Source organism: Bradyrhizobium sp. I71 (assembly GCF_022354745.1).
Classification (GTDB): Bacteria; Pseudomonadota; Alphaproteobacteria; order Rhizobiales; family Xanthobacteraceae; genus Bradyrhizobium; species Bradyrhizobium liaoningense.
Genome location: NZ_CP059398.1, coordinates 7,030,416 through 7,086,128, shown reverse-complemented (window position 1 = coordinate 7,086,128; position 55,713 = coordinate 7,030,416). Strand labels below are relative to the sequence as shown.

Sequence of the window (55,713 nt, the reverse complement as noted above, 5' to 3'; positions counted from 1 at the left end):
TCGGCAAGCAAATCGAGACCGTGGCAGCTCCCCAGCTCACCGCCAACGAGATCGGCGAGGATCGCGATCACGCACCGGCAGGTCGAGACGACGATGCCGTCGATGTCGACGTCATCACGACGATGCTGGAACAGCTGGCGAAGGAAGGGCCGCGCCTGTCCCGGCCTAACCTTGAAGCTGACCTTGCAAACTTCGCACGAAGCCTGCGAGGCCGATCCGCCGCTCGCGCTTGAGGCGCTCGGCCTTCAGGATCGACTGCACCTCGGCGAAGGCCTCGTCGATGTCGTGGTTGATCACGATGTAGTCGTACTCGGCCCAGTGGCTCATCTCGTGACTTGCGCGGCTCATGCGCTTGCGGATCACCTCGTCGGAATCCTGCGCGCGCGAATGCAGGCGCTTCTCGAGATCGCTGGCCGAGGGCGGCAGGATGAAGACGCTGACGACGTCGGCGCGCGCCTTCTCGCGCAGCTGCTGCGTACCTTGCCAGTCGATGTCGAACAGCACGTCCTGCCCGGCCGACAGCGCCGCTTCGACTGGCGCGCGCGGCGTGCCGTAGCTGTTGTCGAACACGGTCGCCCATTCCAGCAGCTCGTCGCCCTTCACCATGGCGTCGAACCTGGCCTTGTCGACGAACAGATAGTCGCGCCCGTCGACCTCGCCGGGGCGCTTGGCGCGCGTGGTGGCGGAGACCGACATCCTGAGGCCCGGCATCCGCTCGATCAGGAGCCGGGACAGTGTCGTCTTGCCCGCGCCCGAGGGCGAGGACAGCACGAACATCAATCCGCGCCGCTCGACACCGTCAGTTCCGTGACCGCCCGTCGTCATCGATCACTCCAGATTCTGGACCTGCTCGCGGAACTGCTCGACCACGTTCTTCATGGCCAGCCCCGTGTTGGTCAGCTCGATATCGTTCGACTTCGAGCAGCAGGTGTTGACCTCACGGTGAAACTCCTGCGCCAGGAAATCGAGCTTGCGTCCGATCGGGCCGCCCTTGCCGATCAATTCGCGCGCCTGCGCGACGTGGGAAGCGATGCGGTCGAGTTCCTCGCGGATGTCGGCCTTGGTGGCGATCAGGATCGCCTCCTGCATCAGGCGGTCGGAATCGAACCGGTCCGAGGTGTCGAGCAGGGTTGCGATCTGCTCGGCGAGCCTGGCCTTGATTGCCTCAGGCTTGCGGCCCGGCGCAGCTTCGGCCTTTCTCGCAAGCTGCTCGATCTCGTCGACACGCTGGGTCAGGATCTGGCCAAGCGAAATCCCCTCGCGCTTGCGCATCTCGACGAGGTCGGCGAGCGCCCTGTTGAAGGCTTCGGCCGCGGCGACACGCGCGGCCTTGTCCTCCTCCTCGTCGCCCTCGGGCTCGGCGATCTCGACCACGCCCTTGATGGCGAGCAGGCCGTCGATGCTCGGCGCCACCGCGTCGACCTTGCCAGAGATCAGCGCGGCGGCCTTGAGGACCGCATTGAGCACGTCCTCGTTGATGCGGACCGTGGCGGCCGCATTGGTGCGCTTGACGTTGAGATTGGCGTAGACCGTCCCGCGCGACAGAAGCTCGCCGGCGTGTTTCTTGGCATGGGCCTCCAGCTCCTCGAAGCCCTGCGGCAGCCGCACCCTGAGGTCAAACCCCTTGGCGTTGACCGACTTCAATTCCCATTCGAACGTGTAAGGCCCGCTCGCGCCGTGGCTTCGGGCAAAGCCGGTCATGGACGACAGGGCCATCGGTTCAGATTCTCCAGGAACACGGGATTCGCGAGGCTATCAAGCCACGCGAATCTTAAGACTATTTTGCCGGAAAGTGGAATCCGCAATGTCCGCAGGCAAGGTCCGCAAGTCTAGCGCTGGACCACCGGCGGCGAGGACTGCACCGCGCCCTGCCGGGCCGGCGCGGGATTGGCGGGGCGAGTGGCCGGCGGCTTCTTCTGCTGGTTCGGCCGCGCCGGCGTGGTCGCGGTCGGCGTATCGGCGGCCGCCGGCGCGCTGCCTGCCGGCGGCTGCGCCTCCTCGGCCGGCTCGACCGTGTCGTTCTGGATCTGCTTTTCCATCGCGCGGAGCTTCGCGACGTTCTTCTGATGCGCGTCGTAGGTCTCTGTGAAGGCATGCCCGCCGGTGCCGTCCGCGACGAAATAGAGGTCGCGGGTGCGGGCTGGATTGGCGGCGGCCTCGAGCGAGGCCCGACCCGGATTGGAGATCGGGCCCGGCGGCAGGCCCTCGATCACATAGGTGTTGTAGGGCGAGGGCTGCGTGATCTCGCTGCGCTTGATCGGCCGGCCCAGCGTGCCCTTGCCGCCGACGAGGCCGTAGATGATCGTCGGATCGGACTGCAGCTTGATCCTCTGCTTCAATCGGTTGACGAACACCGCGGCGACCCGGCTGCGCTCGTCGGGCTTGCCGGTTTCCTTTTCGACGATGGACGCCAGCGTGACCAGCTGCTCCGGCGTCTTGACCGGAATGTCCGGATTGCGGCGCTCCCAGATCTCGGCCAGCACGCGCTTGTGCGCCTGCTGCATGCGCTGGACCACCTGCTCGCGCGGTGTGCCGCGCGGGAACTTGTAGGTCTCCGGCAACAGCGTGCCTTCGCGCGGCAGCTCGCGCACGCTGCCGGTGAAGATGTCGTTGTCGGAGAGCCGCGCCACGATCTGCTCGGAGGTAAGACCTTCCGGAATCGTGACGGCATGCTGCACCACCTTGCCCTCGACGATGGTGGCGATGACGTCGCGCAGCGACGCGTTCTTCTGGAACGAATACTCACCCGGCTTGAGGTCCGAACTCGCCTTCAACGCGGCGACGCTGGCGATGAACACCCAGGGATTGATGTCGGTCACCCCTTCCCTGTTCAGCGTCTCGGCGATGTCACGCTTGCCCGCGCGCTGCGGGATGTTGACGATCTTGTCCTCCGTAAGCGGCCCGGGTGCTTCCAGCAGCTGCCGGCCGTAATAATAGACGCCGCCGGCGCCGAGCATGGTGATCAGCAGAAGGGTGATGATGGCGTTACCGACGATCACGAGCGGATTGCGCGCGCGGTCCGACCGCTTGGGCGGCGGCGGGAGCTGCTCGGGCTCGAGCGCTGCCCGCGGACTCCGCGGTGAAATGGGCGGCCTTTCACTCATCGAGACAACCTGAATCCTGCCGGTTCAATCGCGGCCGACAATCGCTTGCCCTGCCAAAATGCACGCGCCCACGTCCATGACTATCGCCGAATGCGGCAAAACGGTGGTTTCGTCTCAAACGCAAACTAACTGGCCAAGCGGCGGAAGATCACCGACGCATTGGTACCGCCAAAACCAAAAGAGTTCGATAACGCGACGTTGACCTCACGCTCCTTCGACTTGTGCGGCACGAGATCAATCGCAGTCTCGACCGAGGGATTGTCGAGGTTAATCGTTGGCGGCACGACGTTATCGCGAATCGCGAGGATCGCGAAGATCGCTTCGATCGCACCCGCCGCGCCGAGGAGATGGCCGGTCGACGACTTGGTCGAGGACATCGCAACCTTGGAAGCGGCATTGCCGAGCAGACGCTCGACCGCGCCGAGCTCGATCTCGTCGCCGAGCGGCGTCGAGGTGCCGTGCGCGTTGATGTAGTCGAGATCGGACGGCGTGAGGCCGGCGCGCTTCAGCGCCGCCAACATGCTGCGGAAGCCGCCATCGCCGTCGGGCGACGGCGAGGTGATGTGATAGGCGTCGCCCGAGAGGCCATAGCCGATCACCTCGGCGTAGATCCTGGCGCCGCGGCGCCTGGCGTGATCGAGCTCTTCCAGCACGAGGACGCCGGCGCCCTCGCCCATCACGAAACCATCGCGGTCCTTGTCGTAGGGACGCGAGGCCTTCTCGGGCGTCTCGTTGAAACCGGTCGAGAGCGCGCGCGCGGCGTTGAAGCCGGCAATGCCGATGCGGCTGATCGGCGACTCGGCGCCGCCTGCGACCATCACATCGGCATCGCCGAGTGCGATCAGGCGGGCAGCATCGCCGACCGCATGTGCGCCGGTCGAGCAGGCCGTGACCACGGCATGGTTCGGTCCCTTCAGCCCGTGCGCGATCGAGACGTAGCCGGAGGCGAGATTGATCAGGCGGCCCGGAATGAAGAACGGCGACACCCGGCGCGGTCCGCGCTCCTTCAGGAGGATAGCGGTTTCGGCAATGCCGTTGAGACCGCCGATGCCGGACCCGATCATGGTGCCGGTCGCGCATTTGTCCTCTTCAGTCGCGGGATGCCAGTTGGCGTCGTCGAGCGCCTGGCCGGCCGCCGCCATGCCGAAGATGATGAAATCGTCGACCTTGCGCTGGTCCTTCGGCTCCATCCACTTGTCGGGATTGAAGGTGCCGTTGCTGCCGTCGCCGCGCACGACGGTGCATGCGTATTTTGTCTGAAGATCGGAGACGTCGAAGCTCTCGATCGGGCGCGCGCCGCTTTCGCCGTTGAGGATGCGTTTCCAGGTCGGTTCGACGCCGCAGCCGAGCGGCGACACCATGCCGAGACCAGTGACGACAACCCGCCTCATATCCGAAAACTCCGCATCGAAAGACTCACGGCCAATAACAAGAAACCGGCTGACCGCTGCGAAGCGGCCCGTCCGGTTTCAATGTTGTCCCCGCGAAAATAGAAGAGCTTAGCTCTTCGCGTTCTTCTCGAGAAACTTCGTGGCGTCGCCGACGGTGAGAATCGTTTCCGCAGCGTCGTCCGGAATCTCGCAACCGAATTCCTCTTCGAACGCCATCACCAACTCGACGGTATCCAGACTGTCGGCGCCGAGGTCGTCGATGAAGCTCGCGTTGTCGACAACCTTCTCGGGCTCAACACCAAGGTGTTCGACCACGATCTTCTTAACCCGCTCGCCAATGTCACTCATTGCTTAACCTCGTGTTGTTCCCTGTAGACCCGACCCCCCGGGACGATACGAGCCGTCGTGGTCGTTTGACTGCCTTCGCTTACGAACTTGATTTGGCCCATCCTAACCGATGCAGGCCGGCGAACGACGGCCAAAGGCTCCGCATCGCCAATATACAGGGTTTCAAAAACCTGCAATGGCGTTCTTTGCCCATCCGTTGAAGGTCCGGTTATCATACTTCAATTGCCTTGACTACAAGCCTCATTTCGCTCCGGAAACGGCCGTTTGCCGCATCCGGCATCCGGCACCGCCTTGACGGCAGTGCGGCACGAGGCGTCAGATCATGGCCATGCCGCCGTTGACGTGGATGGTCTGCCCGGTGACATAGGATGCTTCGTTCGAACTCAGGTAGACCGCGGCTGCCGCAATGTCTTCGGGCGTCCCCAGGCGGGCGGCCGGAACCTTGGTTAGAATCGTTTCACGCTGCTTGTCGTTGAGCGCATCCGTCATCGGCGTCTTGATGAAGCCGGGCGCGATGCAGTTCGCGGTGACGCCGCGCTTGGCGTATTCGGCCCCCAGCGTCTTGATCATGCCGATCAGGCCTGCCTTCGACGCAGTATAATTGCCCTGCCCCGGATTGCCGGTGACACCGACCACCGAGGTGATGGCGATGATGCGGCCGAAGCGCTTGCGCATCATCAGCTTGGTTGCGGCGCGCGCCAGGCGGAAGGTCGCGGTCAGATTGACATTGATGACCTCGTCCCAGTCCTCGTCACGGAGTTGCACGAAGAGGTTGTCGCGCGTGATGCCCGCGTTGGCGACGAGAATGTCGACCTGGCCCATCGCAGCTTCCGCCGCCGGCACCAGCGCCTCGACCTCGTCGGCCTTGGAAAGATTGCAGGGCAGCACATGGGCGCGCTCGCCGAGCTTGCCGGCAAGCTCGTCCAGCACGTCCTTGCGCGTCCCCGATATCGCGACGGTGGCGCCCTGCGCGTGCAGCGCCTGCGCGATCGCGCCGCCGATGCCGCCGGTCGCGCCGGTGACGAGCGCCTTTCGGCCAGTCAGATCGAACATCGATAACTCCTCCAAAGCACGCCCCGGAAAGATGCGCAGCGGTTTTCCGGAAAGATCGTGCGTCAACTCGAGAACTCAAGCGCGACGACCATTCATCGCGCTTCAAGCCTGCTTCGCAGCGGCCAATGCATCCTTGGCGGCGGCAATATCGTTCGGACCGCCGACCGCAACGCCCACGGCACCATCCGCGATGCGCTTGACGAGACCTGTCAGCACCTTGCCGGAGCCGATCTCGAAGAAGCGGGTGACGCCCTGCCCGGCCATGTAAGCGACCGACTCGCGCCAGCGCACCGTGCCGGTGACCTGCTCGACCAGGCGGCGGCGGATCTCGTCGGGATCGGTGATGGCGCTCGCCAGAACGTTCGACACCAGCGGCGCGGCCGGCGCCTTGATCGTCACCTTGGCCAGCGCGGCCGCCATGGCGTCCGCAGCCGGCTGCATCAGCTTGCAATGGAATGGCGCGGACACCGGCAGCAGCATTGCGCGCTTGGCGCCCTTGGCCTTGGCGATCTCGACGGCGCGATCGACCGCGGCCTTGTCGCCCGAGACCACCACCTGCCCGCCGCCATTGTCGTTGGCGGCCTGGCAGACCTGCCCCTGCGCCGCCTCGCCCGCGACCTCCATGGCGGCTTCGTAGTCGAGACCGAGCAGCGCGGCCATCGCGCCGGCGCCGACCGGGACGGCCTTTTGCATTGCGAGACCGCGCGTGCGAAGCAGACGGGCGGTATCCGAAACCGTCAGGCTGCCGGCCGCGGCCAGCGCCGAATATTCACCAAGCGAATGACCGGCGACGAAGGCCGCATCTCGTCCCACGGAAAAACCAGCCTCGGCCTCCAGCACGCGCAGCGTGGCGACAGACACCGCCATCAGCGCCGGCTGGGCATTCTCGGTGAGCTGAAGGGTTTCGGCCGGGCCCTCCCAGATGGTGGCCGTCAACTTCTCGCCAAGCGCGGCATCGACCTCGTCGAACACGGCGCGCGCCACCGGAAAGGCGTCGGCCAGGGCCTTGCCCATGCCGACGGCCTGGGAACCCTGCCCAGGAAATGTGAATGCAGCCGTCATCGGCGCTCCCTGCTTGTCGGGCATGGTCCCTGCGAGAACCGGCAGCCGATGACGCACGGCCTTAGGCCATGGTTCCGGATCATGCTCCAAAGGGGGCCGTAGACACCGTCCGGGGCTGCACTGTCAAGCCGAGATGGGGGCTTCGACCAGCATTCAACGTGGAATGCGTCCCCTCAAAACCCGCCGGCGGTCTGGTTGGCATCGACCTCCGCCCCGGCCTGCGCGCGGCGCGCACTGTTGACGAGTTGCCCCGGCCGATCCTCACGGTTCGGCCTGGCCGTCGCCAGCCGCAGCACCGCCGCGTAATTCGGCTGCACTTCCATGCGGCCGGCATACCGGCTCGCACTGAGGAGGCGATGCACCTTCGGCAGATTGTAGCAGGGCACGTAGAACAAGAGATGATGCTCGAGGTGATAGTTCACGTAGTACGGCGCGATGAACAGGCGCTCGAGGAAATTGGCATGCGTGGTGCGGGTGTTGCGCAGGGGATCGCTGCTATCGGGGACGACGGCGTGCTCTGCGATGTTGCGAATGCGGGTGATGACCATCATCCAGGTCAGGAGCGGCACCAGCCATAGCAGCGGATAGGCCCACCACACGCCAGCCGCAGCGAGCGCCGCGAACATGATCGCGTTGACGATGCATTGCGGGCCAAGCTTCTCCCAGAAATGCGCCGCACGCTGCCGCCACGGCCAGTCCTTTGGCCCAAGCGCGTTGAGCAGTTGCGCCTTGCGCTGCTGGTAGCCGGTCTGGCCGGTGATGTCGCGAATGAACTTGCGGCGATAGCTCAGCCTGGTGATCGGAAACGGCGCCGACAGCACGAGATCGGGATCGTCCTCCTGCTGGGTGCGCGCATGATGCTGCAGGTGATAGCGCCGGTAGCTGCGCGTCTCCGCAAACAGCGGATAGGCGCAGAACCACTGGCTCAGCGCCAGATTGGTCTTCTCGTCGGCGGACAGGCAGCCATGAGCACCGTCATGCATCAGGATCGCAAGGCCGAGCTGGCGCGAGCCGATGATGGCGACGGCCAGAACGTAGGTGATCGGATTGGGCCACCACGCGACCAGGGCGATCGCTCCTGATATCAGCGCCCAGGCGTGCGCGATCAGCACAACACCTTTCCATGTCACGCGCTGGCGCACGTCGGCCAATTGACCGTCGGTCAGGAAATCGCGGGCACGCATGCGAAGCGCGGTCATGGCCTAACCCTCTCCATTCGAATCGCTGGATTCGCCGGCCTCCTCGACGAGACGCAGGCGGGCGGTGTCGCCGGTGGATTTCGCCTGCTCGCCCAGCACGCGCAGCATCTCGGCGCAGAGTTCCTCGGGCGAACGGCCCATGGCGTAGCCTTCGAGAATGACGCCGATGGCGACGGCCCAGAACCGCCGCGAGCTTTCGTCGGGCGCGCGCAGGGAGCGCCAGCCGTGCCGCGCCACCTGGCTGGCATAGGCGCGCGCGCCTTCGCCGTGCAGGCGCTCGATGGTCCGCTCGACCAGCGGTGCGAGATCCTGACGACGACGCGTCAATGTCAGCGCTTCCGCGAAGAAAGCGACCGAATCGCTCGCCGTGACCGTCGCGGCCAGCGCGTGGGTATATTCCCGCGGCGTCCGCGCCCTCAGCGCCGCCTGCTCGGTGGCACGCGCCAGATAAAGCAGATCGCGGCAGGCGCATTCGACAAACAGCGCCTCCTTGGTGCGGAAGTAATAGGTGATCTGGCTCGGGAACGCGTCCGCGGCGGCCGCGATGTCGGTGATTGCCGTGCCGGACAGCCCCCGCTCCCGAAACAGCGGGCTCGCGGCATCCAGGAGCAACGACCGCATTTTTCGGCCGGCCGAGCGCGTCGCGCGCGCGGCGTGCTTGGGGTCGCCTGCCGCCTCGAGCGGCCCGTCGGCCGAGGCTTCTGCCATGGAGGGTCCTCCGCGTCGATTTATTTGTATGACATACAAACAAATGGGTCAAGCGGATATGGTATGGGAGGATGGTCCGGTTTCGCCGGCGCGGGATCCGGGCCGAAACCTGGCTCCCAAACTTGCAAAGCCGGCCAAAATCCGTATAAGGCGCGCATCCGCAGACCCCGGCCGGGAGCTGAACGGACGGTCTCAGCAAATCATTCGTGATTTTGGTGTGGCAGGGCCAGTCGGCCCGTCGTCCCGTGTTTCCGCCTTCTGAGCTTCATCCCAGAGTCCTTTCCGAAGGTCTCTTAAGGGCTTGACGCCGGGCGATGCGCCAACATGAGGAAAGGACTTCCATGCCTCTTTACGAGCATGTTTTTCTTGCGCGCCAGGACGCGAGCCCGCAGCAGGTCGAAGAGCTGACGGCGCAGATGACCGGCATCGTCGAAGGCCTCGGCGGCAAGGTCACCAAGACCGAGAATTGGGGCGTACGCTCCCTCACCTACCGCATGAACAAGAACCGCAAGGCGCACTTCGTGCTGCTCAACATCGACGCGCCGTCCGCGGCGATCGCCGAGATCGAGCGCCAGGAGCGCATCAGCGAAGACGTGATCCGCTATCTCAGCGTCCGCGTCGAGGAGCTCGAGGAAGGCCCGTCCGCGATGATGCGCAAGGCCGATCGTGATCGCGAGCGTGACGATCGTGGCGGCGGCTTCCGCGGCGAGCGCGAAGGCGGCTTCCGGGGCGACCGCGAGGGCGGTTTCCGCGGCGATCGCGGTCCGCGTCGTCCGCGCGACGAAGCTGAAACCACGGATGGGGAGTAAGACCAATGGCTGAAGCTGGTGCACGTCGCCCGTTTTTCCGTCGTCGCAAGAGCTGCCCGTTCACGGGCGCCAATGCGCCGAAGATCGACTACAAGGACTCCAAGCTGCTGATGCGTTACGTCTCCGAGCGCGGCAAGATCGTGCCGAGCCGCATCACGGCGGTGTCCGCAAAGAAGCAGCGTGAACTCGCCCGCGCCATCAAGCGCGCGCGCTTCCTGGGCCTGCTGCCCTACGTCATTCGCTGATACGACCAATTCGACCGGCGGCCGCGGGGCCGCCGGTCGTGACTTTCTGAACTCATAAGGCTTCCGGGTCGTCCGGTCGCCGATGGTTGGGGCAAACGACGCCTCTAACCGCTCGAAGGGAGCGGGACAGCTGATGATGGCATTTGGACTCATTGCCCTGATCGCCGGCGCCGCGTCGGCCCTGATGTTCGCCTCGATCATCTCGGGCGCGATGATCTCGCTCGTCCTGTTTTATCTCGCACCGCTGCCGCTGATGGTCGCCGCGATCGGCTGGGGACCGCTTTGCGCCAGCCTCGGCGGCATTGCCGCCGCGATCGGCCTCGGCGCCCTGTTCGGCCTGCCCTACTGCATCGCCTTCGCCGTCACCGTCGCGTTGCCGGCCTGGTGGCTCGGCCATCTCGCCCTGCTCGGTCGGCCGGTGGGAAGTCTCGCGCCGGACGCCGCCTCCGCCAAATCGCCGCCGGAACCCGGGATCGAGTGGTATCCGGTCGGCCGCCTCCTGCTCTGGATCGCAGGCTTCGCCACGCTGACCACGATGGCCGCGCTGCTCACGCTCGGCAGCGACGCCGAGACCATCACCGGCACGCTGCGGCGCGGGCTGATGCGCCTCCTCCGCACCACCGACCCGCAGACCTCGGGCGAAGCCAGCCAACTCGTCGACGCGCTGGTGCGCATGGTACCGGCCGGCGCCACGATCATCGCGATGATGACGCTGACTCTCAACCTCTGGCTCAGCGCCAAGGTGACCGCGACGTCGGGCCGGCTGCGCCGTCCCTGGCCGGATCTGATGGCGGCCGAGCTGCCGCCGATGACCCTGGTGGCGCTCTGCATCGCGCTCGCCTTCTGCTTCACCGGCGGGCTGCTTGCCATCGTCGCGCAGATCGCGACGGCCGCGCTGATGATGGCCTATGCGCTGACCGGTTTCGCCGTGCTGCATACGCTGACGCTCGCGCTGAAGAGCCGCACATTCTGGCTCGGCTCGACCTACGCCGTCGTCGTCGTGTTCGGATGGCCCGTGATCGCGATGGTCATCCTCGGTCTTGCGGATGCCGTGTTCGGCTTTCGCGAGCGCTTCCTGCGCAGCCGGCAGCCGCCCCCACTGCCGACCCCTTAAGTCACCCGAAACTGAAACCCACAGAGCACTTCAAGAGGAGAACGAATATGGAAGTCATTTTGCTGGAACGCGTCAACAAGCTCGGCCAGATGGGCGAAGTCGTGAAGGTTCGCGACGGCTACGCCCGCAATTTCCTGCTCAAGCGCGGCAAGGCGCTGCGTGCCACCGCCGACAACCGGGCCAAGTATGACGGCATGAAGGCCGAGCTCGAGGCCCGCAACCTCCAGGCCAAGGGCGAAGCCTCCAAGGTCGCCGAGAAGATCAAGGACAAGAACATCATCGTGATCCGCCAGGCTTCTGAAGCCGGCCAGCTGTTCGGCTCGGTCACGGTGCGCGACATCGTCGTCGCCTTCGAGGCCGACGGCGTCCACCTCGACCGTCCGCAGGTGCAGCTCGACGCGCCGATCAAGACCATCGGCAAGCACACGGTCATCGTTGCCGTTCACCCTGAGGTCGAGGTCGAGATCACCGTGACGGTCGCGCGCAGCCAGGACGAGGCCGAGCGCATCAACCGCGGCGAGGATATCTCGACCCGCAACGAGGACCGCGATGCGGCCGCCGAGGCGATCGCCGCCGCCGGCGAGTTCTTCGATCCGGACGCCCAGCACGAGGACGTCGAGCCGGCCCCGGCTGCGGAAGAGAAGTAAGTACGCCAGCTCGTCATTCCGGGGCGATGCGAAGCATCGAACCCGGAATCTCGAGATTCCGGGTCCCAGCGCTGACGCGCTGTTCCGGAATGACGAACAAGAAAGCCCGGTCGCCTCAGGCGGCCGGGCTTTTCGTTTCGCCGGCGACGTCCTCGCTCAGCATCGCGATCGAGGCCAGCGCGGTTGCCGTATGCTTCTCGACTCCGTCGCTGACGCAGAACACATCGGCCGCAACCACAGCGACCTGCCGGCCCGGCTTGATCACCTTCGCCCGGCAGATCAGCTTTTCACCGACCGCCGGCGACAACAGGTTGAGCTTGTATTCGGCCGTCAGCGCCGCCTGGCCGCGCGAGGTCGCGGCCGCGATCGTCGTGGCGTTGTCGACCAGGAAGGCGGTAACGCCGCCATGGAAGAAGCCGTGCTGCTGAAGCAGCTCCGGCCGGCGCTCCACGGCGATGGTGCAGGTGCCGCGCGACAAATCGGAGAGCTCGGCGCCCACCAGGTTCATGAAACCCTGCCGGCCGACATTGGCGTGGATGCGTTCGGCAACGGCTGCGAATTCCGGATCAGCTTCGGCCCGCATGCGGTCTCTCCCTATTGCTTGTTGATGCGATCGAGTGGCCTCAGCGCACGAATGGCGCAAGCGATCAGGGTGTCGGCCTCACTGCGCGGATCGGTGCGGTCGCGTCCCGACAGAAAGGCACGGCAGAATATCTGCGCCGGACCGATGAGCTGGCTGACGAACATCACCGGCGTCATCGGCAGAAGCTCGCCGCTTGCAACCAGCGGCGCACGCCAGCGCTCGATGCCCTCGGCAAGCCGCGCGTTCTGCGCGCGCTGGGCATCGCGCACGTCCTCGCCCCATTCGCTGCGCGAAATCTCGAAGAGGTAGCGCGCCTCGCGCCGGCTGGTCACGACCCAGTCGAGATGGGCCCGGATCAGGCGCTCGATGCCCTGCTCCGCATCGGGCACGGGATCCAGCGCCGCCAGCACCGCGGCGTGATAGTGCCGCAAGACCTCCAGAAACAGCGCACCGGCGAGCTCCTTCTTCGAACCGAAGGCATGAAAGAAGCTGCCGTTGGAGGCGCGGGCCCGGGTGCGGATCGCAGCCACCGTCGCGGCTTCGAAGCCGACGCGGTCGAACACCAGCAGCCCGGCTGCCAACAGATCGTCTCGCACGCTCGCCGCCATCGACGCCTCCTAGAGCATTACTCTAGAGCAACACTCTAGCAACGGTCAATACGATGCGGAGACCGCGTTGAAAGCGGCCTCCGCATGTCGGGCTGAGAACGTAGCGGAACTAGCGCGAGATCGGCGGTACCGGCGGGCCGGACGGCGCCGGCGGGGCTGCAGCGGTCGCGGGCGGTGCCGGGTCCTGCTGCGGCCTGGCCGCCGGTTCGGGGCTCGCTGCTGGCGCGGCCGGCTTGGAAGCGGTCTCTTCCGCCGGCTTGGACGACGCCGGTTCGGCGGGCTTTGCCGCGGCAGGTGCAGCCGGCGCCACCTGCGGGACCGGGTCGGGTCGCAGTGCCGGAGCTTCGCTGCCGCGCGTTTCGACCTTTGAGCTGTCCGGCCTGGCCTCAACGGGCTTCTCGGATGCCTTGCCGCTGTCGGCCTCAGGCTTTGGCTCGCTCTTCTTGTCCTCGGTCGCCGGCGCGGCGGCATCGACCTTGGGGGATTCCTCAGTGCCCGGCTTGGCGCGCCGCTTGCCTTTGCGCGGCTCGGGCGCCGCCTGTCCCTCCGGCTTCGCACCTTCTTCCTCGGCGGGTCGCGCCGCGCGCTTCTGGCGCGCGCCCTCGGGGGCCGGAGTAGCACCCTCGCCCTCCGGCCTGGCGGCCTCTTGCGAGCGGTGGCGGCGGCCCTGATGCTCAGGCGACTGGCCCGGAGCGGTGTTGGCTTCCTTCTCCCTGGCGCCGTCCTTCTTGCCGTCCTTGGCCTGGTAGCGGGTGTCGGTGGCACCGTTGGACACCAGGTAGGAGGCGAGGACGCCCGCCATGTCCGAGCTCGTGGTGTAGTGCTGGCGCAGGAATCCCGGCAACGAGCTCGGCGTCACGGACTTCAGGAGTCCGCGCGGGCTCTTGTGGCAGGCGTTGCAGGTCTGCGCGAAAAGCTGGGACGGGGTCTTGCCGGCCTCGAGGTTCGTCGCCTGCGCTAGAACGGTATCGGCCGCACCGAAGCCGGTCAGAAGCAATACCGTCGCGAGGCTGAGCGCTCGGCTCGACATTCCCATCATCTCCATTGAATTCCGCGAATGCAGCCGGCCTCCGGCGCGGCGGCGGTCACCTTTTAACCGATTGAGCTGCGAATGGAAGCAGGCTCCGCGCGCAAGGATGTGATTAAGCCATTTTCGAATATCGGCTTTGAATACAGCGCAATAGCGCAGCCGGAACCGGCTCGCTAGATTTGCATGCAAACGCATAGGAACCGCTGCGGCGCCTGGGCGTCAGATGTGAAGGCCGGGTTAGTCGCATCTTTTCGGGTTCGCTCGAGAGGAAATGTCGATGGACCGTTTGTTGCGTAGATTCCTGTCTCAATTCATCCGGCGCGGGTCGATGACGGTGACCAGCGCAAGCGGATCGAAGTTCACCGTCGGCGACGGCTCGGGCGAGCCGGTCGCGGTGCGCTTCGTCACCGCGGACGCGGAGCGGAAGAGCCTCATCAATCCCGAGCTCGGGCTCGGCGAGGCCTATATGGACGGCGAGTTCGTGGTCGAGCGCGGCACCATAGCTGATGCCCTCGCGATCCTGCTCGATCAACCCGACCTATTGCCGCACTGGGCTAAACCGTGGTGGCACCTGCGCTACCTGACGCGGCACCTGAAGCAGTTCAATCCCCGCACCCGCGCCCGCCACAACGTCGCCCATCACTACGATCTCGACGGCCGGCTCTATTCGCTCTTTCTCGATGCCGACAAGCAATATAGCTGCGCCTATTTCGAAACGCCCGAGATGCCGCTCGACGACGCGCAGCTTGCCAAGAAACGGCACATTGCTGCGAAGCTTCTCATCAAGGACGGCCAGCGCGTGCTCGACATCGGCTCCGGCTGGGGCGGCCTCGGGCTCTATCTCGCCGAGATCGCGGGCGCCGACCTCACCGGCATCACGCTGTCGACCGAGCAGTTGCAGGTCGCCAATGCACGCGCTGCCGAAAAGGGCCTGACGGACTCGGCCAGATTCCAGCTCAAGGATTATCGCGACATTGACGGCACCTTCGACCGCATCGTCTCGGTCGGCATGTTCGAACATGTCGGGGCAAGGTTCTACGACGCCTATTTTCAGCGCTGCGCCGAATTGCTGAGCGAGGACGGCGTCATGCTGCTGCACGCGATCGCCCGTTCGCAGGGCCCGGACTCGACCAATCCCTGGATCGCCAAATACATCTTCCCCGGCGGCTACATCCCCGCCCTGTCGGAGGTGCTGCCGGCGATCGAGCGAGCGGGCCTGCTGGTCTGCGACATCGAGATTCTGCGCCTGCACTACGCCGAGACGCTGAAGGCCTGGCGAGAGCGCTTCATGGCGCGGCGCGAGGAGGCGGTGCAGCTCTACGACGAGCGCTTCGCCCTGATGTGGGAGTTCTATCTGGCGGCCTGCGAGATGACGTTCCGCAAGCAAGCCATGATGAACTTCCAGATCCAGCTGACCCGTCGCCAGGGCGTGGTGCCGAGGACCCGCGACTACATCCAGCGGGAGGAAGCCCGGCTGCGGGCACGTGAGGCCTCGGCGATGCCCAGGCTCAAGCTGGCTGGTGAATAGACCCCAGGTCCTAGTGACGCGGGGTCGACATCCGGGATGTCCGGAAAGAGGCCGCTAGCGCCAGTTGCGCGCGCAGCTGCAGCAGGATCTCGGGTGCGACCGGCTGGCGACGGACGTCGGGCCGTTCCGCGTGCTCCATGGCCGCGATCAACCCGGACAGCCAAAGCCGGCTGCCAGCCTCGCTTCGCCAGTTCTGGTGCTGCCGTTCTGGCTGCATCGCTTGCCTCGTGTCCCTGTTGGCGGGGGTTAGGACAATCCCCGGCCGGCCTGGCTGTTCCGCATTATCCCCGAAAGAATCCGGGGAGATGTGATCTGCTTCACATAAGTCTGGTCGGGGCTGTCTTAGACCGTCGCCATGAGCAAAGAGACCCGAACCTCATTCGACGTGCCGGACGACCTCCGTACCGATTATGCCCTGATCGTCACCGGCGTCGGGGCCGCCCTGGTTGCGCTGGTCTACCTCCTGCTGGTCTGAACCGAGCCGAACGCGGCCAGCGTGCGTCATTTCGCGCGCTCTCAATACGTCTGCCCGCCGGTCGATAGGGTTCATGGGTTTCAGTCTTTTTCGATGGCGCGGGTTCCGCGGAAATCCGTCAAGCGCGGCGCATGCTGCGACCGCTAATCATCCACCATTTTAACTGAGCGGTTGATAGCGATCAGCTTTCGCTTCCGCTTTCGCCTGCGGCGGCGCTTTATCCCGGCCCCGCATCTGCCCAAGAAAATTGCTAAGCACCTCCGACCATGGCCCTGACTGATTCGAACGTTCTCAAACTCGCGCCCGATGCCGGGACTCCCGCCTATCGGAGCGCGCCGCACAATATCGAGGCGGAACAGAGCCTTCTGGGCGCGATCCTGGTCAACAACGACGCCTTCTACCGCGTCTCCGACTTCCTGGAGGCGAAGCATTTCTTCGAGCCGCTGCACCAGACGATCTTCGAGACCGCCGGCAGCCTGATCCGGATGGGCAAGATCGCGACGCCCGTCACGCTGAAGACGTTCCTGCCCGCCGATACCGATGTCGGCGGCATGACCATCGGACAATATCTGGCGCGGCTCGCCGCCGAAGCCACCACCATCATCAACGCCCAGGACTATGGCCGCACCGTCTACGACCTGTCGTTGCGGCGCGACCTGATCGGCATCGGCGAGGACATGGTCAACGTCGCCTACGACGCACCGGTCGACTTCCAGCCACGGGCGCAAATCGAGGACGCCGAGCGCAAGCTTTATGAACTCGCCGAGTCCGGCCGTTACGACGGCGGTTTCCAGAAGTTCTCGCAGGCGCTGGCGGTCGCGGTCGATCTGGCGGCAAAGGCTTTCCAGCGCGACGGAAAGCTGTCGGGCATCTCGACGGGCATGCGCGACCTCGACACCAAGATGGGCGGCCTGCAGCACTCCGACCTCATCATCGTCGCGGGCCGTCCCGGCATGGGCAAGACCTCGCTCGCGACCAACATCGCCTACAATGTCGCACGAGCCTACGTTCCGGAACTCCAGGCCGACGGCACCACGAAGGCTGCCAATGGCGGCGTGATCGGCTTCTTCTCCTGCGAAATGTCGGCCGACCAGCTCGCCACGCGTATCGTGGCCGAGCGCACCGGCGTTCCCTCCTCCCACATCCGCCGCGGCGGCATCTCGGAAGCCGATTTCGAGAAGATCCGGGAGGTCTCGATCGAGCTGCAATCGCTGCCGTTCTATGTCGACGCCACCGGCGGTCTGTCGATCGCGCAGCTGATGGCGCGGGCGCGACGGCTGAAGCGCCAGAAGGGCCTCGATCTGCTCGTGATCGACTACATCCAGCTGCTCTCGGGTTCGAGCAAGCGCGCCAGTGACAGCCGCGTGCAGGAAATCACGGAGATCACCACCAGCCTGAAAGCGCTCGCCAAGGAGCTCAACGTTCCCGTGATCGCGCTGTCCCAGCTTTCACGCCAGGTCGAATCGCGCGACGACAAACGGCCGCAGCTCTCCGACTTGCGCGAATCCGGATCGATCGAGCAGGACGCCGACGTTGTGCTGTTCGTTTACCGCGAGGAATATTACCTCGCGATGAAGGAGCCCCGCCCAGGCACGCCTGAACACGAGAAGTGGCAGCTCGACATGAGTCTTGCGCACGGAAAGGCCGAGGTCATCATCGGCAAGCAGCGCCACGGCCCCACCGGCACCGTCGATCTGGCGTTCGAAGCCTCGGTCACGCGGTTCGGCGATCTTGCGCCTGACAGCCAGCTGCCGACTCGCAGCGACAACGACTACTGAGTTCCTTGAACCGGACCTGCCTCTTGCGTAAAACGGCGCCATGACAATGGCGTCCGACCCGAAACCGATCCCGCAATCCGGCCTTTCCTCCGCAGAGGCCAATCAGGCTGCCGCGCTCGCGGCCTATGGCGGCGTGCTGACCGTCGATCTCGATGCAATCATCGCCAATTGGCGCAAGCTCGAGAAGACGGCGGTGCCGGCCGAATGCTCGGCGGTGATCAAGGCCGACGCCTATGGCTGCGGCGCCGAGCAGGTGTCACGGGCGCTGAGCAAAGCGGGCTGCAGGACCTTCTTCGTCGCCACCCTCGAGGAGGCGCGCAAGGTGCGCGCCGCCGTGCCGGAGCCCACGATCTACGTGCTCGGCGGCTATTTCCAGAATACCGGCGAGCACTACGCCAAGATCAATTGCCGTCCGGTGATCGGCGATCTGAACGAGCTCGCCGAATGGGACGTATTCTGCCGCCGCAGCGGCTGGACCGGCGGCGCGGCTATTCACATCGACACCGGCATGAACCGGCTCGGCCTGACGCTTGCGGACGCACAGGCCATCATCCCCCGCATCAACGCCGGCGATCACGGCATCACGCTGGTGATGAGCCATCTGGTCTCGGCCGAGCAGCTCAACAGCCCGATGAATGCCAAGCAGCTCGCGACCTTCCGCAGCATTGCCAGCGAGTTCACGGGCGTCCCGGCGGCCCTCGCGAATTCCTCGGGCATCTTCCTCGGTGCGCCATTCCAGTTCGATCTGGTCCGACCAGGGGCTGCGCTCTACGGCGTCAATCCGACGCCGGAGGCCGACAATCCTATGCAGCAGGTGGTCGAGCTCAAGGCGCGCATCGTGCAGATCCGCAATGTCGAGCGCGGCGAGAGCGTTGGCTATGGCGGCACCTGGACCGCGCGGCGGCCGACGAAACTTGCGATCATCGCGGTTGGTTATGCCGACGGTTATTTCCGTGCCGCCAGCTCCAATGACGGCACCCGCGGCGCCGACGTCGTCGTGGCCGGCAAGCGCTGCCCGATCGCGGGCCGCATCTCGATGGACCTCATCGCCATCGACATCACCGACCTGCCGCCGAACGCGGCGCGGCGCGGTCACATGGTGACGCTGCTCGGCGACGGCATCACCGTCGACGAACTCGCGCACCATTTCGGCACGATCGGCTACGAGGTGCTGACGAGCCTCGGCCACCGCTATGCGCGCGTCTACAAGGGCGGCGATGTGGTGGAGCCGCTGGAACGGCCGTCGCTGCCGACGGGAGCCGAGCAGCCGCTCCCACCGCCGCCCATCGAGCAGCCCGCAAGCCCACCGCCGCTGCCGACCTGATCGACACGCTTTCGTGCCCCGGACGCAACGCAGCGCTTCTTCAGCGGTGCGCTGTAGCGCCGGGTCCGTCTCTCCGCATTGCCCCCTCGCTTTCCGGGTCTCCGCGCCGCATCGCTTTCGCGACGCGGCTTGTCCGGGACGCGAGATTGGCTGCCCTGCTTACTTCTTGCGGCTGTCCAGCGCCGCCTTGCAGGTGTCGCTGAGCTGGTCGCGCTTGCCGTTGAGGCAGGCGACGACCCGACCGCCGCCCGGCGCGATGCCGGCGCAGAATTTGTCGTAGTCCGCCTTGCACGCGCCGCGCGGATCGGACGATTGTGCCGATGCGCCTCCGGAGAACGCGACGACGAGTGCGATGGCAACAAAGCTCAATTTGGACATTGTATCTCCGGTGACGGAACGCAGGAGCCGGTAGCTCTACATGAAGATCGCGACATTCAACATCAACAACATCAACCGCCGCCTGCCCAATCTGTTGGCATGGATGCGCGTCGCAAAGCCCGATGTCGTCGCGCTTCAAGAGTTGAAGGCAAGTGATGGCGAATTTCCGGCGGCTGCGATCGAAAAGGCCGGCTACGGCGCGGTATGGTGTGGACAGAAGACATGGAACGGCGTCGCCATCCTTGCCCGCAATGCCGAGCCCATTCTCACCCGCGACCGCTTGCCGGGAAGGCCTGGCGATCTCGAAGCCCGCTACATCGAAGCCGCCGTGCGCGGCATCATCGTCACCAGCATCTACCTGCCCAACGGCAATCCGCAGCCGGGGCCGAAATTCGACTTCAAGCTCGACTGGTTCGCGCGGCTCAAGCGCCACGCCAAGACGTTCATCAAGCAGGATCTGCCCGTGGTGCTCGCCGGCGACTACAACGTCGCGCCAACCGAGATCGACATCTATCCGACGCGGTCATGGGACAAGGATGCACTGATCCAGCCGAAGAGCCGCGCGGCCTTTGCGTCGCTGGTCGAACAAGGCTGGTGCGACGCAGTGCGCGAGCTCTACCCGGGCCAGCGCATCTACACGTTCTGGGACTACAAACGAAACCGCTGGCCGCGCGACGCAGGACTGCGGCTCGATCATCTCCTGCTCAGCCCTGCCCTCGCACCGCGCCTTGCAAAAAGCGGCGTCGACAGGAAGATCCGCGGCGAGGATGGCGCGAGCGATCACGCGCCGGCGTGGGTGGTGCTGCGGTGACCTTCACCGCAAGTTCCTGCCGTCGATGACGTTCACAGGCACTGCATCCCGATCGAAAGCGTCGAGCAAGCGCGCATTGGCGGCGTCGCCAGCAGCGAGAGCTGTTCAGACTGCCCCTTCGTCCGGAATGTTGAGAAGAGTTCCACAGGCCTTGCAATGCACCGCATCGGCGTCATGCCTCTGGAGCCCGCAAGCCGGACACGGAAATCGCACCTTGTTGGGACTGAGGAGCGCGCGGGCGAGATTGAAGAACAACGTTACGCCGAAAATCATGATCACGACGGTTATCAAACGACCGACCGTGCCCGACAGGGTAATGTCGCCAAAGCCGGTCGTCGTCAGTGCCGTGACGGTGAAATACAGGGCGTCGGCATAGTTCCGGATCTCGTCGTTGCGAAATTTCTGAGTCTCGTAAACGATCCCGGTCATGACGTATATGAAGACTGCCAGGTTCGTGACGGCGAAGATGACGTCTTCGTTGCGACGAAAGAACGGAGAATCGATGCGCAACCTCACCAGCATCTGGTAGTCACGAAGCAGCCCCAAGGTTCGCAGGATCCGGAGAAAACCGCCCGCCTCGCCGGCAAGCGGCGCCAGGAAGGATACGATCGCAACCATGTCGGCCCACGTTGCGATTTCAGTGAATTTTCGAAACGGATGCCGATCGACGAGGAGCCGAGCCGAGAAGTCGGCAAGTAGCATGACGCCGAACAGGACATCGAGCGTTTCAATGATCTCACTGGGCTGCAGGAACGAGGTTGCGATGATGAACAGCACCGTCACGATGTCGAAGACGAGCAGCGCATAGCGGAAGCGCACGCCGCTCGGCGTTGCACCCTCGTAAAGGCGGCGGACGTTGCATCTGAGAGACGTCAGGGTCACGGCATCATGATCGCGGTTTGCATGGATGATGGCAACTCGCACAGCGCGCCGCAAGATCGGACCGAAATTCAGCCACTCCGTGGCCGAAGAGACCCAAATCGATCTCGGGCGCCGTCGTCTGGAATCTCGCGCCCGTTCCAGTGAGGATGACCCGTGAATGGCGACGGAGCTCATCAGCCTCACCGGCAACACCTTTGTCGGCGGCGTTTGCGGCCATGCTCCATGACGGCGTGTCGCCGCAACGCGCAATTGTCGCTGCGGAGCCGCTTGCACCGAACGCCTCGGAGCCGGAGCTCACACCGGCATGCGAATGCGCAGCACAGGTTCCCTCGCCCGGCGCGGATCGCCGGTATCGCTGCCAGGGGCTAAACTCTCCCGATTCGTGGAGACTGTCTTGGCCTTTCTCTTCGTCCTCAGCGTCGGCCTCGTCGCCGGCACCATCTCAGGCATCGTCGGCACCGGCTCGTCGATCATGCTGATGCCGGTGCTGGTCTATACCTATGGGCCGAAGGAGGCCGTGCCGATCATGGCGGTCGCCTCCGTGATGGCGAACTTCTCGCGGATCCTGGCCTGGTGGCGTGAGGTCGATTGGCGGGCCTGCGCGGCCTATTCGGTCACGGGCATTCCCGCCGCAGCGCTCGGTGCGCGGACGTTGCTGGCGCTGCCCTCGCACGTCGTCGATCTCACCATCGGTATCTTCCTGATCGCGATGGTGCCGGTGCGGCACTGGCTGGCGCGGCATGACCTCAAGGCCAATCTCTGGCATCTGGCCGTCGGCGGCGCAGTCATCGGCTATCTCACCGGCATCGTGGTCTCGACCGGCCCGCTCAGCGTGCCGCTGTTCCTGTTCTACGGCCTCAGCAAGGGCGCTTTCCTCGCCACCGAAGCGGCCTCATCGCTCGGCCTCTACTTCGCGAAATCAGTGACATTCGAGCGTTTCGGCGCGCTGACGGGCGATGTGTTCATGAAGGGCCTGATCGCGGGCTCCTCGCTGATGTCAGGTGCCTTCATCGCAAAACGCTTCGTGCTGCATCTGAGGCCGGACGTGTTCCGCCTGGTGATGGATGCGATCATGATCGCAGCCGGGCTCTCGATGCTCTGGAGCGCGGCCCAGCCGTAAGACGGCCGCGTTCAGGCGGCGAATTCCGGCGCGATCGATGGGCTCTCGGTGGTGCCGCGTCTCGGCGCCGCCGGCTGCCTGTGGAGCTGTTGCAACAGGGCCTCGAGCGGCTGCGGCCGCTGATAGAGGAAGCCCTGCCCGAACCTCACGCCCATATCACGCATGGCCTCGGCCTGCTCGGCGTGCTCGATGCCCTCCGCGACCAGGGTCAGCCCCAGCGTGTCGGCGAGCGATGCGATCACGCCGACGATGGCCTTGTCTTCGGCGCTGTCGGGAATCTCCCGGATGAATGCCTTGTCGATCTTGACCTTGTCGAGCGGGAAGCGCCTGAGATGAGCCAGCGAGCTGTAGCCGGTGCCGAAATCGTCGAGCGCGATCGTGGCGCCGAGGCGCCGCAGGCGATGCAGCGTTTCGGAGGCGCTGGCGATGTTGTTGATCAGCGATCCCTCGGTGATCTCGAGCTCGAGAGATGAGGCCGGAACATCGAAGCGCGCACAGGTCGCACGCAGCTCGGCGGCGAGCGAATGGTCGGCAAGTTCGGAGGGCGGCAAATTGATCGCGATCCGGATCTGCGGCCTGCCGGCGGCGGCCAACCGTTGCAAGGCCCGGCAGGCATCGGTCAGCACGTAGCGGGTCAGCCGCGCATTGTTGCCGCTGCGCTCGATCAGCGGCAAGAATTCGCCAGGGCCGATCACGCCGTGTTCAGGGTGGCGCCAGCGGATCAGCGCTTCCAGGCCGACGATGTCGTGGGTTTCGAGATCGACCTGGCTCTGATACCAGACCTCGAACTGCCCCTCGGCGAAGCCGGTGGGAATGGCGAGCTCGAGATCCCTGCGGCGGCGGTAGTCGCGCTGGAGCGCTTCGTCCAGCACGGCGACCGTGCCCGGCGCCTTGCTCTTGGCATGATAGAGCGCGATGTCGGCGAGCGTCGGCAGGTGCGACAGCTCCGGATCGTCGGCGCGGCGCACGGCAAGGCCGATGCTGGCACGCGGCACCACTTGCTTGTCGTGGAGGCGGATCGGCTCGGAAATGGCCTCCAGCACATGCTGAGCGAATGCGTGCGCCGCCTGCTCGTGGCTCACCTCGGGACGAATGACGACGAATTCGTCGCCGCCGAGTCGGGCAACCCAGTCCTCCGCTTCGACCGCACTACGAAGACGCTCCGAAATCTGAACCAGGAACTTGTCGCCGGCCTCGTGACCGAAGGTGTCGTTGATGCCCTTGAAGTCGTCGAGATCGATGAAGCAGAACGCGACCAGCGTATCCGGCGAGCCTCCCTGCCGGCTCGCCACGGCCAGGCGCTCGGTCAGGGAGCGCCGGTTCGGCAGCCCCGTGAGCGGATCGTGCGTGGCCATGTGCCCGAGCCGGTCCAGCGCGCCTGACGTCGTGTGCTGCATGGCGTTGAAGGCGCGCGCGAGCTGGCCGAATTCGTTCGAGGACGTGACGTCCGCCGGATAGGCTCGGCCATCCTGCTTGCTGCGCTGTATCGCAGACATCATGGCCGCCAGCGGCCGGCCGATGAAGATGTTGGCGGAGATCCGCATGGCGATCAGGGTCGCAAACGTCGCGAGCAGGCCGACCACCAGCAGCAGCAGCAGGCGGCTGCCCGCATCCGCGTACAGCGTCGCACGCGAATAAGCGATGGCGATGCGGCCGGCCTCAACGGCTATGTTGCCATTGCTGTAGTAGATCGGGAGCGAGACTTCCGCGACCGCCTGGTCTTCGGCCCGCGCGACCACGCGGGCAATGGCGGCGCCGGTATCGTCATAGACCGCCGCCGCGGCGATGGTCTCGTCGTGCATGATCTCGTTGAGCACGCCGGTGACCTGGTCGTAACGCATCTTCCACAGCGGCTCGGCGATCAGCTCGGCCCGGCTCTCGGCGACGCGGGCGATGCGGGCGTCGAGCTGCCTGACCTGCGACCAGAAGCTCGATGCCTCGACGCCGGCGGAGGCGAGCAGTTGCACCAGCAGCAGAACGGGCACGGTGGCCCAGATCATCGCGTCGACGACCGAGCGCAGGCGCGGCGGCGCCGCCTGCTCGTTGCGATCCGGATCGGTCATCGCCTCATCCTCCCGCATCAGTCCGCAACGCCTTCGGCAAGCGGCAGCGACGAGATGAGCGCATCGAGGGAGAAGTCATATTGGCCGCAGCGTCCGGCCTTCGCACGGAACCGCGCAAAATCGATCCGGTCGAACGCACGCGTCCTGATGAGGTCGCCAACCGAAGCGAGGTTGTCGCGCGTGATCGCAGACGTCTTGACCTCGACGTGCGGGGAAACGGCCGCGAAATCGCAGCCATCGGCATAGTCGCGCAGGAGAACGATCGACCAGCCGCCGAGCAGGAAATGCCCGCCGTCGGTCAGGAGCAGGCGACCAGCCTTGATCTCGCGCAGCGCGTCCTCCGACCAGTTGAGGCCCACCACCTGGATGTTTCGACCGGGCACGAGGCCGGCTGCGATCGCCGCGCGGAGCGCGCCGAGCGCCATCGGATCGTTTCCGGCCCATATGCCGGCAGGCCGGATCTCCTTGCGAGCAGCCCAGCCCAGGTAATTCGCCGTGACCCGCTCGGCCTCCGACTGCGTCCAGTTGGCGAACAGCAGCCGGTCCACCACGACGTCAGGCGCGGCATCCAAGGCCAGCTTGAGACCGGCGTTACGGGCAATCGAGGCCGGGGTGATCTCGTCGCCGCCGATTCCGAGAATATGGATCTTGCCATCGGGGCTCTGCCATTTCTCGGCACGCGCCACCCCGATCAGCGCATTGGCCATCCGTGCGCCCGCGGTCTGCAGATCGGTGGTGATGTCGCCGAGCCAGGTCTTGAGCTTCTCGCGCGGCGGTCCAAGACGCGCCGCATCCTCGCCGATCAGCGTGTTCGAGAGCAGCAGTGTCTTGACGCCCGCAGCCTCGGCCGCCTCCAGGATCGGGACGGCGGCGGACTCCTCGTTCGACAGGATGAGGAAATCGGGCTTGTCGGGACGTGCCACCACGCTGAAGCCGAGCTCCTGCATGGTGCGATAATTCCGCTCGCTGGTCAGCACCTCGACATGGGCGTCGAGCCTGCGGCCGGCGGCCTGCATGGTCTGCGCGACCATGTCCCAGTAGACCTCACCGGTCTTGCCGGGATTGACGAAGACGATGTCGAGGGGCTTGGCAAGGCTACCGCCGGCATACGCGAAAATGCTGCAGGCCATGCCCGCGGCGAGCAATATTCGTCGGAATCCCGGCATTTCCATTCCCAACCCGATCGGTTCCGAGATTGGACCCGCGTCCGCTAACACTTTGCAAAATCAACCAGGCCACAGCGGCACAGAGCTAATGAACGGTATATCTATCGTGTCGGATTGAGATAATCGAAGCGCCGGCGATCAGGCGTCCCTTCCGTGCCCTCAGCCATCGCTGGGTGGCCGCGAGTTCTCAGGCGTGCCACCTTGATCGACGCTCCGTGCATGATCGCACGATCTGATGTTCGACCGGGGAGATGTGTCTTGAGCGCACTGGCGGAAGCGGCCGATATCACAAGTCTCCGAAGCAAAGCGGCCGGGCGAACCGACGGCCAACAAGACACCCTCAAATTCGCCGAAGCTGCCCTTGCCGACAGCAAGCGTGATGGCCTGCTGCTGGCCGTCCGGGCCCGCTGGGTCGCGCTCGCGATTACTGCCGTTACCCTGTCACTCATCAACCCGAACCGGGATGTCGTCTATTACATCCTGATGCTTGGCTTCTTTGCCGTCATCGGCTGGGCGCAACTGAAGGTCGGCAAGGTCGGCCGTTCTGGTCCCGAACTTTTCCTCATATTTTGCGATCTGGCGTTGTTGGCCTTCCTTAGCGTCGTGCCCAATCCCTGGAGCAACGTTCACTGGCCGATCGGAATGCAATTCCGATTCGACAGCTTCATCTATTTCTTCATTTTCCTCGCCACTGCCACGCTCGCTTATTCCTGGCGAACGGTGCTCGCGATTGGCATGTGGACCGGAGCACTCTGGGCCATCGCCGTCGGCTGGGCTTATCTGCAACCGGAAACCCATGCCGCGCTGTCGGAGCGCGTCAGGGAGGCGATCGGTGCGGATATTCGCATGTTCAACATCCTCGACCCCTCCTCGATTGGTTTCGGCGAGCGTTTCCAGCAAGTGATCGTATTCATCGTCGTCGCCGCTATCCTGGCGCTGGCGGTGCGCCGTTCCAATGCGCTCTTGATCAGTCATGCCGGACTCGAGCGCGAACGCGCCAATCTGGCGCGTTACTTCTCCCCCAACGTCGTCGATGAACTCTCCGGCAATGACGAGCCCCTCGCGAAGGTCCGCACGCAGGACGTCGCGGTGCTGTTTGCAGATATCGTGGGATTCACCGCCTATGCCGATGGACGCGACCCGAAGGACGTCATCGAGACGCTGCGGCAATTCCATGAGCGAATGGAACGGGAAGTGTTCCAGCACGGCGGAACGCTCGACAAGTATCTCGGGGATGGCCTCATGGCGACTTTCGGTACGCCGTTCGTCGGCGATTCCGATGCGCTGAACGCCTTGCGTTGCGCGAGGGGCATGATCGCCTCGATCGCCAAGTTGAACAGCGAGCGTAGTGATCGCAACGAACCGCCGATCCAAGTCAGCGTCGGCTTGCACTACGGGCAAGTGGTGCTGGGCGATATCGGCCTCAACCGGCTCGAATTCGCCGTGATCGGGACCACCGTGAATGCGGCGAGCCGCCTCGAAGCGCTGACCCGCGAATTCGGATGCGCTATCGTCGTCAGCGACGCGCTGGTACAACAGGCCCACGCCGAACCGAATCACTCGAGTACCGATTTCGCAGCGCTCGTCGAGCGGCCGGCACAGACCATTCGCGGTCTCGAGCGCCCCGTCGGCATCTGGACATGCGCTAACGTCGCCCCTTGAGGCTTGCGGTGGATGCATCGGCACCCATCGCCCTTCACAGCTCCTATTCGTGCTAAGAACTGCTCGCCCGCTACACCGAGACCGCTATTTCCCCCATGGCCAAGAGCACCCTCTCCTTCGTCTGCCAGAACTGCGGCGCGGCCTATAACCGCTGGCAGGGCAAGTGCGAGTCCTGTGGCGAGTGGAATACGCTCGCGGAGGAAGACACCAGCGGCAGCGTGCCGGTGTCGATCCGCTCCAAACGCAAGGGCCGAACGTTTGCGCTGGAGAGCCTTGCCGGAAAAAGTCCGGATGCGCCGCGCCTGTCCTCAGGCATGACCGAGCTCGACCGCGTCACCGGCGGCGGCTTCGTCCGCGGCTCGGTGCTGCTGGTCGGCGGCGATCCCGGGATCGGCAAGTCGACGCTGCTGACGCAGGCGACCAGCCTGCTGGCGCGCGCCGGCCACCGCGTGGTCTACATCTCCGGCGAAGAGGCGGTGGCCCAGGTGCGCCTGCGCGCCGAGCGGCTCGGGCTGTCGGACGCGCCGGTCCAGCTCGCCGCCGAGACCTCCGTTGAGGACATCGTCTCGACGCTGTCGGAGGGGGCGGTGCCCCGGCTGATCGTGATCGACTCGATCCAGACCATGTGGACCGACACGGTGGAATCGGCGCCAGGGACCGTCACCCAGGTGCGCGCCTCGGCACAGGCGCTGATCCGCTTTGCCAAGAAGACCGGTGCCGCCATCATCCTGGTCGGCCACGTCACCAAGGACGGCCAGATCGCAGGTCCCCGCGTGGTCGAGCACATGGTCGACGCGGTGATGTCGTTCGAGGGCGAAGGCTCGCAGCAATTCCGCATCCTGCGCGCGGTGAAGAACCGCTTCGGCCCGACCGACGAGATCGGTGTGTTCGAGATGACGGGCCTCGGACTGCGCGAGGTCACCAACCCCTCAGAGCTGTTCCTGTCCGAGCGCGATCTCGGCACGCCCGGCACCGCAGTCTTTGCGGGCATCGAGGGCACAAGGCCCGTCCTGGTCGAATTGCAGGCGCTGGTGGCCCCGACCTCGCTCGGCACCCCGCGCCGCGCCGTGGTCGGCTGGGACCCGAGCCGGCTGTCGATGGTGCTGGCGGTGCTGGAGGCGCATTGCGGGGTCAAGCTGTCAGGCCATGATGTCTATCTGAACGTCGCCGGGGGCCTGCGCATCCATGAGCCCGCGGCCGACCTCGCCGCTGCCGCGGCGCTGGTGTCGTCTCTGGTTAATGCGCAATTACCCACCGATGCCGTTTATTTCGGCGAGATCTCGCTCTCCGGCGTGGTGCGTCCCGTGGCGCAGACCCCGGCCCGGCTGAAGGAGGCGGCAAAACTCGGCTTCCAGCGCGCCGTGCTGCCCGAATCGGCACGCGGCGAGACCAGTGGCGATGCCGGATTGTCGCTGAATGCGGTGAACAGCCTGACGACATTGGTGGCCGAGATCGCCGCCCGCGGCTCCCGCCGAGGCGAATCGAACGCTCCGGCAGAGAAAAATGCCACACCGGCAAGATTCCGCCGCGGAGAGGGTTAGGTGGAGGTGACGTCCCCGGCCCCCGCCGCTATACAGCCGTCACAAAAGCAGCATGGGATTGCGTGGTTGCGGCCTTGCCGGGAACGCCGTCTGCCCCTCTTTTAAGGCAGCGGCCCAACACCGATTCGCTGAGCACCTTTGAGAGTACGAGCGGACCAGACCAGCCGATGCCAGTAACACTCCTCGACCTGATCCTGCTCGGTGTGATGCTGATCTCGGGCCTGCTCGCGATGGTCCGCGGCTTCATGCGCGAAATCCTGTCGATCGCGGCCTGGGGCGCGGCGGCGATCGTGACCTTGTACTCGTTCTCGAAGCTGCTGCCGACCGCCAAGACCTATTTCAACAACGACACGGTCGCGAGCGTGGTTGTCGTCGCCGGCGTGTTCGTGGGCACCCTGGTCGTGGTCTCCGTGATCACGGTCCGGATCTCCGACATGATCCTGGATTCGCGGATCGGCGCGCTGGACCGCACCCTCGGCTTCCTGTTTGGCCTGGCTCGCGGGCTTTTGATCGTCGTGGTCGCTTTCCTGTTCTTCACCTGGCTGGTTCCGGACAAGCAGCGTCCGGACTGGGTCTCGGGGGCGAAGTCCCGCGTGGTGCTCCAGGGAACCGGGGACTGGCTGATGGCCCTCTTGCCTGACGACCCCGAGAACACCATCTTGAAGAGATTCAAGAAAAACAAACCAGATGATGACCAAGCTGAATCCGAGCAGCAGCCTTCGGGCAGTGGCGACGGATACAGTAAACCTGCTCGTGACAGCCTGAAAAAGCTGATCGAGAAACCTGCGGCGCGTTGATTGAGCCCAAAAGAGAGGCGCGGACGAGATGCGACACCCTGACCAGGACGCCCAACTTGATCTCGATCCCAACGCCGGTCCGGGCCCGGCCGCGCTGGAGCTTCAGGACGATCTGGAGGGGGATACGCTGCGCGAGGAATGCGGCGTGTTCGGCATCTACGGTCACCCCGATGCGGCCGCCATCACCGCGCTCGGCCTTCACGCCCTTCAGCACCGCGGCCAGGAAGCCGCCGGCATCGTCTCCTACGACGGCAGCCGCTTTCACTCGGAACGCCGCCTCGGCCTCGTCGGCGACACCTTCTCCCGCCGCGAGGTGATCGACCGCCTGCCCGGCAATGTCGCGGTCGGCCACGTCCGCTATTCCACCACCGGCGCCACCATCCTGCGCAACGTGCAGCCGCTGTTTGCCGAGCTCAATGCCGGCGGCCTCGCCGTCGCGCATAACGGCAACCTCACCAACGGCCTGACGCTGCGCCGCGAGCTGGTACGGCATGGCGCGATGATGCAATCGACCACCGACACCGAGGTGATCCTGCACCTGGTCGCGCGCTCCAAGCGGAGCCGCTTCATCGAGCGCTATATCGACGCGCTGCGCGAGATCGAAGGCGCCTATGCGCTGGTCTCGCTGACCAACAAGAAGCTGGTCGGCGCGCGCGATCCGCGCGGCATCCGCCCGCTGGTGCTCGGCGAGCTCGACGGCTGCCCGATCCTGACCTCCGAGACCTGCGCGCTCGACATCATCGGCGCGCGCTTCGTCCGCGACATCGAGCCCGGCGAAGTCATCGTGTTCGACGAGAACGGCCAGGACATCCACAAGCCGTTCCCGCCGATGGCACCGCGTCCCTGCATCTTCGAATACATCTACTTCTCCCGGCCGGACTCCATCGTCCACGGCCGTTCGGTGTACGAAGTGCGCAAGGCCTTCGGTGCGCAGCTCGCGCGCGAGAGCCACGTGCCGATCGACGTCGTCGTGCCGGTGCCGGATTCCGGCGTGCCCGCTGCGGTCGGCTACAGCCAGTATTCCGGCGTGCCGTTCGAGCTCGGCATCATCCGCAACCATTATGTCGGCCGCACCTTCATCCAGCCGACGCAGGCGATCCGCGAATCCGGCGTGCGCATGAAGCATTCGGCCAACCGCGCCGCGATCGAAGGCAAGCGCATCATCCTGATCGACGACTCCCTGGTGCGCGGCACCACCTCGAAGAAGATCGTGCGCATGATGCGCGATGCCGGCGCCAAGGAAGTCCATTTCCGCCTCGCTTCGCCCCCGATCCTCTATCCCGACTATTACGGCATCGACCTGCCCGACCGCGGCGGGCTCCTGGCGGCGACGCATTCGCTGGAGGAGATGCGCGAGATCATCGGTGCCGACTCGCTCGCGTTCCTGTCGATCGACGGCATGTACCGCGCCATGGGCGAGCCCGGCCGCGACCCCGCCAATCCGAAATTCTCGGACCACTGCTTCACCGGCGCGTATCCGACCCACCTCACCGACCAGACCCAGAGCGAGCCGCAACCGCGGCAATTGTCTCTGCTGGCGGAGGCGAGCTGACGAAGGGGCGTCCCGGGGAGCTCGTCAGCGGCTGCCTTTTTCGTCATGGCCGGGCTTGTCCCGGCCATCCACGTCTGTAATACCCGCCGCAAAGAACGTGGATGCCCGGGACGAGCCCGGGCATGACGGAAGTATTCGACGATGACACAAGCCCTCGCCAACCGCATCGCTCTCGTCACCGGCGCCTCGCGCGGCATCGGCTATGCCACGGCACTTGCTCTGGCCAAGGCCGGCGCGCATATCGTTGCGGTGGCGCGCACGCAGGGCGGGCTGGAGGAACTCGACGACGAGATCCGCGAGGACGGCGGCAGCGCCACCCTGGTGCCGCTCAACCTCACCGACTCCGACGGCATCGCGCGGCTGGGCGCCGGCCTGCACGAACGCTACGGCAAGCTCGACATTCTCGTCGGCAATGCCGGCGTGCTCGGCCCGTCCTCGCCGATCGGCCACATCGAGCTGAAGGCGTTCAACGACGTGATGGCGGTGAACGTCTCCGCGAACTTCCAGCTGATCCGCTGCATGGAGCCGCTGCTGCGGCAGTCCGACGCCGGGCGCGCCGTGTTCGTCACCTCCGGCGCCGCCAACAAGGCGACCGCCTATGTCGGCCCCTACGCGGCCTCCAAGGCCGCGCTGGAAACGCTGGCGCGTGCCTGGGCGCAGGAGATGGCGAACACCAAGCTGCGCGTCAATCTGTTCAACCCCGGCCCGGTCCGCACCCGCATGCGCGCCACCCTGATGCCGGGCGAGGATCCGGCGACGCTCGACACGCCCGAACAGGTCGCCGAATTCATCGTACCGATGTGCGCGCCTGACTGGACCGAGACCGGCAAGTTCTACGACTACAAGTCCCGCACCCTGATGAGTTTCCGCGCGCCGGCCTGATTGACACCATGGCGATTGACGCCAAGGGTAACGCCTATACCGCCGAGGTCGACACCGGAAAGCGCATTCAGAAATTCAGGCTGACATCGGACGCGCTCAAATAGCGCCTCAACGCATCTTGCCCAATAGTTAACCGCCGGATGACGCTAATACGCAGCGTCATCCGGCTTTAGGTGCATTGCCGCCGGCCGCGGGACAGGTTAGAGCCATCAGCCGGAAACAAGGCTCCGGAAGAGAGCCGTCCGCATATTTGACATTGGAGGAGACCTTTTATGACGACGACGTTCGCACGCCGCTCCGCGGCGCTTCTTGCCTGCGCCGCTTTCGGTTTTGCCACATCCGCCTACGCCCAGGACAAGACCGTCAAGATCGGCGTGCTCAACGACATGTCGAGCCTCTACGCCGACATCGGCGGCCCGAATTCGGTCGCGGCGGTGAAGATGGCGGTCGAAGATTCCGGCCTCAAGGCCAAGGGCTGGACCATCGAGGTCCTCTCCGGCGACCACCAGAACAAGCCCGACATCGGCGTCAACATTGCCCGGCAATGGATCGACGCCGACAAGGTCGACGCCATCGCGGACACGCCGAGTTCCGGCGTTGCGCTCGCGGTGAGCAACCTCGTCAAGGAAAAGAACGCGGTGCTGCTCAATTCGGGCGCGGCCACCGCCGACCTCACCGGCAAGGCCTGCACGCCCAACACCGTCTCGTTCACTTACGATACCTACATGCTCGCCAACGGCACCGGCAAGGCGCTGACCAAGGCGGGCGGCGATAGCTGGTTCTTCCTCACCGCGGATTATGCCTTCGGCCATGCGCTGGAGCGTGATACCGGCGCGGTCGTCACCGCCACCGGCGGCAAGGTGCTAGGCGGCGTCAAGCACCCGCTGAACACGGCGGACTTCTCCTCGTTCCTGCTCCAGGCGCAGTCCTCCAAGGCCAAGATCATCGGCCTCGCCAATGCGGGCGGCGACACCACCAACGCGATCAAGCAGGCCGCCGAATTCGGCATCGTCCAGGGCGGTCAGAAGCTCGCCGCCCTGCTGCTGTTCATCAACGACGTGCACTCGCTGGGCCTGAAGACCGCGCAGGGCCTGACCTTCACAGAGTCGTTCTATTGGGACCTCAACGACCAGACGCGCGAATGGTCGAAGCGCTTCCAGAAGGTCTCGCCCAAGGGCTCGATGCCCTCGATGACGGTTGCGGGCCTCTATGCCGAGATCCTGCATTACCTGAAGGCGATGGACGCGCTCGGCAGCAATCCGCATGACGGCGCCAAGGTCGTCGCCAAGATGAAGGAGCTGCCGACCGACGATCCGCTGTTCGGCAAGGGACCGCTGCGCGCCGACGGCCGCCGCCTCATCCCGGCCTATCTTTTCGAGGTGAAGAAGCCCGAGGAGTCGAAGGGCCCGTGGGACTATTACAAGCTGGTCGCCACCATCGCGCCTGAGGACGCGGCCAAGCCGCTCAAGGACAGCGACTGCCCGCTGGTGAAGAAGTAACCACGTAGCGGTCGTGCAAGGTCTTAACGGCGTCATGCCCGGGCTTGTCCCGGGCATCCACGTTTCAGGCCAGAGGGAAAGAACGTGGATGGCCGGGACAGGCCCGGCCATGACGGACAATCAGGCCGTCTTCGTCGCGCCCAGCGTCCGCACCGCAATCGCCACGCACACCACCATCAGCACCGCTGCGAGCAGGAACGGCGCGCCGGGCAGATGCAGCGGCGCGCTGGCGCCGATGAAATAGGAAAACGTCAGGGTGAACAGGAACGGGCCGACGAGTTGCGAGACGCTCTGCACGCTCGCGGTCGCGCCCTGCAACTGGCCCTGCTGATCGGGCGCGACCAGCCGCGTCATCAGGGATTGCGAGGCGGCACCCGAGATGCCCCACAGCGACAAAATGGGAATGCCGAGCCAAGACAGCGGCCCGGTCGGCGCCACGCCCAGGACCACGAAGCCGATCGCACCACAGCACAGGCCCATCAAGAGTGCATTCCGCTCGCCGAGCGCGCGCACGATCGGGCCGATGGCGAGCCCCTGCACCACCATGGCGCAGATGCCGACCATCGCGAGCGTCAGTCCCACGGTCTTGGAATCCCAGCCGTAGCGATAGGTCGCATAGAGCACGAAGGTCGAGGGCAGCACGACATGCGCGACCTGCGCGATGAAATTCACGACCGACAGCGCGGCCAACACCGCGTTGGATCGCAACAGATGCAGTGCCCCGACCGGACTGGCACTTCTCCAGCGGAACGGCGCGCGCTTGTCGGGCGCCAGCGATTCCGGCAGGACGACGAGCCCATAGAGCGCATTGGCGAAGCTCAGGGCTGCCGAGGCCCAGAACGGCAGGCGTGGATCGATGTCGCCGAGCAGGCCGCCGAGCGCCGGCCCCAAGATGAAGCCGGCCCCGAAGGCTGCGCCGATTCTGCCGAAGACCGCCGCGCGCCGCTCCGGCGGCGTGATGTCGGCGATATAGGCAAAGGCGGTCGAGATGCTGGCCGAGGTAATGCCTGATATCACGCGGCCGATGAACAGCCAGAGCAGAGACGGGGCCAGTGCCATCAACACGTAGTCGGCCGCGAGCCCGAAATTCGACAGCAGCACCACCGGCCGCCGTCCGAAGCGATCCGACAACGCGCCGAGCAGTGGCGAGAACACGAACTGCATCAAGGCCCAGGCGGTGCCGAACAGGCCGAAGATGCGCGCCGCGTGTGCGGTGTCGTTGTCGACGAAGCTCTCGATCAGCTTCGGCAGGATCGGCATGATCACGCCGAGCGCGAGCATGTCGAGCAGGATGGTGACGAATATGAAGGCGACCGCGCCGCGCCGGGCTGGCGCAGCGCTTGCCGCTGCCGCCTCGCCCGCACCGTCACTCACGACGGCCGCTTGCGCTTGTGTGCGAAGGGATTGGCCTTCTCGCGCAGGGTGATGCGCACCGGTGTGCCCGGCAGTTCGAAGGTCTCGCGCATGGAGTTGGTGAGGTAGCGCAAGTAAGATTGCGGCACCGCATCCGCGCGCGAGCAGAACAGCACGAAGCTCGGCGGGCGCGCCTTGTTCTGCGTGATGTAGTTCAGCTTCAGCCTGCGGCCGGACACCGCCGGCGGCGGATTGGCCTGGACCGCCTGCTCGAACCAGCGATTGAGCGCGGAGGTGGGCACGCGCCTGTTCCAGACCGCGTAGGCGTCCTGGATCGCCTGCATCAGGCGGTCGATGCCCTCGCCCATCAGGCCCGAGACGGCGACGATCGGCACGCCCTTGAGCTGCGGCAGCCAATGATCCGCGTCGCGGCGCAGGCCCGAGATGGCCCCGCCGCCCTTGGTCTCCATCAGGTCCCATTTGTTCACGGCGAGCACGACGGCGCGGCCCTCGCGCTCAATGAGGTCCGCGATGCGCAGATCCTGCTCCTCGAAGCGGTTCTGTGAATCCATCATCAGCACGACGACTTCGGCAAAGCGCACCGCGCGCAGCGCATCGGCGACCGAGAGCTTCTCCAGCTTCTCCTCGATCCGCGAGCGCCGGCGCAGGCCTGCGGTGTCGAAGACGCGAAAATCGCGGCCCTTCCAGTTGATCTCGACCGCGATGGAATCGCGCGTGGTGCCGGCCTCCGGGCTCGTCAGCAGACGCTCCTCGCCGAGTAGATGGTTGATCAGCGTCGACTTGCCGGCATTGGGCCGACCGACGATGGCGACCCGGATCGGACGCGTCGCGGCCTCCTCCTCCGAGAGCGGCGTGTCGTCCTCGCCTTCGTCGTCCTCGTCGACGGGCTCCGGCATCAGCTTGGCCAGCGCGTCATAGAGCTCGCCCATGCCCTCGCCATGCTCGGCCGAAATCTGGATGGGATCGCCGAGGCCGAGCGCAAAGGCCTCCATTGCGCCGGCATCGCCATGCTTGCCCTCGCTCTTGTTGGCGATCAGCAGCACCGGCTTGTTGGCCTTGCGGGCGAAATCGGCGAAGGCGCGATCGTTGGGCGTGAGACCAATGCGGGCATCGACGACGAAGAACAGCGCGTCGGCTTGCGCGATCGCGGTCTCGGTCTGCTCCTGCATGCGCGCGGTCAGCGAGCCCCTGGCGCCCTCGTCGAGGCCGGCGGTATCGATGATGGTGAACTGGAGGTCGCCGAGCCTGGCTTCGCCTTCGCGGCGGTCGCGGGTGACGCCCGGCAGGTCATCGACAAGCGCGAGCTTCTGTCCAACCAGGCGGTTGAACAGCGTCGATTTGCCGACATTGGGCCGGCCGATGATGGCGATCGTGAAGGACATCGGTCATTCGTGCGCTGCCGGGGCTGCGCCTGTCAATGCAATGAAGAATATCAGCGCGAGAAGCTGCCACTCGGCAGCGGCGCCGGGAAAGCGCTCTGCGATTGCTGCTGGGTGGTCTGGGCCGGTTGCGCCTGCTGGACGGGCTGATCCGGCGGCGGTGCGGTGGTGCGCTTGCGGACGATCTTGTGCTTCGGCGGCGGAGCGGCCGTGGGCGGCGCAGCCTCCGGCTGGGCCTCGCCGTCGATCTCGCCGGCGGGCGCTTCAGCCGGTGCCGCTGCGGCTGGCTGCCTCGTCTGCTTCGCCTTGGCCCCCTTCGCTGGCCTGGCGGGTTCCGGCGGGGGCTCCGCGGGCAGAGCCGCGACGGCAGGCGCGTTCGGATCAGGCTGCTGCTGCGCGCCCTTGTACAGCTCCCTCGGCACGCCCTGCTCGAGGCCCGGAACGCCCTCCGGGAAGACCGGCTTGCGGTCGCCCGGCAGCTTCTTCTTGGTGTCGAGGAAGTCGAGCATGTCGCTTGGATCGAAGCTGGAGCAGCCGCCCAGAACGCCCGTGAAGGCGATCAGGACGGCGGCTGCGATCAAGCGTGGCGTGCGGCGCATCTTGTGTCTCGTCTCAAGTCAGAGGGCCGGCATCAGCTCTTGGCGACGGGCGGCAGCAGGGCCTGGAGCGCCTCGGCGCGCGAGCGCAGGCCGGGCGGCGTTTCCCCGTCTCCGTCAATCGCGTCGAGCCATTTGCGGGCTGCGGTCATGTCGTTGTTACGCCAGGCCGACAATGCCAGCATCTCACGGGCGCTGTGTCGGAAGGTCGACTTCGGCGCGGCGGATGGCTCCAGCCGCTGCTGCATGTCGGCATAGCTGGAGCTGTCGAGCAGCAGGCCGGCGGCGCGGATCTTCGCCAGGTCCTGCCACTCCCCGCCGACGCTGCGATCGGCGGCAATGTCGTCATACATCTTCGCGGCGGCCTTGGGATCGCGGCTCGCGGCCTCGGCGGCAGCACGCAGCCGCGCCAGGGTGCGATAGCCGGACGGAGCCGTGGCGGCGAGCTCGGTGAAGGCCTTCTCGGCGTCGGCGTGCTTGTCCTGCTCGGATAGTTCGACGGCCTTCTCGAAGGCGGCGCCGGCCTCGGCGGCCTTCCTGGCCTCCAGATATTGGTAGCCGCGCCAGCCACCGACGGCGGCCACGACCAGCACCATCAGGGCGATGAAGACAATCGAATACTTGTCCCACAGCTTCTTGAGCTGTTCGCGACGTACTTCCTCGTCGACTTCGTTAAATAATTCAGACACTTATGTTAATCCCATACCCGTCCGGGTGCGCGCGCCGAAGCGTCCGCGTCAGGAATCCCGTCCCCGCTTGGCGGCGAGGTACCCTAACGATATGGCGGTGGCAAGGCAAAGCGAGCCCGATCAAGGCGTTAACCACCCGGGAGAGCCCGGGATGGCCGCTGCCCGGCTCAAGCCCCCAGGAGCTCCCGCAGCTGCCGTTTCAGCACCTTGCCGTTGGCATTGCGCGGCAACGGGTCTGCGATGATCGCCATGGTTTCGGGCACCTTGTAGTCCGACAGCCGCTCCGCGCACCAGGCCCGCAACTCCGTGTCCGCGACCAGGCTGCGCGTCACCACGACCGCATGGACGCGCTCGCCCAGCACGGGGCATGCCCTGGCAATGATCGCGCTCTCGACCACGGCGGGATGCCCCGCCAGCACGGATTCGACCTCGGCCGAATAGATCTTCAGGCCGCCACGGTTGATCATGTCCTTTTGCCGGTCGAACACGCGGACAAACCCCTCCGCGTCGACCGAGCCGAGATCGCCCGAGTGCCAGAACCCGCTGGTGAAGCTTTCGGCCGTGGCTTTGGGGTTGTTCCAATAGCCCTTGATGACGGAGGCGCTCTGGATCCAGAGCTCGCCGATCTCGCCGTGAGGCAGTTCGCGCCCATCCGGATCCATCGCCACAATGCGCGCGCCGGGACACGGCAGGCCGACACTGTCGATGTGGCTCGCCGTCAGCTCGCCCGGCATGATCGTCGAGGGCGACGTCGTCTCGGTCGCGCCGTAGCAGTTCATCAGCTTCAGGCCGGGAATCTTCTCCTTGAGCTTCTCGATGGTCGCGACCGGCATCGGCGCGCCGCCGAAGCCGCCGATGCGCCAGCTCGAGAGATCGTAGCCGTCGAAATCGGGCTGCAGCAGGCAGAGATTGTACATCGCCGGCACCATCACCGTGTAAGTGACGCGCTCGCGCGCGGCGAGCTTGAGGTAATCGGCGGCCTTGAACTCCGGCATGATGATCAGCGCGCCGCCGCAGCGGATCATGGTCGTGATGTTGGCGACGACGCCGGTGACATGGCCGAGCGGCACCGCTGCGATGGAACGGTCGGTTTCCGTCAATTGCAGGCAGGAGACGAAGACCATCGAGGAATGCACGATGTTGCAATGGGCCAGCATCGCGCCCTTCGGCTTGCCCGTGGTGCCCGAGGTGTAGAGGATCATCGCGGTGTCCTCCTCGCTGACCTCGACAGGCGCCGCGGCCGACGGGTTGTCGGCGAGCACCGCGAACCGCGACAGAGCCGGATCATCGTCGACGGCGATACGGTGCATCACATCGGGCACATCCTGCGCATCCGGCAGCCGCTCGGCGAGCGCCGCTTCGTGGATCAGGATCTTTGCGCCGCAATCGGTCAGCACATAAGCGATCTCCGGCTTCTGTTGGCGCGTGCCGAGCAGCACCGTCACCAGCCCCTCATGCGCGGCGGCAAACAGCAGCAGGGGAAACTCGACGCGGTTACCGAGCAGGATCGCGACACGGTCGCCGCGCTGCAATCCAAGCCTGCGAAATCCCGCTGCAATCCGTGCGGCCTGCTCCACGGCCTGCTGCCAGCTCAGGCGGACATTGCCTGCGATCAGCGCTTCACCATCGGGATTGCGGGCGCAGGCTTCCGCGATCATCGCCCACAGGCTCGCCGGCCGATCCCGGAAGGCGGGCACGACCCGATCACCAAAACGCGCCTCGTACCGCATCGGCGGGAGCTGCGATTGCGACCAGTCCATCGGCGTGCCTCGGTGTTGTTGCTCTTGCTCCCTTCCGCGCATAGGCAAGCAGCTCCTGTCTTGTGCAGAACGGCTAGACGCCGATGACGGGAACACCGATCACGACCGGATGGAATGCGAACGCCAGCGCCAAATAGGCGACGATGCCGACCGCCACTGCGATCAGATCGTTGGTGATGCCGCCGACCGGAATCGGCGGGCCGCCGGCGTCGGTGCGATGCTTGAGCGAAATACGGTCATACACGGCCCAGCCCAGGAACGAGCCGAACAGGATGATGGAGCCGAGATCGCCGTTGGCGAGCAGGTGCGCGGCAGCCCACAGCTTGATGCCCGCCAGCATCGGGTGCTTCAATGTCACATAGATGCGGCCGCGCAGATATGACGCGACCACCAGGATGACCGCGGGCAGCATCAATGCGAGCGTGATGTGCTTCATGGCCTTCGGCGGATACCAGACGTCGATCCAGCCGCTGGCGCGATACTGGGCATAGCCCCAGATGATCATCGCGAGCCCCGCCAGCGAGATGAGCGAATAGAGGATCTTGTAGGACCCCTCGCCCAGCCTTGCGATCGCCTCGGCGCGCATCTCGCGTTTGGTTGTGAACACATGCGCCGCAAAAAACAGCGCAAGCCCCAGGATCATGACCAGCAGACCCACGACATCCTCCCCTTTTGGCCACAGCCCCCGCCTCTGAGGTATCATCGATTGGCTCGCGGTCGCAACTCTTCCTCCTCATGGTGAGGAGGCGCGTCAGCGCCGTCTCGAACCATGCAGGCCCGGCTGTTGCGACAGCGGGGCCTTTCATCCTTCGAGACGCGCGCGGTGCGCGCTCCTCAGGATGAGGAGACAGAGCGGTGCTACTTCGCAAGCTCGCGATTGTCGACATAGCGGATCGCGATCGGCCTGCCCGCCAGCGCGCCGCCAAAGCCGCTGGTGAATTTCAGCGGCAGGCAGGCCTTCAACGATGCGTTGATGGCATTGAGATAGGTCGCTCGGGTGTCGGCGGGGACGCCCGCGGTCGCAAATGTCATGCGCGGCGGGCCAATCAGACCGCCCGACCGGTTGAGGCTGAACCGCACCGACATCTGCATGCCCGCCCGCGCATCGTCAGCGGGAGGAGGTGACCAGCACGAACGCAGCTCGGCGAAGAGATCTCCGATCGTATCAAGGTCATGATCGGGCCGCCGGTACTTCGCAATGTCGGCTTGCGATGGAACGCTTTCGACCGTGAGCTGGAGAGTCTCGCCGAATGGAAATGGAATTTCGGTGATGCAAGGTCCCTGAAAAGGCCCGCCGCACGGCTCATACGAGAACGGCTCTTCTTCGAGAGGGCGGCGCCATGCATCGGCCGATGACGGCAGGATTGTCACAAGGAGGAGTACAAGGAGAGTGCGCCACATGACCACGAAACCACGGTACCCGTCCCGATGGAAAGTGGCACTGGCCGCGCGCGTATCAAGCCTGCGCTCGTTCACATACGCGTTCAAATCCGCTCCTGGATGCCCCGGTCAAGCCGGGGCATGGTAGCGGAGGGTATGGCTGCGCGGCGGACGGACGTGGCTGCCCTACCCCTTCTTCTTGACGTCCTTGACATTGCTGAACTCGATGCCCTCGGCGCGCTCCCTGGTGTAGCCGAGATAGAATTCGTTCCGGGCGAGATACACGGGATCGCCGTCGACATCGTCGGCGATGCTGGAGGTGTTGGCGGCGATGAAGGTGTCGAGCTTCTTGCGGTCCTCCGAGGAGACCCAGCGCGCCAGCTGAAACTCGCTGACCTCGAACTCGACCGGCAGCGAATATTCCGCCTCGAGCCGCGCCTTCAGCACGTCGAGCTGGAGCGCCCCGACCACGCCGACCAGCGCCGGCGCGCCGTCGCGCGGGCGGAACACCTGCACCACGCCCTCCTCCGACATCTGCTGAAGCGCTTCCTTCAGCTTCTTCGCCTTCATCGCGTCGGTGAGACGGACGCGGCGGACGATTTCCGGAGCGAAGCTCGGTACGCCGACGAAGTTGAAATCCTCCCCTTCCGTCAGGGTATCGCCGATGCGCAGCGTGCCGTGGTTGGGAATACCGACGACGTCACCCGCGAAGGCTTCGTCCGCGACCGAGCGGTCCTGGGCGAAGAAGAATTGCGGGCTCGACAGCGGCATGCTCTTGCCGGTGCGCACCAGCTTCGCCTTCATGCCGCGGCTGAGCTTGCCGGAGCACAGACGTGCGAAGGCGATGCGGTCGCGGTGGTTCGGATCCATGTTGGCCTGGATCTTGAACACGAAGGCGCTCATGCGCGGATCGGTGGCCTCGACCTTGCGCTGGTCGCTGTCCTGCGCACGCGGCTCGGGCGCGAACTTGCCGAGGCCTTCCAGGAGGTCGCCGACGCCGAAATTGCGCAGCGCGCTGCCGAAATAGACCGGCGTCAGATGACCTTCGCGGAACGCCCCGAGCTCGAACGGCTTTGACGCCGCGGTGACGAGCTCGAGCTCGTCCTTCACGGCAGCGACGTCGAGATTGGCGTTGAGCTTGGCCAGTTCCTCGATCTCGATCTGCTGCGCCGCACCGGTCTTGGCGCCACCGCCTTCGAGCAGGCGCACGCCGCCATTGACGACGTCATAGGTGCCGAGGAAGTCGCGGCCGCGACCGACCGGCCAGGTCATCGGCGTGGTATCGAGCGCCAGCGTCTTCTCGATCTCGTCGAGCAGCTCGAAAACGTCGCGGCTCTCGCGGTCCATCTTGTTGATGAAGGTGATGATCGGAATGTCGCGCAGGCGACACACCTCGAACAGCTTCCGGGTGCGCGCCTCGATGCCCTTGGCGGCGTCGATCACCATCACGGCGGAATCGACCGCGGTGAGCGTGCGATAGGTGTCTTCCGAAAAGTCCTCGTGGCCCGGCGTGTCCAGGAGGTTGAACACGAGGCCTTCGAACTCGAAGGTCATCACCGAGGTCACGACCGAGATGCCGCGTTCGCGCTCGATCTTCATCCAGTCCGAACGCGTATTGCGCCGCTCGCCCTTGGCCTTGACCTGGCCGGCGAGATTGATGGCGCCGCCGAACAGCAGCAGTTTTTCGGTCAGCGTGGTCTTGCCGGCGTCAGGGTGGGAGATGATCGCAAAGGTCCGCCGCCGCGCCACTTCAGCGGCAAGCGGGGAACGGGCCGGCGATTCGGCTGTGGTGATGGCGATGTCGGACATGGCGGGAGCGTGTGGCAGGGAAAACGGGCCTGATCAAGCCTCATTTGGTGATTGCGGAGCCATTCGGCCAGCCCCATATCGGCTTTCGGGAAGGACGGCCTTCCGTTTCTCAGCACCTCAGCCGCGGGGACGACCCTGCCTGAAATGGAGGGCCGTCATGGCCTGGAGCATCCTGTTTGTCGCCGGCCTTCTCGAGATCACGTGGGCGATTGGCCTGAAATACACTGAGGGGTTTACCAGGCTTGTGCCATCGGTGATCACCCTGGTTGCCATGGCCGGCAGCGTCATCCTGCTCGGACTTGCGCTCAAATCGCTCCCGGTCGGAACCGCCTACGCGGTCTGGACCGGCATCGGCGCGGTGGGCACTGCGACGCTCGGCATCGTCCTGTTCGGCGAGCCGGCAACGGCCATGCGCCTTGCCAGCATCGCCCTGATCGTCGCCGGGATCATCGGACTGAAGCTCGTCACCTGACGAAGATCTGCACCAGCCACCACGTCAGCGCCGCGACGATGGCCGAGGCCGGGATCGTGATCACCCAGGCATAGACGATCGAGCTCGCGACGTTCCAGCGGACCGCCGAGACGCGGCGGGCGGCGCCGACGCCGACGATGGCGCCGGTGATGGTGTGGGTGGTCGAGACGGGAACTCCGAGATAGGTCGCCATGAACAGGGTCGCGGCGCCCCCCGTTTCGGCGCAAAAGCCCTGCATAGGCGTCAATTTCGTGATGCGCAGGCCCATGGTGCGGACGATGCGCCAGCCGCCCATCAGCGTGCCCAGCGCCATCGCCGCCTGGCAGGACAGCACTACCCAGAACGGCACCGAGAACTCGCTGCCGAGATGACCCTGCGAATACAGCAGCACCGCGATGATGCCCATGGTCTTCTGCGCATCGTTGCCGCCATGGCCGAGCGAATAGAGCGAGGCGGAGGCGAATTGCAGGATGCGAAAGGCGCGATCGACCGCGAACGGCGTCGAGCGCACCGAGGCCCAGGAGACGATCGCCACCAGCATCATGGCGAGCAGGAAGCCGACCAGCGGCGACAGCACGATTGCCAGCACCGTCTTGGACAGGCCGCTCCATACCGCAGCCGAAATCCCCGCCTTGGCCATGCCGCCGCCGACGAGGCCACCGATCAACGCGTGCGACGACGAGGACGGGATGCCGAGCGCCCAGGTCACGAGGTTCCAGACGATCGCGCCGACGAGCGCTGCGAAGATCACCTGGGCGTCGACGACCGCGGGATCGATGATGCCGGTGCCGATGGTCTGGGCGACGTGCAGTCCGAACACCATGAAGGCGATGAAATTGAAGAAGGCGGCCCAGAACACCGCGAATTGCGGCCGCAACACGCGGGTCGAGACGATGGTCGCGATCGAATTGGCAGCGTCGTGCAGGCCGTTCAGGAAGTCGAACAGCAGCGCGACGGCGATCAAGCCGACCAGGATGGGAAGACCCAACGCGGCATCCACGGCGGCCCTGCCTTACACCTTGCGCATGATCTGAGCGGAAAACCGCAGGACACTTTTCCGGATCATGCGTTACACCTGCTCGATGACGATGCTGTTGATCTCGTTCGCGACGTCGTCGAAGCGATCGGCAACCTTCTCGAGATGGTCGTAGATCTCGACGCCGACGATGAAGTCCATCGCATTGCCCTCGCGATGCTTCAGGAACAGCTCCTTCAGGCCGATGTCGTGGAGATCGTCGACCCGGCCCTCCAGCTTGCCGAGCTCTTCGGTAATGGCGGTCAGCATGGCGACGTTCGGGCCGATCGATTGCATCAGCGGCAGCGCACGCCCGACCAGATTGGCGCATTCGATCAGGAGCCCGCCGATCTCACGCATGGGCGGCTCGAAGGTACGGACCTCGAACAGCATGACCGCCTTGGCCGTCTGCTGCATCTGGTCGATGGCATCGTCAAGCGACGTGATGAGGTTCTTGATGTCGCCGCGGTCGAATGGGGTGATGAAGGTGCGCCGCACCGCCGTCAGCACCTCACGGGTGATGTTGTCGGCGTCGTTCTCGAACTGGTTGACGCGCTGGCAATAGACCGGCGTCTCCTCGCCCCCATTGAGCATGCCCTGGAGCGCGATCGCGCCCTGGATCACCGTCTGGGCATGCCGGTCGAACAGGTCGAAGAACCGTTCTTCCTTGGGCAGGAACGCACGAAACCAACGCATCATGGGGATAGGCTACCGGTTGGAAATGGTCAGGCCCGGAGGGCTGTCATGAAACTGTCATAGACCATTTTCGATCCGCGCGCGTGTCATCTCACGCCCGCGGAGCCGGGTCATCCACCGCTTTCATGCACCAGTGAAATTGTTGCAATATCAATTGCTTAGAGCGACCTGCGGAAGTAATGCGCGATTTCGCCGATGACGCCGCGGCGGAAGGTGAGCACGCAGATCACGAAGATCGCGCCCTGGATCACCGTCACCCACTGGCCGAAACCCGCCAGATATTGCTGCATGGCGATGATGACGAAAGCGCCGACCACGGGGCCAAAGATGGTGCCGAGGCCACCGACCAGCGTCATCAGCACGACCTCGCCCGACATCGTCCAGTGCACGTCGGTGAGCGAGGCGTTCTGCGCCACGAACACCTTCAGCGAACCGGCAAAGCCCGCCAGCGTGCCCGACAGGACGAAGGCCAGGAACTTGTACTGGTCGGTGCGGTAGCCGAGCGAGATCGCGCGCGGCTCGTTCTCGCGGATCGCCTTCAGCACCTCGCCGAACGGCGAGTTGATGATGCGGAAGATCAGGAGGAAGCCGGCAAGGAAGCCCGCCAGCACGACGTAATAGAGCACCGTGGGCTTGGAGAGATCGAAGATGCCGAACATGTGCCCCTGCGGGATGCCCTGGATGCCGTCCTCGCCGTGGGTGAATGGGGCCTGGAGATAGATGAAGTACAGGAGCTGCGACAGCGCCAGCGTGATCATCGAGAAATAGATGCCCTGGCGGCGAATCGAGATGTAGCCGGTGATGATCGACAGCACGAACGCCGCAGCGATGCCGACGAGGATGCCGAGCTCCGGCGGCAGCGCCCACACCTTCAGCGCATGCGCGCTGCAATAGCCCGCCGTGCCCAGGAACATCGCGTGGCCGAAGGACAGCAGGCCGCCGTAGCCGATCAGCAGATTGAAGGCGCAGGCAAGCAACGCAAAGCACAGCGCCTGCATCACGAAGAAGGGATAGACTCCCGTGAATGGCACGGCCGCCAGCAGCAGCGCCATCACCACGAACACGATCATCTCGTCGCGCATCGCGCGAGGGGTCACCGGCAGCGTGTCGTCCGTCAGGGTTGTCATCTCAGGCCGCCCTTCCCGTCAATCCCGTTGGCTTCACCAAGAGCACCAGCACCATCAGCACGAACACGACGGTGTTGGAGGCCTCGGGGTAGAAATACTTGGTCAAGCCCTCGATCACACCGAGCGCGAATCCGGTGATGATGGAGCCCATGATCGATCCCATGCCGCCGATCACGACCACCGCGAACACCACGATGATGAGGTCGGCGCCCATCAGCGGCCGCACCTGGTTGATCGGCGCCGACAGCACGCCGGCGAGCGCGGCAAGGCCGACGCCGAGACCGTAGGTCAGCGTGATCATGCGCGGCACGTTGATGCCGAAAGCGCGCACCAGCGTCGGATTTTCGGTGGCGGCGCGCAGGTAGGCGCCGAGCTGCGTCTTCTCGATCAGGAACCAGGTCGCAAGGCACACCACCAGCGAGAACACGACGACCCAGCCGCGATAGACGGGTAAGAACATGAAGCCGAGATTCATGCCGCCCTTGAGCTGGTCCGGAATGGCGTAAGGCAGGCCGGAGGAGCCGAAATAGTTCTGGAACACGCCCTGCACGATCAGCGCAATGCCGAAGGTCAGCAGCAGGCCGTAGAGATGATCGAGCCCGGTCAGCCATTGCAGCATGGTCCGCTCGAGGATCATGCCGAAGATGCCGACGATGATGGGCGCGAGCAGCAACGCCCACCAGTAGTTGATCCCGCCGAGGTTCAGCAGGAAATAGGCGACGAAGGCGCCCATCATGTAGAGCGCGCCATGGGCGAAATTGATGATGTTGAGCATGCCGAAGATCACGGCAAGCCCGAGACTGAGCAGCGCGTAGAACGAGCCGTTGATCAGTCCCACCAGTAGCTGAGCGTATAGAGCCTGCATCGATCCCGCACCCGGTCCCTTCGGCGTTCCCTGAAAGTCGCCCGCAGGCCTCGAGGCCTGCGGGCCGTTATCTTACTTCTTCAACAGCGCGCACTTGCTCTCGGCCAGCGGCGTGAAAGCCTGGTCGCCCGGTACCGTGCCGACCAGCTTGTAGAAGTCCCATGGCCCCTTGGACTCCGAGGGCTTCTTGACCTCGAACAGATAGGCGTTGTGGATGGTGCGGCCGTTGGGCTGGATCTCGCCCTTGCCGAACAGGTCGTCCTCGGTCGGCATCGACTTCATCTTCTCGACGATCTTGGCACCGTCATGCGAATTGCCGCCGAGCGCTTCCAGCGCCTTGAGATAGTGACGCACGCCCGCATAGACGCCCGCCTGCACCATGGTGGGCGGGGCATTGTTCTTCATCTTCTCGGCGAAGCGCTTGGAGAAGGCCCGGGTCTTGTCGTTCATGTCCCAGTAGAACGTCTCGGTGAAATTGAGTCCCTGCGCCGTCTCCAGGCCGATCGCCTTGACGTCGGTGAGGAAGAGCAAGAGCGCCGCAAGCTTCTGGCCGCCCTTGCCGATGCCGAACTCGGCCGCCTGCTTGATCGTGTTGGTGGTGTCGCCGCCGGCATTGGCAAGGCCGATGATCTTGGCCTTGGAGGCCTGCGCCTGGAGCAGGAAGGAGGAGAAGTCCGGCGTGTTGAGCGGATGCTTGACGCCGCCGACCACCTTGCCTCCGTTGGCCGTGACGACCGCGCTGGTGTCGCGCTCGAGCGCCGCACCGAAGGCGTAGTCCGCGGTCAGGAAGAACCAGGTGTCGCCGCCGGCCTTCACCAGCGCCTGGCCGGTGGTGTGGGCCAGCATGTAGGTGTCGTAGGTCCAGTGCACGGTGTTGGGCGAGCACTGCGCATTGCTGAGGTCGGAGGTCGCCGCACCCGAATTGATGTAGACGCCGTTCTTTTCCTTGATCACGTTGTTGACGGCAAGCGCCACGCCCGAGTTCGGCACGTCGACGATGACGTCGACCTTGTCGACGTCGAACCACTGCCGCGCGATCGCGGTGCCGATATCGGGCTTGTTCTGGTGATCGCCGGAGATGACGTCGATCTTCCAGCCCTTCGCGGCGAGGCCGGAATCCTCGACCGCCATCTGCGCGGCGAGCGTCGAGCCGGGGCCGCCGAGGTCGGCATAGAGCCCGGACTGATCGGACAGCGCGCCGATCTTGACCGTCTTGTCCTGCGCCGACGCGACGCCTGTTGCGGCGAAGGTGAGCGCGGTGGTCAGCAGCAATGACGCAATCGACCTGGTCTTCATGCAACTTTCCTTTTTGAATTTTCTCGTTGGCAGTTCTTCAACTTGAGCGGCCTCTTCGGAAAATCGCTACACACTTTGCGCTGACGCGGCGCTCCGGGTCCTGATCATGCTCTAGACACCCAAATAGGTGTGCAGCTTGTCCATGTTGGCGGCGAGCTCCGAGTTGGAGAATCCGTCAATGATCTTGCCGTGCTCGACCACGTAGTAGCGGTCGGCGACGGTGGACGCGAAGCGGAAGTTCTGCTCGACCAGGAGGATCGTGAAGCCCTCCTTCTTGAGCCGCGCAATGGTGTGACCGATCTGCTGGATGATGACGGGCGCAAGGCCCTCGGTCGGCTCGTCCAGCATCAGGAAGCTCGCGCCGGTACGCAGGATGCGCGCGATCGCGAGCATCTGCTGCTCGCCGCCCGACAGCTTGGTGCCCTGGCTGCCCAGCCGCTCCTTCAGGTTCGGAAACAGATCGAAGATCTGGTCGAGCGGCAGCCCGCCCTCGCGGACGACCGGCGGCAGCATCAAGTTCTCCCGCACGTCGAGGCTGGCGAAAATGCCCCGCTCTTCCGGGCAGAACGCGATGCCCATCCGCGCGATCCTGTCGGAGGTCGCGCGGATGATCTCCTGGTTGTTGAACTTCACCGAGCCGGAGCGCTTGCCGATGATGCCCATGATCGACTTCAGCGTGGTCGTCTTGCCGGCGCCGTTACGCCCGAGCAAGGTGACGACCTCGCCCGCGTTCACGTCGAAGTTGATCCCGTGCAGGATGTGGGACTCGCCGTACCAGGCTTCGAGGTTGCGGACTTGGAGGATGGGTCCGCCGGTCGCGGCCCTGGCCGGGGCCTCGGCGATCGCAGTGTCAGGCATGACCGGCTCCCAGATAGGCTTCCTTGACGCGCTCGTCCTTGGTGAGCTCGGAGTAATGGCCCTGCGCGAGCACCTGCCCGCGCGTCAGCACGGTGATGATGTCGGAGAGATTGGCCACGACGCTCAAATTATGCTCGACCATGAGGATGGTGTATTTCGCCGAAATGCGCTTGATCAGCGCCGCGATCTTGTCGATGTCCTCGTGGCCCATGCCGGCCATCGGCTCGTCGAGCAGCATCATCTCTGGGTCGAGCGCGAGCGTCGTTGCTATCTCAAGTGCGCGCTTGCGCCCATAGGGCATCTCGACCGCCGGCGTGTTTGCAAACTCGCTGAGGCCGACATCGTTGAGCAGCTCGCGCGCGCGATCGTTGAAGCGGTTGAGCACGGACTTGGAGCGCCAGAAATCGAACGAGGAGCCGTGCTGGCGCTGAAGCGCGACACGGACGTTTTCCTGCGCGGTGAGATGCGGAAATACCGCCGAAATCTGGAACGAGCGCACGAGGCCCATGCGGGCCACGTCGGCCGGCGCCATCGCCGTGATGTCCTGCCCCTTGTACAGGATTTTCCCGGCTGACGGTTTGAGGAACTTGGTCAAGAGATTAAAGCAGGTCGTCTTGCCGGCCCCGTTCGGGCCGATCAACGCGTGAATGCTCCCACGGCGAACCTTGAGCGCAACGTCGCGGACGGCGAAGAAGCCCGCAAACTCCTTGGTCAAGCCTTCCGTTTCGAGAATGAACTCATCGGCCAAACAGATTTCCCCCTGCCCGCACGCGGCGCGTGGCTGTCCTTGTTGCTTCGGCTGTCCGGAGGACTTGGAGCCCAACCGGAGCGCCGCCTCCGGGCGCGGAATATGCCGGAGGTGACGGGGGTTAGGCAAGGCGGAAAGCTGAGCAGGTCAGGCCTCCGGCTGGGATACAAATGCTCCCTTAGTCGGAGATGTCTGGATGTCGTGCCTGCCCGGCCTCCCGGTTCGCAAGGCACCGGCCATCAAGCCGTCGTTAACGGTCTTTCGTTCCGTGCGCCAGCCTTCATCGAAAATTTTCCCACAAGCGGGATCATGCGCGCGTCTTCTCGTGCGGAGAATATTGCTTTGGATTTTGCAAACGCCGCTCCCTCCGTCGTCAAATCGATCCGGCAACGCGATCTCCTGAACACGTGGCTGCGACTTTATGCGCGCCAGCAGGTCGCGCCGGCGATCTGGGAGTATCAGCCCGCGCGACTCGAGGAGGAGCTCTCGGATCTCATCTACTATACGGTCGAATTTTCGACGCCGACGCCGCGCCTCATCATCCAGAGCGAAGGCACGCGCATCTCGCGTGCCTATGGACATACCGGCAAGGGCGTTCTGCTCGATGATTATGTCGGGCCGCGGCTCGCCCCGTTCGTGATGCCGATATATCATGAATGCGTCGCGCGCGGGCTGCCCGTCTACAGCATCGCCAATGTCGAGGACACCTACGGGCGCATCGTCGCCTATGAACGGCTGCTGCTGCCCTTCCAGACCGACGGCAAGGTCTGTCACGTCATCGCGTCGATCAAGACGTTCTGCGAGGACGGCGGCTTCGAGATCAAGAACCTGATGCGCGGAAATGACGCGCTGCCCCGTCCAAAGTTACGCGCTGTGATCGATCGCGAGCTGTTTCACCGCGCCCCTGCCCGCATCGCGCCCGCCGAGACGGTCGAGTTCTCCGACCAGCCGGGGCCCGGCACCACCGCCGAGACCATCGAGCTGAACTAGCGGTCAGCGCGCTTTGGCGCCGACCTCCTTGGCATAGATATCCGGCTTGAAGCCGACCAGCAGCTTGCTGCCGATTTCCAGCACCGGCCGCTTGATCATCGATGGTTGCGCTAGCATCAATGCCAACGCCCTCTTCTCGCTCAAGCCCTCCTTGTCGGAGTCTGGAAGCTTCTTGAAGGTCGTCCCGGCGCGATTGAGCAGCGTCTCCCAGCCGACCTTGTCGCTCCACTGCTTGAGCTTGTCCTTCTCCACGCCCGCCACCTTGTAGTCGTGAAACTCGTAAGGCACGCCATGAGCATCGAGCCAGGCGCGGGCCTTCTTCATGGTGTCGCAGTTCTTGATGCCGTAGATGATGTTGGACAAGACGTTTCCTCGCGCATGCGTGATGCTTCGGTTGCGGCGTTGTACGAAACTCCGGTTCGCGCGACAATATTGCGGACCACCCCAACTCTCCGAGCGGACATCCCATGCACGTTACCCACGATCCCGCAGCTGCCGCCTCACCGACCATCGACTTCAACAGCTTCCTCGCGGTCGATGTCCGTGTCGGCACCATCGTCGACGCCAAGCCGTTTCCGGAGGCGCGCAAGCCGGCCTGGCGGCTGTGGATCGACTTCGGCCCCGCCATCGGCGTGCGCAAGAGCTCGGCCCAGATCACCGAAAACCACCCGCTCGATACCCTCGTTGGGCAACAGGTCGCGGCCGTCGTCAACTTCCCGCCGCGCCAGATCGGCCCGGTCGTGTCCGAGGTGCTGACCCTCGGTTTCCCCGATGCAAGCGGCAAGGTCGTGCTGGTGCAGCCGAGCAAGCCCGTGCCGAACGGCGGACGCCTGTTCTAGGGAAGGTCACGGCCGCTTCGGAATGTTCAGCCCGCGCTGCACCGCCGGACGCGCCAGCCCGCGTTCGAGCCAGGCGCCGACCGCCTTGAACCGGCTGAACTCCACCAGATCGCCGGCGCCGTAGAACCCGATGAGATTCCGCACCCAGCCGAGCATGGAGATGTCGGCGATGGTGTAGTCGTCATCCATGAACCACCGCCGGCCGGAAAGATGCGTCTCCATCACGCCGAGCAGGCGTTTGGACTCATTGACGTAACGCTCGAGCGGCCGCTTGTCCTCGAAATCCTTGCCGGCGAATTTGTGGAAGAAGCCGACCTGGCCGAACATCGGCCCGATGCCGCCCATCTGAAAGTGCACCCACTGGATGGTCTGGTAGCGGCGAGCGGGGTCCTCCGGCAGAAGCTTGCCGGACTTCTCCGCGAGGTATTGCAGGATCGCTCCGGACTCGAACAGCGGCAGCGGCCTGCCCCCGGGACCGTTGGGATCGAGGATCACCGGGATCTTGCCGTTCGGATTGAGCGAGAGAAACTCCGGCGTCTTCTGATCGTCCTTGCCGAAATCGACCAGGTGGACTTCGTAGGGAAGTCCGATCTCCTCCAGCATGATCGAGACCTTGACGCCGTTTGGCGTCGGCAAGGAATAGAGCTGGAGCAGTTCGGGATGTTTCGCCGGCCAACGTTTGGTGATGGGAAAGGCGGACAGATCGGACATCGGGACCTTTGGTGCATGGACTGAGGCGTGCTCAATCTAGGCGAGGCGCCGTGCGGCGCAAGTCACACTTCGTCCCGGCGAACCTGCGCTTATGGCGGCAGCGTCGCCATCGCCACAATCGGGGTCATCGCCTCATGCTGCAGTCGATGCTCGATGAACCGTTCACCCGTGATCAACAGCACCGCCGTAAAGGCGATCGCAAGCATCGCGGTCGCCAATTGGCACACGTCGTACATGGCATTTTGTCCCTCAACAGCCTATGGCGTAAAACGTCGGCTCCGGCGCCACGTTCCGAGGCGGCATGGAAATATTGCTGTTTTTTCCCGGATTGCGCTGCGAAGACATCGCGCTGTTCCGGCAGCCCGCGGAGGGACCAATGCCCCCCTCGCGCGTTGTCGCGGGATGAACATCGAGAAACGCGCTCTGCTCGATCACGCTGAACGCTGTCGCCGCGTCGCGAACGATCTCGCGCACAGCGAAGCCGCGCGACGGTTGCGAGCGATGGCCGACGAATACCAAGCGAGAGCAACAAGACTGAACGACGAGGGCGCCTCCTCGAATCCAGGCCGCAATAGTCGCAGCCACTTCGAAGGTGAAGGCGATCGGGACGGCTGATCGACCTCAAAAGTTGATCTCCATCCGCAATCCGCGCGGATCGATCTCCTCTCCGCCGACACGTTGCGTACTGTCGCGTGCCGCGACCGCGCAGGCACACGCATCGATGAGATCGTCGCGGCCGATGCCGGTGCCGTGGCGAAGCGTCAGCCATCTTTGGACCCTGGTGAAGCCCCGGTCTCTCAGCAGCGCAACGCGTTGCTCGCGGCCCCGCGGCGACGTCTTCGGCTCGAGCCGCACACGCCCTGCCAGATTCCGGAACACCAATTCCGGATGCGCTTCGCCGATCGTTGCCTGCCGCGCCGGTGTCATGACCTCGTCAACCTCTCTGATCTTGTCCCTGATATTCCAGAGCTGCGCCGATACTCCCCTGCCCTTGCCTTCATGCGTCCAATAGAAGCGGTTGGCCGCCGCCATGTCGGGAAAGCTCCAGAGGTCTCTGCGCGCGCCAAGAAACACGGCAGGGCCGATCAGCTCGCGCGCACGCAGATCGCACGCGCGATAGCCGCTCGGCTTCAATCCGATCGGCATGTCGATCATCGCACGCACATGCGGCAGCGCGAGCAGACGCGTCAGGCCCGGCGAATAATCGAAGCCGTGATCGCCGCGCTCGTCGATCCAGGCGGCGACCCAACCGAAGCGAAATCCATCAAGGCCGAGATAGTTTGGCACCTCATGCGTCCGTCATTGCCAATTTCTTCGCGCGCGTCTCGCTTGACATCCGCAAGTTGCGGGCGTATGTCCCGCGCCCTCGCAAGCGCTTCCGCTTGCGACAGACACCATGAACCGAGCGATGTCGTACCGCTACGAAAGAATTGTCCGCATGCCGAATAGCCCAAAGCTATTCGATTGCGCATGCCCGGCTCATGGGAGCGATCTTGCCTGACCGCAAGATCGACAGTCCGCTTCTCACGGACCCTCCCGAGCCTGCCGCTCCGGAGGTTTTTTTATTGCCCGCCGCGCGGCCCAACCAAACAACCCGGCATCGGCCGGAACGGGAGACCCGGATCCCGGGGCTCGCGCTGAGAAGGCGCGTGCTCAAATGCGCGGGGCCTGCCGGAGGGAACGAGGCGATGAGCCGGACACCGATGGCAGAGCGAACCCGAAGGGTTCGCAAGATGCGGCGCGTCGACAGCGCCGCGATAGAATTTTTGTAACTCGGTTTGCTGCTGTCATCGCGGCTCAACCGACGCTGGTGGTGAAGATGTCGGATACTTCTCCACACGGCAAAGCGGGTATGCCTCCCGCCTTTGACACACGAACCGGGATGCGGCCTCGGAAAAGGTACGCACGCGGCCCGGCGCAGGTCCATCCGCAAGGACGGTCCTGTGTTGTCGTCACTGAAGCCGATATCGCCCGTTCCCCAGCGTACCCCTCAACGGCCGGTGCGAAAGCATCGGCCTGGCGGTGGTGAAGATGTCTGTTACTTCATGGTAAAGGCGCTAGAGCGCCGAGCAGGTTCGACTCCTGCGCGCCGAAAGGCGGTTCGCCCGCAAGGGCAGCAACAGCATCGATCGTTCCCCGCCAACCCCATCACGGTCCGTGGTGAAGATTTCTGTTACTTCGCCTATCACGCGAGAGGTCGCGGGTTCGAATCCCGCCCGGTGTACCATGCACCGGTAGCTCAGTGGCCAGAGCGCTTTCCGGCAAGCTGTGGCTCGCCGGGTCACAGAATCGCCTGTTCCCGGATCGTGTCCCCCTTAGCCACCGCCGGTGGTGAAGAGCGCTGTTACTTCGTGAATCACACTGTCGAAGGTTCGACTCCTTCCGGACGAAAGTCCGTAGCTCAGCGGTAGAGCATGTGACTTGCCCGCAAGGGCAGTACAGCCTCGCTTGTTCCCCGGCACCGTTTCCACGTCCCCATCAACCCAAGAGGAGGCCATCATGGTCAGGCTCAACAAGATCGCTCGCGCCTTCACGCGGGAGGGCGCGCGCGCCGTGCGCTTCACGCCCGAGATGGAGCTGAAGCGCGCGCTGATGAACTGCCTCCTGTGGGAGGACCAGTTCTATGAGGACGGCGTCGCGATCGCCGACCGCATCAAGGCGCTCGTGCCCAAGGTCGCGCCCGCCAGGGTCGCGCAGCTCGCGATCGAGGCGCGCGAGGTGATGAAGCTGCGGCACGCGCCGCTGCTGGTCATCCGCGAGATGGCGCGCAGCGAGAAGCACCGCGCCCTCGTGGCCGACACGCTTGCCCGGGTGATCCAGCGGCCCGACGAGATGACGGAGCTGCTCGCGATCTACTGGGCGGATGCGCTGGGCCCTCAGCAGCAGCGCAAGCGTCAGCCGGTCTCGGCGCAGGTCAAGAAGGGCCTTGCCCGCGCGCTGACCAAGTTCGACGCCTACCAGCTCGCCAAGTGGGATCGCGACGGCGCCGTGCGGATCAGGGACGTGCTGTTCCTGGTCCACGCCAAGCCTGGGGATGCCGAGCAGGAGAAGGTGTGGAAGCAGCTCGTCGATGGCGAGCTCGCCTCCCCCGACACCTGGGAGGTTTCGCTCTCGGCCGGCAAGAGCAAGCGCGAAACCTTCGAGCGGCTGATCGCCGAGCGAAAGCTCGGCGGCCTGGCGCTGCTGCGCAATCTGCGGCTGATGCAGACTGCGCAGGTCCCGCGTGAGACCATCGCAGGCGCGATCGAGGCGATGCGGACGGATCGTATCCTGCCCTACCGCTTCATCACGGCGGCGCGCTATGCGCCGGACTTCGAGCCCGAGCTCGAGGCTGCGATGCTCAAGTCGGTCAAGGACCATGTGCGGCTTCCGGGCCGGACACGGCTCCTGATCGACGTCTCGGGCTCGATGTTCGCAACCCTCTCCGCGCAGTCGGAAATGACGCGCGCGGAGGCGGCGTGCGGTCTTGCCATCCTCGCGCGCGAGATCTGCGACGAGGTCGAGATCTTCACCTTCTCCAACGAGGTCGTGAAGGTCCCGCCACGCCGCGGCTTCGCGCTCAGGGATGCGATCATCAACTCGCAGCCGCATGGCGGGACCTATCTCGGCAAGGCCGTGACGGAGATCGACCGCAAGGGCGATCGCCTAATCGTCTTCACCGACGAGCAGAGCCACGACCAGGTGCCCGAGCCCAGCGCGCGCGGCACCATGGTGAACGTGGCCTCGTATCAGCACGGTGTCGGCCACGGC

At 64.9% G+C, this 55,713-nt stretch carries 56 protein-coding genes (2 of these 56 running past the window's edge); 21 read left to right on the top strand and 35 right to left on the bottom strand.

Features of this window, described 5'->3' with window-relative positions; translation table 11 throughout:
• Positions 1-233, top strand: the final stretch of a protein-coding gene (locus FJV43_RS33585; protein WP_239623239.1) for a hypothetical protein. 976 nt of this gene lie to the left of the window's left edge; the window shows 233 of its 1,209 coding nt (coding positions 977-1,209); the start codon falls outside the window, past its left edge; its stop codon occupies positions 231-233.
• Here FJV43_RS33585 and gmk read toward each other — a convergent pair.
• The 9 genes from gmk to FJV43_RS33540 form a co-directional block, all read right to left on the bottom strand.
• Positions 166-825, bottom strand: coding sequence for a guanylate kinase (gene gmk / locus FJV43_RS33580; RefSeq protein WP_239623238.1), 660 nt, complete (start codon positions 823-825; stop codon positions 166-168). The genes FJV43_RS33585 and gmk overlap by 68 nt on opposite strands.
• A 3-nt stretch (positions 826-828) precedes the next feature.
• Positions 829-1,716 (bottom strand): YicC/YloC family endoribonuclease, encoded by an 888-nt coding sequence (locus FJV43_RS33575; protein WP_239623237.1) that lies wholly within the window; start codon positions 1,714-1,716, stop codon positions 829-831.
• A 113-nt stretch (positions 1,717-1,829) separates the two neighbouring features.
• Complete coding sequence (gene mltG / locus FJV43_RS33570; RefSeq protein ID WP_239623236.1) at positions 1,830-3,104, bottom strand: endolytic transglycosylase MltG; 1,275 nt, start codon at positions 3,102-3,104, stop codon at positions 1,830-1,832.
• A 125-nt stretch (positions 3,105-3,229) separates the two neighbouring features.
• Complete coding sequence (fabF, locus tag FJV43_RS33565) at positions 3,230-4,495, bottom strand: beta-ketoacyl-ACP synthase II (protein ID WP_239623235.1); 1,266 nt, start codon at positions 4,493-4,495, stop codon at positions 3,230-3,232.
• Positions 4,496-4,603: 108 nt separating this feature from the next.
• On the bottom strand, positions 4,604-4,843 hold the full coding sequence (locus FJV43_RS33560; protein WP_008551805.1) for an acyl carrier protein: 240 nt from the start codon (positions 4,841-4,843) through the stop codon (positions 4,604-4,606).
• 315 nt (positions 4,844-5,158) lie between these two features.
• Positions 5,159-5,896 (bottom strand): 3-oxoacyl-[acyl-carrier-protein] reductase, encoded by a 738-nt coding sequence (fabG, locus tag FJV43_RS33555; RefSeq protein WP_028180248.1) that lies wholly within the window; start codon positions 5,894-5,896, stop codon positions 5,159-5,161.
• 102 nt (positions 5,897-5,998) lie between these two features.
• On the bottom strand, positions 5,999-6,958 hold the full coding sequence (gene fabD, locus FJV43_RS33550) for an ACP S-malonyltransferase (protein WP_239623234.1): 960 nt from the start codon (positions 6,956-6,958) through the stop codon (positions 5,999-6,001).
• A 173-nt stretch (positions 6,959-7,131) separates the two neighbouring features.
• Positions 7,132-8,157: a fatty acid desaturase family protein gene (locus FJV43_RS33545; RefSeq protein WP_239623233.1), complete on the bottom strand. Its 1,026-nt coding sequence runs from the start codon at positions 8,155-8,157 to the stop codon at positions 7,132-7,134.
• A gap of 3 nt (positions 8,158-8,160) precedes the next feature.
• Entirely contained in the window at positions 8,161-8,865 is a 705-nt protein-coding gene (locus FJV43_RS33540; protein WP_239623232.1) for a TetR/AcrR family transcriptional regulator C-terminal domain-containing protein, read from the bottom strand.
• 341 nt (positions 8,866-9,206) lie between these two features.
• On the opposite strand from FJV43_RS33540, the gene rpsF reads away from it, so the two are divergent.
• The 4 genes from rpsF (at position 9,207) to rplI (ending at position 11,680) form a co-directional block, all read left to right on the top strand.
• A complete protein-coding gene (rpsF, locus tag FJV43_RS33535) occupies positions 9,207-9,674 on the top strand; it encodes a 30S ribosomal protein S6 (RefSeq protein ID WP_024338128.1) in 468 nt (155 codons plus the stop codon).
• Positions 9,675-9,679: 5 nt separating this feature from the next.
• Positions 9,680-9,919, top strand: coding sequence for a 30S ribosomal protein S18 (gene rpsR / locus FJV43_RS33530; protein WP_007592020.1), 240 nt, complete (start codon positions 9,680-9,682; stop codon positions 9,917-9,919).
• Positions 9,920-10,052: 133 nt separating this feature from the next.
• Positions 10,053-11,033 carry a DUF2232 domain-containing protein gene (locus tag FJV43_RS33525; protein WP_239623231.1) on the top strand — a complete coding sequence of 327 codons (981 nt, stop codon included), beginning with the start codon at positions 10,053-10,055 and terminating at the stop codon, positions 11,031-11,033.
• Between the two features lie 47 nt (positions 11,034-11,080).
• Positions 11,081-11,680 (top strand): 50S ribosomal protein L9, encoded by a 600-nt coding sequence (gene rplI / locus FJV43_RS33520; RefSeq protein WP_239623230.1) that lies wholly within the window; start codon positions 11,081-11,083, stop codon positions 11,678-11,680.
• A gap of 115 nt (positions 11,681-11,795) precedes the next feature.
• Here the strand turns inward: rplI and FJV43_RS33515 are convergent, their stop codons facing one another.
• The 3 genes from FJV43_RS33515 to FJV43_RS33505 form a co-directional block, all read right to left on the bottom strand.
• Entirely contained in the window at positions 11,796-12,263 is a 468-nt protein-coding gene (locus FJV43_RS33515; RefSeq protein ID WP_239623229.1) for a PaaI family thioesterase, read from the bottom strand.
• 11 nt (positions 12,264-12,274) lie between these two features.
• Positions 12,275-12,871, bottom strand: a complete 597-nt coding sequence (locus FJV43_RS33510) for a TetR/AcrR family transcriptional regulator (RefSeq protein ID WP_239623228.1) — start codon at positions 12,869-12,871, stop codon at positions 12,275-12,277.
• 109 nt (positions 12,872-12,980) lie between these two features.
• Positions 12,981-13,901, bottom strand: a complete 921-nt coding sequence (locus FJV43_RS33505) for a hypothetical protein (RefSeq protein WP_239623227.1) — start codon at positions 13,899-13,901, stop codon at positions 12,981-12,983.
• A 277-nt stretch (positions 13,902-14,178) separates the two neighbouring features.
• Between FJV43_RS33505 and FJV43_RS33500 the strand changes: the two genes are divergently transcribed.
• The 3 genes from FJV43_RS33500 to alr all read left to right on the top strand — a co-directional run bounded on the left by FJV43_RS33500 (position 14,179) and on the right by alr (position 19,006).
• Positions 14,179-15,429, top strand: a complete 1,251-nt coding sequence (locus FJV43_RS33500; protein WP_239623226.1) for a cyclopropane-fatty-acyl-phospholipid synthase family protein — start codon at positions 14,179-14,181, stop codon at positions 15,427-15,429.
• 741 nt (positions 15,430-16,170) lie between these two features.
• On the top strand, positions 16,171-17,682 hold the full coding sequence (locus FJV43_RS33495; RefSeq protein ID WP_239623225.1) for a replicative DNA helicase: 1,512 nt from the start codon (positions 16,171-16,173) through the stop codon (positions 17,680-17,682).
• A gap of 46 nt (positions 17,683-17,728) precedes the next feature.
• On the top strand, positions 17,729-19,006 hold the full coding sequence (alr, locus tag FJV43_RS33490; protein WP_239629727.1) for an alanine racemase: 1,278 nt from the start codon (positions 17,729-17,731) through the stop codon (positions 19,004-19,006).
• Positions 19,007-19,165: 159 nt separating this feature from the next.
• Here alr and FJV43_RS33485 read toward each other — a convergent pair whose 3' ends face one another.
• Positions 19,166-19,384: a cysteine rich repeat-containing protein gene (locus FJV43_RS33485; protein ID WP_061876693.1), complete on the bottom strand. Its 219-nt coding sequence runs from the start codon at positions 19,382-19,384 to the stop codon at positions 19,166-19,168.
• A gap of 40 nt (positions 19,385-19,424) precedes the next feature.
• Between FJV43_RS33485 and FJV43_RS33480 the strand changes: the two genes are divergently transcribed.
• Positions 19,425-20,195: an exodeoxyribonuclease III gene (locus FJV43_RS33480; RefSeq protein ID WP_239623224.1), complete on the top strand. Its 771-nt coding sequence runs from the start codon at positions 19,425-19,427 to the stop codon at positions 20,193-20,195.
• A gap of 105 nt (positions 20,196-20,300) precedes the next feature.
• Here FJV43_RS33480 and FJV43_RS33475 read toward each other — a convergent pair whose 3' ends face one another.
• Positions 20,301-21,077 carry a potassium channel family protein gene (locus tag FJV43_RS33475; RefSeq protein WP_239629725.1) on the bottom strand — a complete coding sequence of 259 codons (777 nt, stop codon included), beginning with the start codon at positions 21,075-21,077 and terminating at the stop codon, positions 20,301-20,303.
• 394 nt (positions 21,078-21,471) lie between these two features.
• Here FJV43_RS33475 and FJV43_RS33470 point away from each other — a divergent pair, with 394 nt between their 5' ends.
• A complete protein-coding gene (locus FJV43_RS33470) occupies positions 21,472-22,197 on the top strand; it encodes a sulfite exporter TauE/SafE family protein (RefSeq protein WP_239623223.1) in 726 nt (241 codons plus the stop codon).
• 11 nt (positions 22,198-22,208) lie between these two features.
• On the opposite strand, the gene FJV43_RS33465 is transcribed toward FJV43_RS33470, so the two are convergent.
• Together FJV43_RS33465 and FJV43_RS33460 are read right to left on the bottom strand one after the other, a co-directional pair.
• Complete coding sequence (locus FJV43_RS33465) at positions 22,209-24,278, bottom strand: GGDEF domain-containing protein (protein ID WP_239623222.1); 2,070 nt, start codon at positions 24,276-24,278, stop codon at positions 22,209-22,211.
• Positions 24,278-25,426: an ABC transporter substrate-binding protein gene (locus tag FJV43_RS33460; protein ID WP_239623221.1), complete on the bottom strand. Its 1,149-nt coding sequence runs from the start codon at positions 25,424-25,426 to the stop codon at positions 24,278-24,280. The genes FJV43_RS33465 and FJV43_RS33460 overlap by 1 nt, the downstream gene beginning before the upstream one ends.
• Positions 25,427-25,684: 258 nt before the next feature.
• Here FJV43_RS33460 and FJV43_RS33455 point away from each other — a divergent pair, with 258 nt between their 5' ends.
• The 6 genes from FJV43_RS33455 to FJV43_RS33430 all read left to right on the top strand — a co-directional run bounded on the left by FJV43_RS33455 (position 25,685) and on the right by FJV43_RS33430 (position 33,359).
• A complete protein-coding gene (locus tag FJV43_RS33455; protein WP_239623220.1) occupies positions 25,685-27,088 on the top strand; it encodes an adenylate/guanylate cyclase domain-containing protein in 1,404 nt (467 codons plus the stop codon).
• Positions 27,089-27,183: 95 nt separating this feature from the next.
• The gene (gene radA, locus FJV43_RS33450) at positions 27,184-28,629 is read left to right on the top strand and encodes a DNA repair protein RadA (protein WP_239623219.1); all 1,446 of its coding nucleotides are present in this window, start codon (positions 27,184-27,186) and stop codon (positions 28,627-28,629) included.
• Between the two features lie 167 nt (positions 28,630-28,796).
• The gene (locus tag FJV43_RS33445) at positions 28,797-29,426 is read left to right on the top strand and encodes a CvpA family protein (protein ID WP_061876699.1); all 630 of its coding nucleotides are present in this window, start codon (positions 28,797-28,799) and stop codon (positions 29,424-29,426) included.
• 28 nt (positions 29,427-29,454) lie between these two features.
• The gene (gene purF, locus FJV43_RS33440) at positions 29,455-30,978 is read left to right on the top strand and encodes an amidophosphoribosyltransferase (RefSeq protein WP_239623218.1); all 1,524 of its coding nucleotides are present in this window, start codon (positions 29,455-29,457) and stop codon (positions 30,976-30,978) included.
• Positions 30,979-31,119: 141 nt separating this feature from the next.
• Positions 31,120-31,860 (top strand): SDR family NAD(P)-dependent oxidoreductase, encoded by a 741-nt coding sequence (locus tag FJV43_RS33435; protein ID WP_239623217.1) that lies wholly within the window; start codon positions 31,120-31,122, stop codon positions 31,858-31,860.
• A 272-nt stretch (positions 31,861-32,132) separates the two neighbouring features.
• A complete protein-coding gene (locus FJV43_RS33430; RefSeq protein WP_239623216.1) occupies positions 32,133-33,359 on the top strand; it encodes an ABC transporter substrate-binding protein in 1,227 nt (408 codons plus the stop codon).
• A gap of 120 nt (positions 33,360-33,479) precedes the next feature.
• Here the strand turns inward: FJV43_RS33430 and FJV43_RS33425 are convergent, their stop codons facing one another.
• The 8 genes from FJV43_RS33425 to FJV43_RS33390 all read right to left on the bottom strand — a co-directional run bounded on the left by FJV43_RS33425 (position 33,480) and on the right by FJV43_RS33390 (position 42,346).
• Positions 33,480-34,733, bottom strand: coding sequence for a TCR/Tet family MFS transporter (locus FJV43_RS33425; RefSeq protein ID WP_239623215.1), 1,254 nt, complete (start codon positions 34,731-34,733; stop codon positions 33,480-33,482).
• Entirely contained in the window at positions 34,730-36,115 is a 1,386-nt protein-coding gene (gene der / locus FJV43_RS33420; protein WP_239623214.1) for a ribosome biogenesis GTPase Der, read from the bottom strand. Before der ends, FJV43_RS33425 begins: the two co-directional genes overlap by 4 nt.
• A 50-nt stretch (positions 36,116-36,165) precedes the next feature.
• Positions 36,166-36,711 (bottom strand): hypothetical protein, encoded by a 546-nt coding sequence (locus FJV43_RS33415; RefSeq protein WP_239623213.1) that lies wholly within the window; start codon positions 36,709-36,711, stop codon positions 36,166-36,168.
• 32 nt (positions 36,712-36,743) lie between these two features.
• On the bottom strand, positions 36,744-37,397 hold the full coding sequence (locus tag FJV43_RS33410) for a tetratricopeptide repeat protein (protein ID WP_239623212.1): 654 nt from the start codon (positions 37,395-37,397) through the stop codon (positions 36,744-36,746).
• A 167-nt stretch (positions 37,398-37,564) separates the two neighbouring features.
• A complete protein-coding gene (locus FJV43_RS33405) occupies positions 37,565-39,157 on the bottom strand; it encodes a class I adenylate-forming enzyme family protein (protein ID WP_239623211.1) in 1,593 nt (530 codons plus the stop codon).
• A 73-nt stretch (positions 39,158-39,230) separates the two neighbouring features.
• Positions 39,231-39,815, bottom strand: coding sequence for an NnrU family protein (locus FJV43_RS33400; protein ID WP_239623210.1), 585 nt, complete (start codon positions 39,813-39,815; stop codon positions 39,231-39,233).
• Between the two features lie 200 nt (positions 39,816-40,015).
• The gene (locus tag FJV43_RS33395) at positions 40,016-40,558 is read right to left on the bottom strand and encodes a hypothetical protein (RefSeq protein WP_239629723.1); all 543 of its coding nucleotides are present in this window, start codon (positions 40,556-40,558) and stop codon (positions 40,016-40,018) included.
• Positions 40,559-40,723: 165 nt separating this feature from the next.
• Positions 40,724-42,346 carry a peptide chain release factor 3 gene (locus FJV43_RS33390; RefSeq protein ID WP_197966718.1) on the bottom strand — a complete coding sequence of 541 codons (1,623 nt, stop codon included), beginning with the start codon at positions 42,344-42,346 and terminating at the stop codon, positions 40,724-40,726.
• A 157-nt stretch (positions 42,347-42,503) separates the two neighbouring features.
• On the opposite strand from FJV43_RS33390, the gene sugE reads away from it, so the two are divergent.
• Positions 42,504-42,818, top strand: coding sequence for a quaternary ammonium compound efflux SMR transporter SugE (sugE, locus tag FJV43_RS33385; protein ID WP_239623209.1), 315 nt, complete (start codon positions 42,504-42,506; stop codon positions 42,816-42,818).
• Here the strand turns inward: sugE and FJV43_RS33380 are convergent.
• The 7 genes from FJV43_RS33380 to FJV43_RS33350 all read right to left on the bottom strand — a co-directional run bounded on the left by FJV43_RS33380 (position 42,811) and on the right by FJV43_RS33350 (position 49,423).
• Entirely contained in the window at positions 42,811-43,818 is a 1,008-nt protein-coding gene (locus tag FJV43_RS33380) for an inorganic phosphate transporter (protein ID WP_239623208.1), read from the bottom strand. The two genes, sugE and FJV43_RS33380, sit on opposite strands and share 8 nt — an antisense overlap.
• 69 nt (positions 43,819-43,887) lie before the next feature.
• On the bottom strand, positions 43,888-44,532 hold the full coding sequence (locus FJV43_RS33375) for a DUF47 domain-containing protein (protein WP_061876714.1): 645 nt from the start codon (positions 44,530-44,532) through the stop codon (positions 43,888-43,890).
• A 155-nt stretch (positions 44,533-44,687) separates the two neighbouring features.
• Positions 44,688-45,656 carry a branched-chain amino acid ABC transporter permease gene (locus FJV43_RS33370; RefSeq protein WP_239623207.1) on the bottom strand — a complete coding sequence of 323 codons (969 nt, stop codon included), beginning with the start codon at positions 45,654-45,656 and terminating at the stop codon, positions 44,688-44,690.
• Position 45,657: 1 nt separating this feature from the next.
• The gene (locus FJV43_RS33365) at positions 45,658-46,521 is read right to left on the bottom strand and encodes a branched-chain amino acid ABC transporter permease (protein WP_028178028.1); all 864 of its coding nucleotides are present in this window, start codon (positions 46,519-46,521) and stop codon (positions 45,658-45,660) included.
• Positions 46,522-46,593: 72 nt separating this feature from the next.
• Entirely contained in the window at positions 46,594-47,817 is a 1,224-nt protein-coding gene (locus tag FJV43_RS33360; protein WP_239623206.1) for an ABC transporter substrate-binding protein, read from the bottom strand.
• Between the two features lie 111 nt (positions 47,818-47,928).
• Positions 47,929-48,675, bottom strand: coding sequence for an ABC transporter ATP-binding protein (locus tag FJV43_RS33355; RefSeq protein ID WP_028178026.1), 747 nt, complete (start codon positions 48,673-48,675; stop codon positions 47,929-47,931).
• Complete coding sequence (locus FJV43_RS33350) at positions 48,668-49,423, bottom strand: ABC transporter ATP-binding protein (protein WP_028178025.1); 756 nt, start codon at positions 49,421-49,423, stop codon at positions 48,668-48,670. The genes FJV43_RS33355 and FJV43_RS33350 overlap by 8 nt, the downstream gene beginning before the upstream one ends.
• Positions 49,424-49,732: 309 nt before the next feature.
• On the opposite strand from FJV43_RS33350, the gene FJV43_RS33345 reads away from it, so the two are divergent.
• On the top strand, positions 49,733-50,413 hold the full coding sequence (locus FJV43_RS33345; RefSeq protein WP_239623205.1) for a hypothetical protein: 681 nt from the start codon (positions 49,733-49,735) through the stop codon (positions 50,411-50,413).
• Between the two features lie 3 nt (positions 50,414-50,416).
• Here the strand turns inward: FJV43_RS33345 and FJV43_RS33340 are convergent, their stop codons facing one another.
• Positions 50,417-50,776 carry an ArsC family reductase gene (locus FJV43_RS33340; RefSeq protein ID WP_239623204.1) on the bottom strand — a complete coding sequence of 120 codons (360 nt, stop codon included), beginning with the start codon at positions 50,774-50,776 and terminating at the stop codon, positions 50,417-50,419.
• A gap of 104 nt (positions 50,777-50,880) precedes the next feature.
• Here FJV43_RS33340 and FJV43_RS33335 point away from each other — a divergent pair, with 104 nt between their 5' ends.
• Complete coding sequence (locus tag FJV43_RS33335) at positions 50,881-51,252, top strand: tRNA-binding protein (protein ID WP_239623203.1); 372 nt, start codon at positions 50,881-50,883, stop codon at positions 51,250-51,252.
• Positions 51,253-51,258: 6 nt separating this feature from the next.
• Here FJV43_RS33335 and FJV43_RS33330 read toward each other — a convergent pair whose 3' ends face one another.
• Both FJV43_RS33330 and FJV43_RS33325 read right to left on the bottom strand, forming a co-directional pair.
• Positions 51,259-51,963: a glutathione S-transferase N-terminal domain-containing protein gene (locus FJV43_RS33330; protein ID WP_239623202.1), complete on the bottom strand. Its 705-nt coding sequence runs from the start codon at positions 51,961-51,963 to the stop codon at positions 51,259-51,261.
• Positions 51,964-52,052: 89 nt separating this feature from the next.
• Complete coding sequence (locus tag FJV43_RS33325) at positions 52,053-52,199, bottom strand: hypothetical protein (protein WP_239623201.1); 147 nt, start codon at positions 52,197-52,199, stop codon at positions 52,053-52,055.
• 166 nt (positions 52,200-52,365) lie between these two features.
• On the opposite strand from FJV43_RS33325, the gene FJV43_RS33320 reads away from it, so the two are divergent.
• Positions 52,366-52,578 carry a hypothetical protein gene (locus tag FJV43_RS33320; protein WP_239623200.1) on the top strand — a complete coding sequence of 71 codons (213 nt, stop codon included), beginning with the start codon at positions 52,366-52,368 and terminating at the stop codon, positions 52,576-52,578.
• A 6-nt stretch (positions 52,579-52,584) separates the two neighbouring features.
• Here the strand turns inward: FJV43_RS33320 and FJV43_RS33315 are convergent, their stop codons facing one another.
• Positions 52,585-53,250: a DUF429 domain-containing protein gene (locus FJV43_RS33315; protein ID WP_239623199.1), complete on the bottom strand. Its 666-nt coding sequence runs from the start codon at positions 53,248-53,250 to the stop codon at positions 52,585-52,587.
• Between the two features lie 1,212 nt (positions 53,251-54,462).
• Here FJV43_RS33315 and FJV43_RS33310 point away from each other — a divergent pair.
• Positions 54,463-55,713, top strand: the 5' portion of a protein-coding gene (locus tag FJV43_RS33310) for a TROVE domain-containing protein (protein ID WP_239623198.1). Its footprint extends 75 nt past the window's final position; 1,251 of the gene's 1,326 nt are visible here — the first part of the coding sequence; its start codon is at positions 54,463-54,465; its stop codon lies off the right edge, out of view.

What these genes read in the sequence shown, in the direction of transcription:
- gmk (WP_239623238.1), bottom strand. Translation starts at nt 825, where the DNA reads ATGACGACGGGCGGTCACGGAACTGACGGTGTCGAGCGGCGCGGATTG.
- FJV43_RS33575 (WP_239623237.1), bottom strand. Translation starts at nt 1,716, where the DNA reads ATGGCCCTGTCGTCCATGACCGGCTTTGCCCGAAGCCACGGCGCGAGC.
- mltG (WP_239623236.1), bottom strand. Translation starts at nt 3,104, where the DNA reads ATGAGTGAAAGGCCGCCCATTTCACCGCGGAGTCCGCGGGCAGCGCTC.
- fabF (WP_239623235.1), bottom strand. Translation starts at nt 4,495, where the DNA reads ATGAGGCGGGTTGTCGTCACTGGTCTCGGCATGGTGTCGCCGCTCGGC.
- FJV43_RS33560 (WP_008551805.1), bottom strand. Translation starts at nt 4,843, where the DNA reads ATGAGTGACATTGGCGAGCGGGTTAAGAAGATCGTGGTCGAACACCTT.
- fabG (WP_028180248.1), bottom strand. Translation starts at nt 5,896, where the DNA reads ATGTTCGATCTGACTGGCCGAAAGGCGCTCGTCACCGGCGCGACCGGC.
- fabD (WP_239623234.1), bottom strand. Translation starts at nt 6,958, where the DNA reads ATGACGGCTGCATTCACATTTCCTGGGCAGGGTTCCCAGGCCGTCGGC.
- FJV43_RS33545 (WP_239623233.1), bottom strand. Translation starts at nt 8,157, where the DNA reads ATGACCGCGCTTCGCATGCGTGCCCGCGATTTCCTGACCGACGGTCAA.
- FJV43_RS33540 (WP_239623232.1), bottom strand. Translation starts at nt 8,865, where the DNA reads ATGGCAGAAGCCTCGGCCGACGGGCCGCTCGAGGCGGCAGGCGACCCC.
- rpsF (WP_024338128.1), top strand. Translation starts at nt 9,207, where the DNA reads ATGCCTCTTTACGAGCATGTTTTTCTTGCGCGCCAGGACGCGAGCCCG.
- rpsR (WP_007592020.1), top strand. Translation starts at nt 9,680, where the DNA reads ATGGCTGAAGCTGGTGCACGTCGCCCGTTTTTCCGTCGTCGCAAGAGC.
- FJV43_RS33525 (WP_239623231.1), top strand. Translation starts at nt 10,053, where the DNA reads ATGATGGCATTTGGACTCATTGCCCTGATCGCCGGCGCCGCGTCGGCC.
- rplI (WP_239623230.1), top strand. Translation starts at nt 11,081, where the DNA reads ATGGAAGTCATTTTGCTGGAACGCGTCAACAAGCTCGGCCAGATGGGC.
- FJV43_RS33515 (WP_239623229.1), bottom strand. Translation starts at nt 12,263, where the DNA reads ATGCGGGCCGAAGCTGATCCGGAATTCGCAGCCGTTGCCGAACGCATC.
- FJV43_RS33510 (WP_239623228.1), bottom strand. Translation starts at nt 12,871, where the DNA reads ATGGCGGCGAGCGTGCGAGACGATCTGTTGGCAGCCGGGCTGCTGGTG.
- FJV43_RS33505 (WP_239623227.1), bottom strand. Translation starts at nt 13,901, where the DNA reads ATGTCGAGCCGAGCGCTCAGCCTCGCGACGGTATTGCTTCTGACCGGC.
- FJV43_RS33500 (WP_239623226.1), top strand. Translation starts at nt 14,179, where the DNA reads ATGGACCGTTTGTTGCGTAGATTCCTGTCTCAATTCATCCGGCGCGGG.
- FJV43_RS33495 (WP_239623225.1), top strand. Translation starts at nt 16,171, where the DNA reads ATGGCCCTGACTGATTCGAACGTTCTCAAACTCGCGCCCGATGCCGGG.
- alr (WP_239629727.1), top strand. Translation starts at nt 17,729, where the DNA reads ATGGCGTCCGACCCGAAACCGATCCCGCAATCCGGCCTTTCCTCCGCA.
- FJV43_RS33485 (WP_061876693.1), bottom strand. Translation starts at nt 19,384, where the DNA reads ATGTCCAAATTGAGCTTTGTTGCCATCGCACTCGTCGTCGCGTTCTCC.
- FJV43_RS33480 (WP_239623224.1), top strand. Translation starts at nt 19,425, where the DNA reads ATGAAGATCGCGACATTCAACATCAACAACATCAACCGCCGCCTGCCC.
- FJV43_RS33465 (WP_239623222.1), bottom strand. Translation starts at nt 24,278, where the DNA reads ATGCGGGAGGATGAGGCGATGACCGATCCGGATCGCAACGAGCAGGCG.
- FJV43_RS33460 (WP_239623221.1), bottom strand. Translation starts at nt 25,426, where the DNA reads ATGCCGGGATTCCGACGAATATTGCTCGCCGCGGGCATGGCCTGCAGC.
- radA (WP_239623219.1), top strand. Translation starts at nt 27,184, where the DNA reads ATGGCCAAGAGCACCCTCTCCTTCGTCTGCCAGAACTGCGGCGCGGCC.
- FJV43_RS33445 (WP_061876699.1), top strand. Translation starts at nt 28,797, where the DNA reads ATGCCAGTAACACTCCTCGACCTGATCCTGCTCGGTGTGATGCTGATC.
- purF (WP_239623218.1), top strand. Translation starts at nt 29,455, where the DNA reads ATGCGACACCCTGACCAGGACGCCCAACTTGATCTCGATCCCAACGCC.
- FJV43_RS33435 (WP_239623217.1), top strand. Translation starts at nt 31,120, where the DNA reads ATGACACAAGCCCTCGCCAACCGCATCGCTCTCGTCACCGGCGCCTCG.
- FJV43_RS33430 (WP_239623216.1), top strand. Translation starts at nt 32,133, where the DNA reads ATGACGACGACGTTCGCACGCCGCTCCGCGGCGCTTCTTGCCTGCGCC.
- der (WP_239623214.1), bottom strand. Translation starts at nt 36,115, where the DNA reads ATGTCCTTCACGATCGCCATCATCGGCCGGCCCAATGTCGGCAAATCG.
- FJV43_RS33415 (WP_239623213.1), bottom strand. Translation starts at nt 36,711, where the DNA reads ATGCGCCGCACGCCACGCTTGATCGCAGCCGCCGTCCTGATCGCCTTC.
- FJV43_RS33405 (WP_239623211.1), bottom strand. Translation starts at nt 39,157, where the DNA reads ATGGACTGGTCGCAATCGCAGCTCCCGCCGATGCGGTACGAGGCGCGT.
- FJV43_RS33395 (WP_239629723.1), bottom strand. Translation starts at nt 40,558, where the DNA reads ATGTGGCGCACTCTCCTTGTACTCCTCCTTGTGACAATCCTGCCGTCA.
- FJV43_RS33390 (WP_197966718.1), bottom strand. Translation starts at nt 42,346, where the DNA reads ATGTCCGACATCGCCATCACCACAGCCGAATCGCCGGCCCGTTCCCCG.
- sugE (WP_239623209.1), top strand. Translation starts at nt 42,504, where the DNA reads ATGGCCTGGAGCATCCTGTTTGTCGCCGGCCTTCTCGAGATCACGTGG.
- FJV43_RS33375 (WP_061876714.1), bottom strand. Translation starts at nt 44,532, where the DNA reads ATGATGCGTTGGTTTCGTGCGTTCCTGCCCAAGGAAGAACGGTTCTTC.
- FJV43_RS33370 (WP_239623207.1), bottom strand. Translation starts at nt 45,656, where the DNA reads ATGACAACCCTGACGGACGACACGCTGCCGGTGACCCCTCGCGCGATG.
- FJV43_RS33365 (WP_028178028.1), bottom strand. Translation starts at nt 46,521, where the DNA reads ATGCAGGCTCTATACGCTCAGCTACTGGTGGGACTGATCAACGGCTCG.
- FJV43_RS33360 (WP_239623206.1), bottom strand. Translation starts at nt 47,817, where the DNA reads ATGAAGACCAGGTCGATTGCGTCATTGCTGCTGACCACCGCGCTCACC.
- FJV43_RS33355 (WP_028178026.1), bottom strand. Translation starts at nt 48,675, where the DNA reads ATGCCTGACACTGCGATCGCCGAGGCCCCGGCCAGGGCCGCGACCGGC.
- FJV43_RS33345 (WP_239623205.1), top strand. Translation starts at nt 49,733, where the DNA reads ATGCGCGCGTCTTCTCGTGCGGAGAATATTGCTTTGGATTTTGCAAAC.
- FJV43_RS33335 (WP_239623203.1), top strand. Translation starts at nt 50,881, where the DNA reads ATGCACGTTACCCACGATCCCGCAGCTGCCGCCTCACCGACCATCGAC.
- FJV43_RS33330 (WP_239623202.1), bottom strand. Translation starts at nt 51,963, where the DNA reads ATGTCCGATCTGTCCGCCTTTCCCATCACCAAACGTTGGCCGGCGAAA.
- FJV43_RS33325 (WP_239623201.1), bottom strand. Translation starts at nt 52,199, where the DNA reads ATGTACGACGTGTGCCAATTGGCGACCGCGATGCTTGCGATCGCCTTT.
- FJV43_RS33320 (WP_239623200.1), top strand. Translation starts at nt 52,366, where the DNA reads ATGAACATCGAGAAACGCGCTCTGCTCGATCACGCTGAACGCTGTCGC.